51 protein-coding genes are annotated in these 57,671 nt (G+C 41.3%); 18 read left to right on the top strand and 33 right to left on the bottom strand.

The features are described from left to right. Window positions 1-17: 17 nt before the first annotated feature. The 3 genes from ftsZ to APA_RS24865 all read right to left on the bottom strand — a co-directional run bounded on the left by ftsZ (window position 18) and on the right by APA_RS24865 (window position 2,559). Window positions 18-1,301 (bottom strand): cell division protein FtsZ, encoded by a 1,284-nt coding sequence (ftsZ, locus tag APA_RS24875; RefSeq protein ID WP_201324896.1) that lies wholly within the window; start codon window positions 1,299-1,301, stop codon window positions 18-20. Window positions 1,302-1,440: 139 nt separating this feature from the next. Then, window positions 1,441-2,253 carry a cell division protein FtsQ/DivIB gene (locus APA_RS24870; RefSeq protein ID WP_201324895.1) on the bottom strand — a complete coding sequence of 271 codons (813 nt, stop codon included), beginning with the start codon at window positions 2,251-2,253 and terminating at the stop codon, window positions 1,441-1,443. Between the two features lie 24 nt (window positions 2,254-2,277). Next, window positions 2,278-2,559 carry a hypothetical protein gene (locus APA_RS24865; RefSeq protein ID WP_201324894.1) on the bottom strand — a complete coding sequence of 94 codons (282 nt, stop codon included), beginning with the start codon at window positions 2,557-2,559 and terminating at the stop codon, window positions 2,278-2,280. Window positions 2,560-2,965: 406 nt separating this feature from the next. On the opposite strand from APA_RS24865, the gene htpG reads away from it, so the two are divergent. After that, complete coding sequence (gene htpG / locus APA_RS24860) at window positions 2,966-4,861, top strand: molecular chaperone HtpG (RefSeq protein WP_201324918.1); 1,896 nt, start codon at window positions 2,966-2,968, stop codon at window positions 4,859-4,861. Window positions 4,862-4,951: 90 nt separating this feature from the next. On the opposite strand, the gene APA_RS24855 is transcribed toward htpG, so the two are convergent. Beyond that, the gene (locus tag APA_RS24855) at window positions 4,952-5,677 is read right to left on the bottom strand and encodes an HNH endonuclease (protein WP_201324893.1); all 726 of its coding nucleotides are present in this window, start codon (window positions 5,675-5,677) and stop codon (window positions 4,952-4,954) included. A gap of 150 nt (window positions 5,678-5,827) precedes the next feature. Further along, a complete protein-coding gene (gene truB / locus APA_RS24850; RefSeq protein ID WP_201324892.1) occupies window positions 5,828-6,754 on the bottom strand; it encodes a tRNA pseudouridine(55) synthase TruB in 927 nt (308 codons plus the stop codon). Between the two features lie 590 nt (window positions 6,755-7,344). Between truB and APA_RS24845 the strand changes: the two genes are divergently transcribed. Then, window positions 7,345-8,118: a metallophosphoesterase family protein gene (locus APA_RS24845; RefSeq protein ID WP_201324891.1), complete on the top strand. Its 774-nt coding sequence runs from the start codon at window positions 7,345-7,347 to the stop codon at window positions 8,116-8,118. Window positions 8,119-8,200: 82 nt separating this feature from the next. Here the strand turns inward: APA_RS24845 and aguB are convergent, their stop codons facing one another. Further along, a complete protein-coding gene (aguB, locus tag APA_RS24840) occupies window positions 8,201-9,055 on the bottom strand; it encodes an N-carbamoylputrescine amidase (RefSeq protein ID WP_201324890.1) in 855 nt (284 codons plus the stop codon). Between the two features lie 74 nt (window positions 9,056-9,129). On the opposite strand from aguB, the gene yidD reads away from it, so the two are divergent. Further along, entirely contained in the window at window positions 9,130-9,375 is a 246-nt protein-coding gene (yidD, locus tag APA_RS24835) for a membrane protein insertion efficiency factor YidD (protein ID WP_201324889.1), read from the top strand. A 187-nt stretch (window positions 9,376-9,562) separates the two neighbouring features. On the opposite strand, the gene APA_RS24830 is transcribed toward yidD, so the two are convergent. From APA_RS24830 to APA_RS24795, 8 genes are all read right to left on the bottom strand, one after another. Further along, window positions 9,563-10,660, bottom strand: coding sequence for a late competence development ComFB family protein (locus APA_RS24830; protein ID WP_201324888.1), 1,098 nt, complete (start codon window positions 10,658-10,660; stop codon window positions 9,563-9,565). 522 nt (window positions 10,661-11,182) lie between these two features. Then, a complete protein-coding gene (locus APA_RS24825) occupies window positions 11,183-11,911 on the bottom strand; it encodes a winged helix-turn-helix domain-containing protein (RefSeq protein WP_201324887.1) in 729 nt (242 codons plus the stop codon). Window positions 11,912-12,025: 114 nt separating this feature from the next. Next, window positions 12,026-13,528, bottom strand: a complete 1,503-nt coding sequence (locus tag APA_RS24820) for an FAD-dependent oxidoreductase (RefSeq protein WP_201324886.1) — start codon at window positions 13,526-13,528, stop codon at window positions 12,026-12,028. A 68-nt stretch (window positions 13,529-13,596) separates the two neighbouring features. Further along, window positions 13,597-14,295: a PHP domain-containing protein gene (locus tag APA_RS24815; protein ID WP_201324885.1), complete on the bottom strand. Its 699-nt coding sequence runs from the start codon at window positions 14,293-14,295 to the stop codon at window positions 13,597-13,599. Between the two features lie 374 nt (window positions 14,296-14,669). Further along, window positions 14,670-14,888 (bottom strand): DUF2997 domain-containing protein, encoded by a 219-nt coding sequence (locus APA_RS24810; protein ID WP_201324884.1) that lies wholly within the window; start codon window positions 14,886-14,888, stop codon window positions 14,670-14,672. 196 nt (window positions 14,889-15,084) lie between these two features. Next, window positions 15,085-15,708 carry a restriction endonuclease subunit R gene (locus APA_RS24805; RefSeq protein WP_201324883.1) on the bottom strand — a complete coding sequence of 208 codons (624 nt, stop codon included), beginning with the start codon at window positions 15,706-15,708 and terminating at the stop codon, window positions 15,085-15,087. A 38-nt stretch (window positions 15,709-15,746) separates the two neighbouring features. Beyond that, the gene (locus APA_RS24800; RefSeq protein WP_201324882.1) at window positions 15,747-16,790 is read right to left on the bottom strand and encodes an S-layer homology domain-containing protein; all 1,044 of its coding nucleotides are present in this window, start codon (window positions 16,788-16,790) and stop codon (window positions 15,747-15,749) included. A 104-nt stretch (window positions 16,791-16,894) separates the two neighbouring features. Next, complete coding sequence (locus tag APA_RS24795; protein WP_201324881.1) at window positions 16,895-18,664, bottom strand: cation:proton antiporter; 1,770 nt, start codon at window positions 18,662-18,664, stop codon at window positions 16,895-16,897. Between the two features lie 219 nt (window positions 18,665-18,883). Here APA_RS24795 and APA_RS24790 point away from each other — a divergent pair, with 219 nt between their 5' ends. Genes APA_RS24790 through APA_RS24785 form a run of 3 tightly spaced genes read left to right on the top strand, consistent with a single transcriptional unit; the run spans window position 18,884 to window position 21,550 of the window. Further along, window positions 18,884-21,088, top strand: a complete 2,205-nt coding sequence (locus APA_RS24790) for a tetratricopeptide repeat protein (RefSeq protein ID WP_201324880.1) — start codon at window positions 18,884-18,886, stop codon at window positions 21,086-21,088. Further along, window positions 21,085-21,348, top strand: coding sequence for a type II toxin-antitoxin system HicA family toxin (locus APA_RS25380; protein ID WP_307837341.1), 264 nt, complete (start codon window positions 21,085-21,087; stop codon window positions 21,346-21,348). Before APA_RS24790 ends, APA_RS25380 begins: the two co-directional genes overlap by 4 nt. Beyond that, entirely contained in the window at window positions 21,335-21,550 is a 216-nt protein-coding gene (locus APA_RS24785; RefSeq protein WP_201324879.1) for a type II toxin-antitoxin system HicB family antitoxin, read from the top strand. The genes APA_RS25380 and APA_RS24785 overlap by 14 nt, the downstream gene beginning before the upstream one ends. A 220-nt stretch (window positions 21,551-21,770) precedes the next feature. Here the strand turns inward: APA_RS24785 and APA_RS24780 are convergent, their stop codons facing one another. Then, on the bottom strand, window positions 21,771-22,310 hold the full coding sequence (locus tag APA_RS24780) for a hypothetical protein (RefSeq protein ID WP_201324878.1): 540 nt from the start codon (window positions 22,308-22,310) through the stop codon (window positions 21,771-21,773). A gap of 230 nt (window positions 22,311-22,540) precedes the next feature. Between APA_RS24780 and aroH the strand changes: the two genes are divergently transcribed. Beyond that, entirely contained in the window at window positions 22,541-22,921 is a 381-nt protein-coding gene (gene aroH, locus APA_RS24775; protein ID WP_142657185.1) for a chorismate mutase, read from the top strand. 73 nt (window positions 22,922-22,994) lie between these two features. Further along, entirely contained in the window at window positions 22,995-25,034 is a 2,040-nt protein-coding gene (locus APA_RS24770) for a tetratricopeptide repeat protein (RefSeq protein WP_201324877.1), read from the top strand. Window positions 25,035-25,282: 248 nt separating this feature from the next. Here the strand turns inward: APA_RS24770 and APA_RS24765 are convergent, their stop codons facing one another. Further along, window positions 25,283-26,752 (bottom strand): CHAT domain-containing protein, encoded by a 1,470-nt coding sequence (locus APA_RS24765; protein ID WP_236580064.1) that lies wholly within the window; start codon window positions 26,750-26,752, stop codon window positions 25,283-25,285. Between the two features lie 65 nt (window positions 26,753-26,817). Next, entirely contained in the window at window positions 26,818-28,563 is a 1,746-nt protein-coding gene (locus APA_RS24760; RefSeq protein WP_201324875.1) for an iron uptake porin, read from the bottom strand. Window positions 28,564-28,756: 193 nt separating this feature from the next. Between APA_RS24760 and APA_RS24755 the strand changes: the two genes are divergently transcribed. Then, window positions 28,757-29,812, top strand: a complete 1,056-nt coding sequence (locus APA_RS24755; RefSeq protein WP_201324874.1) for a YheT family hydrolase — start codon at window positions 28,757-28,759, stop codon at window positions 29,810-29,812. 63 nt (window positions 29,813-29,875) lie between these two features. Here APA_RS24755 and APA_RS24750 read toward each other — a convergent pair whose 3' ends face one another. Further along, window positions 29,876-31,243 (bottom strand): hypothetical protein, encoded by a 1,368-nt coding sequence (locus APA_RS24750; RefSeq protein WP_201324873.1) that lies wholly within the window; start codon window positions 31,241-31,243, stop codon window positions 29,876-29,878. A gap of 1,060 nt (window positions 31,244-32,303) precedes the next feature. Here APA_RS24750 and APA_RS24745 point away from each other — a divergent pair. Both APA_RS24745 and guaD read left to right on the top strand, forming a co-directional pair. After that, window positions 32,304-32,927 (top strand): ribonuclease D, encoded by a 624-nt coding sequence (locus tag APA_RS24745; RefSeq protein ID WP_201324872.1) that lies wholly within the window; start codon window positions 32,304-32,306, stop codon window positions 32,925-32,927. A gap of 239 nt (window positions 32,928-33,166) precedes the next feature. After that, on the top strand, window positions 33,167-34,498 hold the full coding sequence (guaD, locus tag APA_RS24740) for a guanine deaminase (protein WP_201324871.1): 1,332 nt from the start codon (window positions 33,167-33,169) through the stop codon (window positions 34,496-34,498). Window positions 34,499-34,566: 68 nt separating this feature from the next. Here guaD and asnS read toward each other — a convergent pair whose 3' ends face one another. Both asnS and APA_RS24730 read right to left on the bottom strand, forming a co-directional pair. Further along, on the bottom strand, window positions 34,567-35,967 hold the full coding sequence (gene asnS / locus APA_RS24735; protein ID WP_201324870.1) for an asparagine--tRNA ligase: 1,401 nt from the start codon (window positions 35,965-35,967) through the stop codon (window positions 34,567-34,569). A 278-nt stretch (window positions 35,968-36,245) separates the two neighbouring features. Then, on the bottom strand, window positions 36,246-36,455 hold the full coding sequence (locus tag APA_RS24730; RefSeq protein ID WP_201324869.1) for a hypothetical protein: 210 nt from the start codon (window positions 36,453-36,455) through the stop codon (window positions 36,246-36,248). Window positions 36,456-36,735: 280 nt separating this feature from the next. Here APA_RS24730 and pgl point away from each other — a divergent pair, with 280 nt between their 5' ends. The 3 genes from pgl to APA_RS24715 all read left to right on the top strand — a co-directional run bounded on the left by pgl (window position 36,736) and on the right by APA_RS24715 (window position 39,036). After that, window positions 36,736-37,446 (top strand): 6-phosphogluconolactonase, encoded by a 711-nt coding sequence (gene pgl / locus APA_RS24725; protein ID WP_201324868.1) that lies wholly within the window; start codon window positions 36,736-36,738, stop codon window positions 37,444-37,446. A 59-nt stretch (window positions 37,447-37,505) separates the two neighbouring features. Next, window positions 37,506-37,751, top strand: coding sequence for a DUF3493 domain-containing protein (locus APA_RS24720; RefSeq protein WP_236580062.1), 246 nt, complete (start codon window positions 37,506-37,508; stop codon window positions 37,749-37,751). 238 nt (window positions 37,752-37,989) lie between these two features. Continuing rightward, a complete protein-coding gene (locus APA_RS24715) occupies window positions 37,990-39,036 on the top strand; it encodes a late competence development ComFB family protein (RefSeq protein ID WP_201324866.1) in 1,047 nt (348 codons plus the stop codon). A gap of 205 nt (window positions 39,037-39,241) precedes the next feature. On the opposite strand, the gene APA_RS24710 is transcribed toward APA_RS24715, so the two are convergent. Further along, the gene (locus tag APA_RS24710; protein ID WP_201324865.1) at window positions 39,242-40,081 is read right to left on the bottom strand and encodes a DUF928 domain-containing protein; all 840 of its coding nucleotides are present in this window, start codon (window positions 40,079-40,081) and stop codon (window positions 39,242-39,244) included. A 212-nt stretch (window positions 40,082-40,293) separates the two neighbouring features. On the opposite strand from APA_RS24710, the gene APA_RS24705 reads away from it, so the two are divergent. Continuing rightward, on the top strand, window positions 40,294-41,046 hold the full coding sequence (locus tag APA_RS24705; RefSeq protein WP_201324864.1) for an HAD-IIB family hydrolase: 753 nt from the start codon (window positions 40,294-40,296) through the stop codon (window positions 41,044-41,046). Window positions 41,047-41,083: 37 nt separating this feature from the next. Here APA_RS24705 and APA_RS24700 read toward each other — a convergent pair whose 3' ends face one another. Genes APA_RS24700 through ndhC form a run of 4 tightly spaced genes read right to left on the bottom strand, consistent with a single transcriptional unit; the run spans window position 41,084 to window position 42,941 of the window. Further along, window positions 41,084-41,272: a hypothetical protein gene (locus tag APA_RS24700; RefSeq protein WP_201324863.1), complete on the bottom strand. Its 189-nt coding sequence runs from the start codon at window positions 41,270-41,272 to the stop codon at window positions 41,084-41,086. Between the two features lie 43 nt (window positions 41,273-41,315). Beyond that, window positions 41,316-41,852, bottom strand: a complete 537-nt coding sequence (locus tag APA_RS24695) for an NAD(P)H-quinone oxidoreductase subunit J (protein WP_201324862.1) — start codon at window positions 41,850-41,852, stop codon at window positions 41,316-41,318. Further along, on the bottom strand, window positions 41,842-42,588 hold the full coding sequence (locus tag APA_RS24690; protein WP_374101383.1) for an NADH dehydrogenase subunit K: 747 nt from the start codon (window positions 42,586-42,588) through the stop codon (window positions 41,842-41,844). The genes APA_RS24695 and APA_RS24690 overlap by 11 nt, the downstream gene beginning before the upstream one ends. Continuing rightward, window positions 42,579-42,941 carry an NADH-quinone oxidoreductase subunit A gene (gene ndhC, locus APA_RS24685; protein WP_103667558.1) on the bottom strand — a complete coding sequence of 121 codons (363 nt, stop codon included), beginning with the start codon at window positions 42,939-42,941 and terminating at the stop codon, window positions 42,579-42,581. Before ndhC ends, APA_RS24690 begins: the two co-directional genes overlap by 10 nt. Before the next feature lie 386 nt (window positions 42,942-43,327). On the opposite strand from ndhC, the gene APA_RS24680 reads away from it, so the two are divergent. Together APA_RS24680 and APA_RS24675 are read left to right on the top strand one after the other, a co-directional pair. Next, window positions 43,328-44,065 carry a heme oxygenase (biliverdin-producing) gene (locus APA_RS24680; RefSeq protein ID WP_201324860.1) on the top strand — a complete coding sequence of 246 codons (738 nt, stop codon included), beginning with the start codon at window positions 43,328-43,330 and terminating at the stop codon, window positions 44,063-44,065. A 59-nt stretch (window positions 44,066-44,124) separates the two neighbouring features. After that, a complete protein-coding gene (locus tag APA_RS24675) occupies window positions 44,125-44,589 on the top strand; it encodes a hypothetical protein (RefSeq protein WP_201324859.1) in 465 nt (154 codons plus the stop codon). Window positions 44,590-44,654: 65 nt separating this feature from the next. Here APA_RS24675 and hemH read toward each other — a convergent pair whose 3' ends face one another. The 6 genes from hemH to APA_RS24645 all read right to left on the bottom strand — a co-directional run bounded on the left by hemH (window position 44,655) and on the right by APA_RS24645 (window position 53,676). After that, window positions 44,655-45,809: a ferrochelatase gene (gene hemH, locus APA_RS24670; RefSeq protein ID WP_201324858.1), complete on the bottom strand. Its 1,155-nt coding sequence runs from the start codon at window positions 45,807-45,809 to the stop codon at window positions 44,655-44,657. Window positions 45,810-46,046: 237 nt separating this feature from the next. Then, window positions 46,047-46,856, bottom strand: coding sequence for a cobalt-precorrin-6A reductase (locus tag APA_RS24665; protein ID WP_236580060.1), 810 nt, complete (start codon window positions 46,854-46,856; stop codon window positions 46,047-46,049). Continuing rightward, complete coding sequence (locus APA_RS24660) at window positions 46,844-49,327, bottom strand: response regulator (RefSeq protein ID WP_201324857.1); 2,484 nt, start codon at window positions 49,325-49,327, stop codon at window positions 46,844-46,846. Before APA_RS24660 ends, APA_RS24665 begins: the two co-directional genes overlap by 13 nt. Window positions 49,328-49,369: 42 nt before the next feature. Further along, complete coding sequence (locus tag APA_RS24655) at window positions 49,370-49,924, bottom strand: Rab family GTPase (protein ID WP_201324856.1); 555 nt, start codon at window positions 49,922-49,924, stop codon at window positions 49,370-49,372. Beyond that, the gene (locus APA_RS24650) at window positions 49,925-52,708 is read right to left on the bottom strand and encodes a BON domain-containing protein (protein ID WP_201324855.1); all 2,784 of its coding nucleotides are present in this window, start codon (window positions 52,706-52,708) and stop codon (window positions 49,925-49,927) included. A gap of 272 nt (window positions 52,709-52,980) precedes the next feature. Further along, window positions 52,981-53,676, bottom strand: a complete 696-nt coding sequence (locus APA_RS24645; RefSeq protein WP_201324854.1) for a hypothetical protein — start codon at window positions 53,674-53,676, stop codon at window positions 52,981-52,983. Window positions 53,677-53,988: 312 nt separating this feature from the next. On the opposite strand from APA_RS24645, the gene APA_RS24640 reads away from it, so the two are divergent. Then, the gene (locus APA_RS24640) at window positions 53,989-55,680 is read left to right on the top strand and encodes an AarF/ABC1/UbiB kinase family protein (protein WP_201324853.1); all 1,692 of its coding nucleotides are present in this window, start codon (window positions 53,989-53,991) and stop codon (window positions 55,678-55,680) included. A 127-nt stretch (window positions 55,681-55,807) separates the two neighbouring features. Here APA_RS24640 and APA_RS24635 read toward each other — a convergent pair whose 3' ends face one another. Continuing rightward, window positions 55,808-56,437: a hypothetical protein gene (locus tag APA_RS24635; protein ID WP_201324852.1), complete on the bottom strand. Its 630-nt coding sequence runs from the start codon at window positions 56,435-56,437 to the stop codon at window positions 55,808-55,810. A gap of 39 nt (window positions 56,438-56,476) precedes the next feature. Next, window positions 56,477-57,601 carry a phosphotransferase enzyme family protein gene (locus tag APA_RS24630; RefSeq protein WP_201324851.1) on the bottom strand — a complete coding sequence of 375 codons (1,125 nt, stop codon included), beginning with the start codon at window positions 57,599-57,601 and terminating at the stop codon, window positions 56,477-56,479. Window positions 57,602-57,671 lie beyond the last annotated feature (70 nt).

Genomic DNA, 57,671 nt, shown 5'->3' with positions numbered 1-57,671 from the left:
CCTCTAATTTGTGGCTTTTATTTAGGTGGGCGGCGACGTTGTAAAAAATCGGGAATATCTAGCCCTGGCTTACTAAGCTTAATTTCAGACTGTGATGTACTTGGCATCGAAGAAGTTGATGTTCTAGTTGTCGGGCTAGGAGGCAGAGGTTGAACTTTTTTAGAAATTTGTGGGGGGATTGCTGGATGTGATTTGGGAGCAAAACCCGTCGCAATTACCGTAATCCGAATCTCACCATCCATCTTGGGATCAATCACTGCCCCAAAAATAATATTGGCATTTTGATCAACAACTTCATAAATTGTTTCTGCGGCGGCGTTGACCTCATGCAGCGTCATATCTTCGCCACCCGTGATGTTGAAGACAACTCCACTTGCCCCTTCGACTGAGGTTTCTAGTAAGGGTGAAGAAATAGCGGTCATAGCTGCTTCCCTAGCTCTGGATTTGCCTGAACCGATGCCAATGCCCATCATTGCTGATCCTGCATCAGCCATAATTGCGCGAATATCGGCAAAGTCAACATTAACCAGACCAGGAATCATAATAATGTCAGATATACCCTGTACTCCCTGACGCAGGATATCATCAGCTACCCTAAATGCCTCTTGGACTGGGGTTTGCTCGGAAATCACCGAGAGTAACTTATCGTTGGGGATCACAATCAAAGTGTCAACGCGACTCTGCAAACCTGCAATTCCTTCTTCGGCTTGCTGTCCGCGTCGTCTACCTTCAAAGGTAAAAGGGCGGGTAACAATACCAACCGTCAAAGCACCTGCCTCTTTGGCTACCTCAGCAATAATTGGTGCGGCTCCAGTGCCAGTGCCACCACCCATACCTGCGGTAATAAATACTAAGTCGGCTCCTTCGACAGCGGCGGCGATGTCATCACGTGACTCTTCGGCAGCCTTCTGCCCGATCGCAGGATTACCACCAGCACCCAAACCTCGAGTCAATTTCTGACCCATCTGAAAGCGTTTAGAGGCGGATGATTGTAGCAATGCTTGAGCGTCGGTATTAAACGACCAGAACTCTACACCGACCACATCACTCGCGATCATGCGATTTACAGCGTTGCCGCCGCCACCACCAACACCAATTACCTTAATTTTTGCAACACTGCCCAACATGATATTATCCGCTTTTGCATCAACGCCTAACTGCTGCTTCATACGATTTTGAGAGTGACTTAGGTGTAGTCTAGAGTTATTTGAAAACTCAGAAAGTTCATCCATTTGCACGTCTACCTCTCCGTTTTCCGAACCATTTGAGTTCAAATCTGACCAGTCATTTTTAGATGTCATTTATCAAAGGATGTCATAAATAGAATCGTTTTACTGATGCTCTCTAGATTTTACTAAGCTTAAACCCCATTCGAGTCAGAAGTTCGAGTAGCAGTTTAAACCTACCAGAAAAAAATAATAATAGCCTTAAAACGACAGTTTAGGATTTTGTTTCAGAAGATTTATCTTTTGATGGCACATTCATTTCCAAAATTGGATTACTGGGCTGACTGATATCAATGTGGTTAAAACTATTTGATTTCAGTCTTTCGGGCAATGTTCTTAATCGATCAAGTGTCTCTAACTGTGTAGTAAACAGTGATGGCTTGTATGTGCCAAAATATACCAGACCAAGCTCTGTAGTCAAAATAAGATTTGATTCATCTCTGGCATCTACTTGCGAAATTTTGATCTGACTCTGGCTAATTTGGCGATAAAGGGTTGACCATTGACCGATCACCCGATTATTTGGCTCTAAGACCACGAGATTAGGTTTATTAATATTCGATGGATAAGCTTTAGCGGATACCCATATGCCTTCAGCATCGAGAAATCCTTGCTGACCTTTGCGTGTAGACTTAGCGATCGGCAAACGCTCTTGGACTTGAATGGTCAACTTTGACGGAAAAATAGTACGCGAAACTAAAACCTTAGAAACCGGAGCAGATGCCTCAAGTTGGGTAGCGATCAATTGAGGCTGAATTTGAAAAATCGACTGAGGATATTGAATCGCTAGAGATTTTTTTATGGTTTCTTTGGAAAGGAGATTGTTACCCTCAATCTCAATTTGGTTAGCACTACGTAGCTGCCACTCTGGGAGCATGGCTACCCAAAGCATCGCGCCCGTAAGTCCTGTTATGAATGTTAACTGCCAAATACGTTGAAAGATGCGAAGGCGGCGTTGTTTTCGCAATTGTTTGCGGCGACCCACATAGTCTGCCTCTCCAGTGGAGATAGGGAATTCAACCGTCATCTTTGCTCCTACTAGTTCATAGTGCTAGGAGTCAGATGATGGGCTACTAGCAAATTGCCGTTCCAGCATAGCAATGATTTCTTCTCGTCGGGAGGAAATCGCTAAGGGATCATTAGATTTAGAGCGTAAAAACATTACTTGTTCTGCACGCTTGTAATTTGATGTTTGCTTTTTGTCTCTTGAAGATTTGTCCATTAAAGAATGGATAGCTTTAATAAAAAATATACCTGCACTTATTACTAAAAGTACAGACACCGAGATGTAGATAACTGCTGCGATCGCCATATCTGTAGATAGTTTATTCAAAAGTGCTTATATCACAATAGATGAGCAAATCGGGTTTTTCAACTAGAGTTACAAAAATGTATAGATTTGCTTTGCAAACCTTCACAAACCCAAGATTAGATGCGGTGCTTCGCTAGTCTTGACAAGCCCCAAATTTAAGAGGCGGCGCAAAGCGCCACCTCTTAAATTTGGGGCTTGTAGGTACGGAGAACGCGACAAGCCCAAGGGCTTTGATATTGCTGTTGGTTCGGTATAATCAGGCTTGAATAACACTCAGTAACATTTAAGTAGCTCGCCACAATTAAATATAAAAACCCAAAATCCGTACCGCCCGCGCAGCGGGCGGTACGGATTTTGACTCTGGTTTTTTTAATTGTGCCGAGCTACTTAGCAATACATTTAGTAATAATTAGGAGCTTTGCGCGATATGCAAGAGCAGGGAACGATCAGCATTCATACCGAGAATATCTTTCCCATTATCAAGAAGGCTTTATATTCAGAGCGAGATATCTTCTTGCGGGAATTGATCTCTAATGCCGTAGATGCCATCAGTAAACTTAAGATGGTTTCCTACGCTGGTGAAACAAATCACTCCGCCGATCCCGAAATTGTGGTGACGATTGATAAGGAGAAAAAAACTCTAGCGATCGCAGATACTGGCATCGGCATGACAGCAGATGAAGTAAAGAAATATATTAATCAAGTTGCATTTTCTAGCGCCCAAGAATTTGCTACTAAATACGCAAGCAGTGGCACAGGCGATCAACAAATTATCGGTAATTTTGGTTTAGGCTTTTATTCGTCATTTATGGTGGCGAGCAATGTCGAGATCGATACCTTTTCCTACAAAGAAGGAGCCGAAGCTGTTCATTGGTCTTGTGATGGCTCGACGACTTTTACGATCGATGATAGCGATCGCACCAATGTGGGGACGACTATTACGCTGACATTGCAAGAGGATGCTGAGGAATATCTAGAGGAAGCATCGATCAAGAGGATGATTCGTAATTATTGCGACTTCATGCCTGTGCCGATCAAGCTCAATGATGAAGTCATTAACAAACAAACAGCACTGTGGGACAAGTCGCCTAAGTCTGTTTCCAATGATGAATATTTAGAATTTTATCGTTATCTCTATCCTTACCAAGATGATCCGTTGTTTTGGATTCATCTGAACACAGATTATCCGTTTGTGATTAAGGGCATTCTTTATTTTCCGAAGATGAAGGCGGATATTGACCCAAATCGCGGACAGATTAAACTTTTCTGCAATCACGTTTTTGTCAGCGACAATTGCGATGATGTGATCCCTAAGTTTTTGATGCCTCTACGTGGGGCGATCGACAGCACTGATATTCCTTTAAATGTCTCACGTAGCTTCTTGCAAGGCGATCCCAAGGTTCGCAAGATTCAAGATTTTATTGCGAAGAAAGTAGGCGATCGCCTAACTGCTCTTTACAGTGACTCCCGTGAAGAATTTCTAAAATGCTGGCAAGACATCAGCATATTTATGAAGTTTGGCTCGATGAACAGCGATAAGTTTTATCAGCAAGTCAAGGAGATTTTGGTGTATTCCACCACGAATGAATCTGATGAGGTCAAGAGTGAAAGCGGAAATTACACCACTCTACAGGCTTATCTAGAGCGAAACAAAGCCGAGCATGAAAACCAAGTTTTCTACACTTCTGATCCGATCGCCCAAGGTACTTATGTAGAATTGCATAAAAACCAAGGCTTAGAAGTGCTGACTTTTGATGCGTTTATTGATAGTCACTTCATTAATTTCCTTGAGCGCGAATTTAAAGATATTAAATTTGCCCGTGTGGATGCCGAAATTGATGATCGTCTAGTTGATAAGGGCTCGAACACCGAAATTGTCGATCCCATAACCAATAAAACCAAGAGCGATCATCTCCAAGATATTTTCCGTGCGGCGCTGAATAAGCCCAAACTGGTAATTCGCACTGAGGCGATTAAAGCTGAAGATGTGGCTTCTGCCCCACCAGCGATCATTCTGCTGCCTGAGTCAGCTCGACGAATGCAGGAAATGATGGCATTGATGCAGCAAGGTACGGTGAGCTTTCCTGAAGATCATGTGTTGCTTGTCAATACAGCGCATCCGCTCATGGAAAAGCTGATCGAGCTTGATAGCAGTCAAATTCTGGTTGGTGGCAAATCAGAATCATTGGATCTTACTAACTTGATTTGTACACATGTCTATGACTTGGCACTGATGGCGCAGAAGAGCTTTGATGCTGACAGCATGAAGGGCTTCTTGCAACGCTCTAATCAGTTACTAACTAAGCTGACTAGCAAAATCTAAAACTTTACAGAAAAAAGTCAAGAACTGTAGTTCTTGACTTTTTTACTATCCGCTTTGCTTTAAAGTAAAGGTAGTGAGTGAGCTTAGCCACTAAATTGCTAATTTCCTCCGACTAAGACGAATTAAGTCATCGTAAGTAGCGCAAACTTTGTCGGCTGCGTTACTAATATCTTTAATTGCTTGATAATATACCTCGTGCTTAGAATATTTGAGCTCAGGATAAACTGCCATGTAACCTTTGTAATCTACTTTGTCAACAGTAAAGCTTACTGTGTAAAGTACTTTTAAGTATTGATCTATACTCTCCGTTAGTTGACATCTACGCATTTCTAGATCAATGTCGATGAACTCAAATTCGGGGTTTTGGCAACTTAACCTATAGGCTACTAAATCTTCATGTACCTCAAGCAACCAAGGATTTCCATAGATATGGTTACGAATGAAACTAATGGAGCCTCCTGTTACTGGAAGAACTTTCTTAAGCTCAAGAAATAATTTTCGATCCAACTCAATACATTCTGGATGAACCAGTAAGAAACTTTTACTCTGTACTTTCTCATACCATCTGTTTCTGTGTCCTATTAGCTCTGATTCATTATATTTACGACCTTTTGGATGTTTGGGATTATAAGCTTTCACCTCAGCATGGCAATCTAAACAAAGCGGAATACAATTCTCGTAGGAGTCCTCTCCACCTTCTGACTTTTGGATAATGTGATGAAGCTCGATCTTAAAACCACAAAATTTGTGGCAAATACAGCAACATCTACCGCAATCTAGCAGGGCTTTCTCAGAGATATTTGGAGGAAAACTCATTGCTATTGTTTTTAATTGATATCTACAAAAAGTATCTGTATTACTCAGTCTAACAGGCTAATTATCTCAGTCTCTAAGTTTTACAGTTGAGATAGATATTAATAACTATGTTTGGAATTTTGTATAGACCAGAGTTATTAGGGGTAATTTCTAGTTAATCGGGTGTAAAACCACGATTGGTTGAATATCTGAGCCGATCATTTCACTCACGCCTAAAAATTGTTGAGCATAGCCATAAGTACGAATGTAATTATAAATTTCTGAGGTTGATGATTTTTCAGGTGAACTAGTTAGAAGAAAAGATTCATCCTTAATTGTTTGTCCCATACACCAACGTTTTGTCTGATCTTCGTCAAGAGTGATCATTGGTAAAAAATGCAAGCCATGATCAGGTGCAAGTACTTCGAGACTATGCAATCGCAAAAGCTCCTCAACCTGATCAAACGTCAAACTAGAATCTAAGTCAAAACCATTACTATAAGTGCGAACTAGCCCCGATAAAGTCGCGCCACAACCCAGCTTTTCTCCTAAGTCCCGCGCGATCGACCGAATATATGTGCCTGACCCACAGGCGATCGCCACATCTAATTCTGGATAGTCTCCCGTCGTCCAATTTAAAACTCGAATTTCGGTAATTTCCACAGAGCGGATCGGAATATCAGATTCGACGATCTCGCCTCTACGAGCAAGATCGTAAAGACGTTTACCATTAATTTGAATAGCACTAAAGGCTGGCGGACGCTGGGTAATTTCGCCTTGAAATAAAGGTAATAATTTTTCAACTTCTTCAAGAGTTAAATCAGGACAAGGGCGATCGCTTAAAATTTCACCCGTAACATCATCGGTATTCGTCACCACCCCAAATCTAATCTTGGCAACGTAAGCTTTACCTTCTGGCAAAAATCTTAAAAGTCTTGTGGCATTACCAACTGCGATCGGTAAAACCCCCGTAGCCATTGGATCAAGCGTACCGCCATGACCAATTTTCTTTTGCTTAAGCAGTTTTCGTAATTTACTTATGCAGTCATGAGCCGTAATATTTGGTGGCTTATCAATACTAATAAATCCATTGATCATAAAAATTGCGAAAACTACAGCTACAACCAGTAATTCCAGCAATTCTCATTATAAAAATCAGTTTTTTGAAAGCCCGCCTACGGCGGGCTTTCAAAAAACTGATTTTGGTGTTTCCAGAGCCAAAGGCGCTGGAAACACCAAAATCAGTTTCATAATGAGAATTGCTGCAGTAATTCTCATTATGAAACCAAAATAGGTGTTTTCATAATGAGAATTACTGGTTGTAGCTGTAGTCACACTAGTTATGCCATAAAACCCAAAAGAGAGTTGCGGCGCTTTGCGCTGCAACTCTCTTTTGGGTTTTATTTTTGTCCTAACTTCTGTGGCTATAGCTATATTTTAAAAATTGGGATAACTTAGCCAAATATTATGATAATTTAGAGGTTTGCTTATCACTTCAGGATACAAAATGAAACTAAAGCAAGCAAAATCTGTCATAAAATGTAGATAGTAGTTAAAAGAAAAATTCCTTTAAAGTTGTAACTGTCTTGAAAAATACTCTAGACTGCTATACCTCATTCATGCCTATCGGTAGCTTTCAATACTTTATGTTTTTTGCCTTCACCATTTGTGATATGGGGTGAGATAAGTTGGCTCGATTAGTATTCGGAGACATTCACGGTCAGTTTGATGGCTTAATGAAGTTAATTGACTTCATTAAGTGTAGTCCTAGTGACAAACTGTTTTTTTTGGGCGACTTGATTGATCGCGGCGAGCGCAGTGCTGACGTTGTGAACTGGGTAATAGACAATGGACACACTTGCCTCAAGGGAAATCATGAGCAAATGTGTCTTGATGCCTTTAATAGTAATGAAGCGTCATTAATCTGGAAAGGTTGGTTGCTAAATGGTGGTGCTAATACATTGACAAGCTATGGAGAAAGCCGTTTACCAGATGCACATTTAGAGTGGATGCAGCAATTACCGCTCTATATGGATTTAGGCGATGTATGGCTAGTTCATGCAGGCTTAAATCCTAATTTACCGCTCGAATTACAGGGTGCTGCGGAATTTTGTTGGATTCGGGAAGAATTTCATAGTGCCACAGAGCCTTTCTTTGAAGACAAAATTATTATTACTGGACATACGATCACCTTTGTATTTCCAGGGGTAAAGCCGGGGAATTTAGTATTGGGTAAGGGCTGGCTTGATATTGATACTGGTGGATATCATCCGAAGAGTGGTTGGTTATCGGCGTTGGATGTCGATTCGGCAACAGTTTATCAATGCAATACTTTTACTAATGAGTTAAGGGTAAATTCCCTATCGGATATCACGACTGTGATTGAGCCAATGCCGACGCGATCGCAAAGACTAGACGTTGGCAAAACCAATTCACCAAAACGGCGATGGTCTTGGGTATAACAAAATAGGTCGCACGAAGTGCCGCCTATTTTGTAAGGTTTTTTGATTCCCAAAAGTGTAGTTACACTTTCGGGAATTGGTATTAGGGAGATAACAAAACCTGATATAAATCAGGACGGCGATCGCGAAAAAATCCAAAGGAGGCTCGATTAAGTCGGACTTGATCGAGATCAAAACTGGCTAAAATTACACCTTCCTCGGTGTCATTAAACTCTGCAACCTTATCGCCGCGATGGTTGGCAATAAAGGAATGACCATAAAAAGTTTGATTTCCCTCTAAGCCGATCCGATTTGCCGCTGCCACAGGGATTACATTACTAACGGCATGGCCAATCATGGCGCGTTGCCAAGGATCTTTAGTATTTAGATTTGGTTCTTCAGGTTCAGAGCCGATCGCAGTTGGGTATAGCAAAATCTCTGCACCCATCAATACCATTGCTCTTGCACATTCAGGAAACCACTGATCCCAACATATGCCTACGCCGATTTTGCCAAAAGCTGTGTCCCAAACTTTAAAGCCCGTATCGCCGCCTCGAAAATAAAACTTTTCTTCGTAACCAGGTCCATCGGGAATATGGCTTTTGCGATAAATACCAAGCAATGCACCATCAGCATCAACCATCGCCAAACTGTTGTAATAGACCTGTCCTGATTTCTCAAAAAATGAAACAGGAATTACCACATTAAGTTCTTGAGCTAGCTTTTGGAAATGAGCAATCGTCGGATGATCTTTCACAGGTTGCGCCCAATCAAAAAAGCGATCGCGCTCTTCTCGACAAAAATAAGGACTTTCAAACAATTCTGGTGGCAAAATCACCTTTGCACCCTGATGGGCTGCTTTGCTCACTAAGTCGGAGATTTTAGCAACATTAGTAGCTAAATCAGCATTTAGGGATGCCTGAATAACAGCGATCGCGACGTTTTTGGAGGATGACATCAGAGTATTAGGATGAAAACGTTAAGATGTGGCTATAGCTTTATCAATAGCCTAGCGCAGTCACGTAAAAATCCATGAAAAAACTTGTCATTTTATTGATTCAGTTTTATCGATTGTGCATTTCGCCATTATTTCCGCCGAGATGTCGATTTCAACCGACCTGTTCGCAATATGCAGCCAAAGCGATCAATCGCTTTGGTTTAGTCAAAGGAGGGGGACTATCTGTAAAACGGATTTGTAGTTGCCATCCTTGGAATATAGGTGGTTATGATCCTGTTCCAGAACTTTTACCCAAACAAGATGAGCAGGCCTCAGTTTAAAATATAAATATCAAAAGCCTTACTGTTTAGGACAAAATCAAAACCCAAAAGAGAGTTGAGGCGCTTCGCGCCTCAACTCTCTTTTGGGTTTTGTATTTTGATCCATTTGGCGACAGCTATAAAACATCGCTCCAAAGATGACATGCGGCGCAAAGCGCCGCATGTCATCTTTGGAGCGATGTTGTCATTATGCAGATTGACACACCAATAAATCTTGCACAATTAGCACAATATTGTGGAATGAAACATCGTCTCTTTTAAAAAAACTGTTTAAAACCTGCATTGATTGTTCATACTCCCGCTCAAACTGATAGGCATAGATAGGAGGAACATCTGCATACGAAGCTTGCAGAACTTTCATCACTCCAGTACGCACAGCGCCAATCAATTCGCGTGCAAATTCTGTAATGATTCTCTGCCTTACATACTTAAATCCGCGATCGCTAGTTGCATACATTGGAGGCAATCGATTTAGAGCATAGGCAGCTACTTCATTGTGATTAATTCGTTCATATAACTCTGGTTTCGCAATACGTTCCATAGCTCGAAATACAAGATGCTCTAGGACATTAACCAGACCTAACTGTGCTTGTAGCGTGTAGGCTTGTAGTGCTCTATATTCCATTTCAACAGCATCCTTTGCTTTCTTATCATAAGCCCAAGAATTTCCATATGACAGCCCTTGAGCAACAAAAAGACTAGAGTCTTGTAGACATAATTCTTGTCGCTTTAATTCCTGTTGCTTTTGAGCAATTTGCTTTTCCATAAATCGTTTTGAACTGGAAAGCAATGCTTTTGTATGTCTGCTCAGATGACTAACATCTTGCACAACAGTTTCTTGGTCAGATTGAATTACTGTCTGACTATTCATTTTAGTTACATAGGTAGTTTTACTAACCGTAGCTTCAACTAAGGCTGGGACATCTCGCCAGCGTAAATTTTTGCGTCCTAAAATTCGACTTAACTGATAAAGTACTCCTGCACTATTGGTAAATAGATGATTAGGTAGCGGCGTTAGATCGTGTAGAGGATCGCCAAATAAGACTGTTTTAATCCCCTGCCTGACTAACTGTGTCATTTGAGGTTGTAATTCATTCAAAGCATATTCATACTGATATTGCCAGCCCTTGATAGATGTGGCAAATAATGGAGGTAAACGATTAAGTGCATAGGCTACCACCTCTGCAACTTTGACTTTAGGTTGTATTTCTGGACGAAGTTCTTCGATTTGAATATAGGTTTCTCTGACCAGTATCTCTTCTAAAACGTTGACAAATCCAAGCATTCCTTTATACCTGTATTAGTATTAGACCAAACAACAAGGTCAATATTCAACAAGCAATAAAGTCTATATTTAGTTTAGTTTAGGTTTTTCTAACTTATAAGAGATCCACTTAAATATTTATCCCCTGCAACCCATTTCCGATTCATCAATTTCATTAGAGAGCATATATAACTAGTTTAATACATGAATTATTTAACTATTTATTGCTAATTATTCGTAATTTAATTATATCGAGTTCGATTTTATCAGTATAGTGAAAAACCTGTTTATTTTGTCTCGGAAAGTTTTTTTGATAGACTTTTTGCTTGAATTCAACGTATCAATAAATTGAAATAAAAGAATTGTGCGAATGGCTTAAATTTGTATAGCTTTAGTCCATAAAACCCAAAAGAGAGTTGAGTCGCAAAGCGACTCAACTCTCTTTTGGGTTTTATGGACTAACTTCTTGGGTTAAAGCCTCACTATGTGAGGCTAGTCAAAAAAAAGAGGGATGGTGCGTTGCACCACCTCTCTTTTTTTTGACTAGCCTAAGCGATATCCAAAGCCTCTAACCGTAACAATATGCTTCGGGTCGCTAGGATCGACTTCGATTTTTTCGCGCAGCCAACGAATATGTACATCGACAGTTTTGCTATCACCAACGAAATCTACGCCCCAAACTTTTTCTAGAAGTTGCTCCCGTGACCAGACACGGCGAGGATGACTCATAAATAGATCGAGCAAGCGAAATTCTTTAGGCGAAAGATTAATTTCAGTTTCATTAATCGTGACGCGGCATTCATCGGGATACATGGTGATATCACCAAATTTATAAACCGTGGCATTTGTTGCCACAAATTCGCGACGACTACGGCGTAGCAAAGCTCGACAACGAGCCACTAGTTCCTTCATTCCAAAAGGTTTGCTGAGATAATCATCAGCTCCGACTTCCAAGCCCACAATGCGATCGGATTCATTACCTCTAGCACTAATCATCAATACAGGGACATTATTGCCTTCGTGGCGCAAAATGCGGCAAAAATCTAGTCCATTTATTGATGGCAACATCACATCTAAAATTACTAAATCAAGCCTTGCCGCAGTTTTAGCAATTTGTAAAGCGCTGTAGCCATCTTCAGCCAATAAAATACTGTAACCTTCTTCACTCAAAGTTAGCGCGATCGCCTCTTGAATAATCGCTTCGTCCTCCACCACTAAGACAAAACCGACAGTGTTTTTAGCAGTCGAGGGAGCTTGTTCTGTTAAGAGCATAAAAAAGTTTTATTAGGTTAGTCTAACCGTATCCAATTTTACATTGATTACTGGCTAATTATGTGCTCAGGTGTGAATTTTGTTGCGCCTACGGCGTAACAAAATTCACACTTATTATGGCAGTGAGAAATTAGGAATCAAGGATTTTGCGATATTTCTTAGGGTTTGATTGAGCGATCGCGCAATCTGGATATGAGGTTCATCGGCTTCAATCGGCAAAATCTGAGTCATGTTGCCATGACTAAATTGTTGAATGACTAGATTTGCAGCTTCTAAACCTGTGACATAAGCTTTTTCCTGTGACCATGAGCCGTGATTGGTAATCACCCAGTCACCACTCATATATAAATTTGGGAAACTGGTAATAGATCTAAGCAAATGCTGATAACTCCCAGGGGCAAAATGAGTCACCGCACGAGGCAAGCGAATTACGCTGCTATCAATAACTTTGGCTGTCTCAAATTCTGGTAAACATGAAGCCAAATATTTCTGGACGATCGCAATAATTTCCTGATTATCAAGAGGCAAAAATTGATTTGCATGATAAAAATCGACTTCGATCACTGATCCTGTCTCATCAGCATATTCATCATGGAGCGCATTGAGATCAAAAAATGTCCAGCCTGTAGTTACGTCAAAACCAAAACAGGCATTGGATGGACGGGGAATATTGATTTTGCGATCGAACCATAGCCTCACTGCTAATACATCGATCGCGCCCAAGTTCATCAAGTTACGAAATTCGCTACGCTTTTGCAAAGCAGGACTATTCGCCACAATTTTCTGCATTCCCGAAATGCCCACGGAGAAGATCACCGCATCAGCTTCAAAGCTTTCATCACCACAAATTACCGCCGTAATTTTGCCAGAATCATCAACGCGGACATCACTAACACGGCGATCGGTGAGGATTTTACCGCCTAGTACTTTAATGCGATCGCACCAAGGTTTAAAGATTTTTTCGCCGACCGTGCCGCGGCACCAGACCACATCAAAATCTGCTTGATGCGCCAAGATGAAATAATAAAGCATTCCTAATGCTGCGGCTGCCGAGCATTGCTCCCCTGGGGCAAAAAGACCGACTAACAGCATTGGCTCAAATGATTCGCGGTATAGCCTTTCCGATACCCCATATTGACGAAATAGTTCGCGGGCGGTCATCCCGTCGTAACGTTTCCAAGCATCGTCAGAATTATCAAAATCCACAATTGCATACATCAATGGCAAGGCGGAAAGGCGATCGCTTAAGGGCAATCTTTTAAATTGAGTATAGGCAAATGTGCCAAGGGGCGAAGGCAAACGCGGCAGGGCCTGAAAAATAGGTGACTCGACTTCTAAGCCTGCGGGAGAGTATTGAGCCGATCTCGTCCAAGCCGTAAATGGATCAAGCTCTAATTCTTTGACTAAGGAAAAAATATTACAGTAGGGATACCAAAAGCCATGAATGCCAGCTTCAACTGATCTTCCCCCTTGCGTTTTCCATCCTGCTACCAATCCACCCGCTTGCGATCCCGCCTCTAGCAAGGTTACGTCATAGCCTTGTTTTGTGAGTTGATAAGTTGCACCTAGTCCCGCCCAACCTGCGCCAACGATGATTACTTTTGGTTTTTCTGTCATTTTTCTCTGAACGGCAATTTGATTCGGTGAAACAAACCTCGCTATGCGAGGTTTGTTTCACCGAGAGGCTAAAGTCTTTTACTGATTTTAAACCCGTGAGAGTCTGTCCCGCAGGTATGCATTAATCCATATGATTCTGCAAGTTGTCGAATTTCTTCGGTTTGGCGTGGACTGGGCTTCCATGGGTCGCTATTGTCGTATCCGTAGTAGGTTTCAATGCCATCAATCCCTAAAGCGGCGGCGGCGGGGATCAAGTCTTCAGGCGATCGCCTATATCGGGCAGGATGAGCAAGCACTGCTAAGCCTCCAGCCAAATGCATCGCCTTGATCACACTAATTGCTTGATAGTCCAGACCTGCGGTAGTTTTGCCTTGCAAATAAGGATGCATCGCCTCATGTTGGGGATCAAATCCATAGCCAAGAATATGTACTTCAGTAAAAATCAAACTGGCATTAACTTCGATCCCAGACCAGAGAGTTGGCAAAGAGCGGGGATCAGCAGACTGACTCATAGATTGCTCAAGGTACTTCTTAGCTATGTAATAGCCCGCGATCGCATGGTGATCGGTAATAGCAAGATCGGATATGCGCAAAGCGATCGCCTGTTGGATTAAATCCACAGGCTGCATCTTGCCGTCAGAATACACTGTATGCAAATGGAAATTTAGCCTATGCGGACAACTCACGGCATCGACGGACGAGAAAACCTTTCGGAGCCTACTGGTTGCACTCGATTCTGATATCAATAATGGAGTTTGAGTTACCATGGCAAATCTCTACATAAGCAAATCTTTAACAATTCTTAATTTCTTGATCGCAATTTTACCCAGATAAGGGCAATCATCTTAACTTTTATCGAAACAACTTCTCAAACTTAGTGCACTGGCAAGCCAATCCTAATTTACCTGTAATATCAATACTCAAAATGGCGTTGCCATTTTGAGGGATTAAAACCCTTGCTGGGTTTGATTTTTAATTCTCGAAAGTGCGAATACACTTTCGAGAATTGGTATAAATGCTAAAATCATTGCTATCAAGAAAGTTAGCAATCCTAAAACATTAGGTAAATCCAATAAGTTTTAGAAAATATTAGGTTCGTTAATACGACCTAAATGGCAAACGTACCTACAGAAACTTAGGTTTATTGCTCGAACTGAACTTGCTCATGCGTATTGCAGTCAAGATTTTGATCAGATGTCTCGTAATAATTAGGTAATAATTGGCGAGTTTCAACTTTCCCTAAATTCGACTCAATTTCAGCAGCGATCGCAACGCATTCGCTACCAGTCATATCAACCGCCCGTTCAACGATTTTGCCATCTTTCCCAATTAAGTACTCGATACGTTGATACTGAGACATGATGTATTAATTTTTCTCAACAATAACAATTACTAATATTCTAGCCTCTCTATATCAAAAATTGCAAAATGAAAAACGGCGCAAAGCGCCGTTTTTCATTTCTACACATCTGTCGCCACTTAAAATCCAAAATGAGAGGCGGCGCTTCGCACCGCCTCTCATTTTGGGATTTATATTTTAACTAAAATGGCAACAGCTATATAACTAACTGACCGAGAGATTTTAAAATTTGTAGCACTACATATAAATGGTTTTCTACTTCAGACAATGAAAAGACTCTGGATAAGGTATAAATTGGTTCAACTTCAGAATCTAGTTTGATAAAGCGAAACTCTCGTCCATTGGTAATTAGTCCAAATCTAGTTTGAGCGGGGTTAGAACTAGCAATCATATAGGTCAAAGCTTGTGGCAGCGCAACCATCACGTCATATTGAATACTTTTAGCTTCGATCGCCAATACCCAGATTACTTGTTGTAACACTAAGATATCTATCTGTCCCCGCACCACTTCTACCTCGTCCTGAGACACTAACTCAATGGATTCTTCTAAGGTTGTATAAAAAGGTGGATCGTAAAAACCTGCTAGAGATAGCAATGGCGACAAAGTAACCATCTTGACGGTTACTTCTAACAGTGGGCGATCAGCAAGGTAAAGGTATTGTTGCCTTGTGCGATCCAATTGTTGTTTCTCAAATTCACTAAGCGCAGGAGCCGAACCTAATAAATCAGTAAAAAATGTATCGTTTCTATCTTGCTGTAAGTGAAACTTGTTTTTGACATCATATAAGCTGAGCCTTGAAGCTTGTAGAGTTTGAACCATCGCTTTTCTCCCGTTTTATAGATAGACCTCAACGTTGATTATCGCTCAGTTTCTAAAACCTTGCTAACCGATATGCCATCTACCGCAGTGCCAAAATACCAAAGTGAAGCGGCTGCCTCGGCACGAGTAACTGGCTTTTGAGGTTGTAATAATGTCGTAAATCCAAAGCTGCGTCGAATGTTAGAAATATCGCGCAGTTGAGCATCAGCAAAGATCGCACTTAGAGCCTTCTCGCTAATGCGATCGCTATCTTTAAATCCCCATGATTGACTAACAGTTTCTAATGTGGCACTGGGCAAAGGTTGTCTGAGATCAAGCGGGATCTTCCATTGCACAAGTTCTTCGCGTAATAGCGGATCATTGGGACGAAAGAGATCGCCTGTTCCACCGATCAGTCCTGCATTGGCTAAGCCCTGAATAATTGCAAAGTCAGGATGGCTTTGGGAAATATCAGGGAAAGTATTGCTATCGGTTGGTTGAGCAAGCCGAATTTGGCGGCTAGGTTGGTTTTTATAAAGTCGATTATTGGTTTCTAATAACCATCGCGCATATTCACGACGCGCAACTAATATATTCGGCTTAAATTCTTGCCTTATTTTCGGAGCGATCGTTCCTAATTTGTTTAAGTCCTTAATCCAAGCTTTGAGAGGAGCAGGTGCAGTTTCTAGATCGCTAAATTCACCAGATTGAGGCTTAGAATGAGTAAAGTTTATATAAAAAAGTTCATAGAAAATTTCTTTAAGTGATTTCTTTTCTGAGGTTGACTCCTTTGGCAAGGATTGAAGAGCGATCGCTTTCATTTGAGTAGATAAGCGATCGCTGTTAATAGTATTAACGGAACTAGTAGGAGAATTAGTTGGTTTCGGTTCAGGTTTTGCGGTTGGGTTTGAGCTGGCGGGTGATGTAGCGATCGCGGTTGGTTGATTGGGTTTTTCTGCGATCGCCTCAGAAGTTGATGGACTGGCGGGAGCGATCGCCACCTCCAATGAACTGCCAAGATTTGAACCTTGGCAAGCAACAACAGAAGAAGCGAGCAACCCTGTAAGTGTAATTCTAGAAATTTCTCTAAATTTTAGTTTCATAACATCATCCTCAAGAAGCCTTAAGTACTTGGGCAAAACAAATTACCCAAACCCGTAAAGTTGCGACCCTGCGGGTCGCAACTTTACGGGTTTGGGTTTGCTAATTAATTAGGACTAGGTGGCAACAGAGGCACGATCGCTGGCAATACACAGGCAATTTCAGGACGGAAATTAGCATAGCGGCTACGACGCACTGCGATGATTTCTGCCTGAATATCTTGAGTACTTTCGCCCAGACATAGCAGTAGATGTGTGGTTAGCTCCAAGCTTGCCTCAAAGGTAGGATGCACAACTTCCTTAGCGCCAAGTTGGTACAACGTATCGATATCAGCATCTTTTTCAGCTCTGACTACAATATCAATTGCTGGAGAAATGGAGACTGCTCTCTGCACAGCCAATCTAGTGGCGATCGGGTCGGAAATGGCGATTAACATCGATCTCGCATGGTCTATTTCCGCTTTTTCAAGCACAAAAGGGCTTGAACAATTGCCGTATAGGTAGGGGATATTTTGCGATCGCAGAATTTCCACCTTAGACTCAGCATCCTCAATTACCAGCACAGGATAGCCCTTGGACTGCAACAAAGACACGATCCCCTGACCGATTCGCCCATAGCCACAGACAACCACATGATCTTGGAGTTTGGCATTGGAGGAAAGCTCTTGAGGCATATCTAACTTGTTCATCCAAGCTTTCAGGAATGGCACTTTTTCGAGCAATTCTAAAATCTGTGGTGTTGCCTTTAGCAAGAACGGTGTAATCACCAAAGTTACCGCAGTTGTCCCCAAAATCAGTAAGTACACACGACGCGAAACCAAACCTAGCTTCTGTCCTTCACTAGCGAGTACAAACGAAAATTCTCCAATCTGGGCTAAACCTAGCCCTGCAAAAATGGCAACCCGCAGAGGATATCGGAAAATACTTACTAAAGGCACAACGATCAAAAATTTACCGACCATAACGATCGCAACCAGACTGAGAATTAATTCCCAGTTCTGAATCAGAAATACAGGATCGATCAGCATCCCAATCGCGGCAAAAAATAAAGTCGCAAACACATCCCGCAGCGGTTCGACATAGGTGAGCGCTTGATCGGCGTATTCCACCTCGGAAATCATCAAACCTGCGACGAATGCGCCCATTTCGATCGACAAGCCTAAATACTCGGTGAGGAGCGCAATCCCTAAGCACAGCACAATCACACTTAGCAAGAATAATTCGCGGCTCTCGGTACTCGCTACCCATCGCAAAAACGGCGGAATCATCCAAATCCCTGCTACGATCGCGCCGCCCGCAAATAAAGCCGTCACCGACAAAGCCTTGATAACTTCGATACCCACTGACTCAGGATGATCCAGCGCAGGCAACACCGCCAACATCAATCCCAGCGCCAGATCTTGAATGATCAACATCCCCAGCGTCACTTGTCCCTGGGAAGACTCAGTAGCATTGGTTTCCATCAAACTTCGCAGCACCACCGCCGTTGATGATAGCGACAAAATCCCGCCTAAGAAGATTCCTTGGGTTGGGGTCTCGACCCATCCTACAAATACTGATACGGCTGTGGTGAGCGCGATCGTGAGCAAGACTTGTAAAGTGCCGCCGCCGAGTGCGATCGCTCTGACTTTATTTAATTGCTTCAGTGAAAACTCAACGCCGAGGGCGAACAGTAAAAAGGCAACCCCAAACTGAGCGAGGGTTTCTACTTGTATCAATTCTTTGATCAGCCCTAAACCTGTGGGGCCAACGACGATGCCGCCAAAGATGTAACCCAATAAAACTGGTAATCGCAGCGCCGCCGCCAGCAATCCGCCAAAGGAAGCAGCCGCAAGAACAGTTACTAAATCAACAATTAACCGAAAATCTTCTTGCACAGAAACCAACTAAAGAACGTTGCCACTTATACTTTAGCTTGGATTCAGTTGATCAGTAATGCTTGGCTTTAGAGCTTTTTCAATGTGCACATCGCCGAACTTTGTGGTTCGGGGCGATAGGCTCCAAGGTTTACGCAAGGTGATCTTTACAATTATGTTATATATACGATATCGATAGATTTTTTCAAACAAAAACTACTCAATAAAGCGATATTTGTCATGCAAGATCAAGATAGTCAGGGCCAAAATGATTTGAGACAGTTGATCAAGTCGGTACAAGCTAGTCATGGGAAATTAAACTTGTTAGTAGCTATCTGTGACAATCAGAATTCTCGTAATGAAATAATCTTTAACTATGAGACGGAATTGAATGCTAATGGTGTAAGTTGTCATCGCGTCAATGTAACGAGTCAGCAACCTAGTCTGAGTAAGTGCTTGCTAGATTTAGTAGAGAGTGAATCAGGGCTAAATTCATTAAATGCAGCTGTGTTGGTTACAGTGATGGTGGCAGATGCACTAACAAATATTCGCTTAGATGAGACAAAATCCACTGAAGAACAATTCTATTCCTCTTTGCAAGGGACTTTGAAATCATGGCAAGAATTTACGTTTTCTATTTTGATCTGGCTAACTCCAGAGATCGCTAACTCTCTGGCAAAACAAGCTCCCGTTTTTTGGAGTTGGCGGAATGGTGTATTTGATTTCTCCCAGCCGATAACTTTGCTCATGAAGCGGCGTAAACCGCTGCCAACGCCAACTCCATTTGTAATTCCTGTTGAACTGCAAAAACGAATGGATGAATTGAACGCTCAAGACCCTGAATCGCCTCTTCGAGACAATCTTATGCGCGATATAGACAGAGCCCAAAGAGAATTATTAGGTGTAAATTCATTTTCATATTCTAAAATTGAAAAACTTCATCAAAAAGATTTGGAGCTTTTCGAGCGGCAGATAGGCACACACCATCCCATTCTCGCCTCCAGTCTCAACAAGCTCGCAGAACTTTATCGTGCGCAAGGTAAATACCGTGAAGCTGAACCTCTCTATCTGCGATTGCTCGAAATCGCTGAACAGCGAATAGATTCATACCCACACTCTATTGTCGAGAGACTCAGTAATCTCGCATTAATTTACTATTCTCAAGGGAAGTACAGCAATGCCGAACCTCTCTATTTGCGATGGCTCGAAATCTGGGAGCAAGTTTATGGTGCAGATCATGAATTTGTTTCTCGAATCCTCAATACTCTTGCAGGAATTTACCTAGTGCAAGGGAAGTACAGCGAAGCCGAACCGCTCTACCTGCGATCGCTCGAAATTAGAGGGCAGCAACATTCCGCTAATGGACTGAATAATCTCGCAGAATGTTACCGATCTCAAGGGAAGTACAGCGAAGCCGAACCGCTCTATCTGCGATCGCTTGAAATCAGGGAACGACAACGACAACCAGAAGTACATCCTGACCCAGTCGTCTGGAGTCTCAATAATCTTGCCGCCCTTTATAAATCTCAGGGAAAGTTTAGCGAAGCCGAACTCCTTTATCTGCGAGCAATCGAAATCAGAGGGCATCAACTAAAATCTGATGAATCATACACAATTATTTTCTGTCCCTCTTTTACCATAAGCCTTTACAATCTCGCAGAATTTTACCGTTCGCAAGGGATTTATTGCGAAGCAGAATCTCTCAGCATTCGATTGCTTGAAATCATAGAAGAACAGTGCATAGCCCCTCTCCATGCACCTATAATCCTCAACAATCTCGCATTACTTTACGAATCGCAAGGGAAGTACAGCGACACCGAACCTTTCTATCTGCGATCAATCGAAATTAAGGAACGCCAACTAGGAGCAGACCATCCCGATGTCGCTCAAAGTCTCAACGGTCTCGCACAAATTTATCGAGCGCAAGGGAGGTACAGCGAAGCCGAACCTCTCTTGCTGCGATCACTCGAAATCTATAAACGCATCTATGATGGAGAATATCATCCCGATGTCGCCTCCAGTCTCAACAATCTCGCACAACTTTACGAATCGCAAGGGAAGTACAGCGAAGCCGAACCTCTCTATCTGCGAACGCTTGAAATCAGGGAACGCCAACTAGGAGCAGACCATCCCGATGTCGCCTACAGTCTCAACGCTCTCGCATTACTTTACAAATCGCAAGGGAAGTACAGCGAAGCCGAACCTTTCTATCTGCGATCAATCGAAATTAAGGAACGCCAACTAGGAGCAGACCATCCCTATGTCGCCACCAGTCTCAACAATCTCGCAGGACTTTACCGATCGCAAGGGAAGTACAGCGAAGCCGAACCTCTCTTTCTGCGAGCTATCCAAATTCTTGAAAAAGCCCTTGGTTCCGATCATCACAATACAGTCACAGCCCGCCAAAATTATGAGACTATGGGCGAAACCATGAAGGATAAATAAATGGGGAAACACGAAAATTCAGACAAAAATTACTTGATGGCGGCAGCGACAACAGTATTGATTTTGACACCCTCTGTCAATTTTTAAAACGCCTCGGCTTTAGCGAAAGGATCAACGGTAGCCATCATATTTTCTCCAAAGATGACATTCCCGAAATTCTCAATATACAATCTAAGCAAGGTAAAGCCAAAGCTTATCAAATCAAACAAATCAGAAATGCAATCCTCAGATATAAACTCAAAGAAAATGACACCAATTAAATACGAATTAATTGTTTATTGGAGCGAAGCAGATGAAGCTTTCATCGTTGAAGTTCCTGAACTTGCAGGTTGTATGGCAGATGGACAGAGCTATGCCGAAGCCGTAGCCAACGCCGAAATTATTATCCGAGAATGGATAGAAACAGCAAAAATGCTAGGAAGAATCATTCCCACGCCCAAAGGACGGTTGATGTACGCGTAACTTTACGAATCTTAAGGGACGTACAGCGAAGCCGAACAGCTCTATCCGCGAACATTGAAAATTCTTGAAGTTTCGTTAGGTAACGATCATCTAAACACAAAAACAATTCGAGATAATCTGCAATTTCTCCGCGATCAACTTACTCAAACATTATGGAAATTATTACGGGAGTAATAGTTAATGCTCAATTACACGCTAAGTATCGACCTTTAGATTTAGTTTAGTGTGGAAGCGTTAGAGCCGTGTAAATCGTCCAGCCATCCATTAGTAGTAATAACAGAGTAAACACCAGCAAAATCAGATACATCCAAGGTTGAGCCAAAGGACGAATATCTCTTGTGTCAATACCTGTATGTTCTTCAACCCGTTTTACTAATCTCGTAAAGCCAACTACCCGCATCGGCAATAAATAAGCTTGCTCAGAGTCTTTACTGACAAAATAATAAACGATGCCCCCTTGCCCCGTAATTCTTGGTTTAAGAGCCTTGATATCTTGCCAAGCCAGTGACCAACCCTTACGCAAAAAAGTTGGGAACCAGCGCGGATAGACTAAGCTGATGCCTTGATTATCAAGAATTAGGCGATCGCTAAGCGCCCCGTACAAAAATATAAAACCGATCGCTAAGCCAATACTTAACCATGAGGCAGGAATAGCGGCATGGGTAAAGTCGCTCAAAAATGGCAAAGGAGCAGTGAGAGCAATATATAACAGCAATAATGTAATGCGAATCAGTGGTGAAACTTTAAAGACATCGGTCATATTCACTAGGGATTTTATGTTTTAGGCGATCGCAATTAACTTAACATTGTTTTTTAGGGGTAATCTGATAAATGATGGATATGATTAGTACCTCGGCATAAATAAAAAATAGAACCAAAATGTGTACCGCCCGCTGCGCGGGCGGTACACATTTTAGGGGTTTATATTTAATTATGCCTAGCTACTTTAAACATCAAAAACACTTACATACAGTACGGATGGTGTAAAACGTGGGTTGGCGTGTACGTGGCGTTCGTGGTGCAACAACAGTTGAGGCAAATACATACGAAGCCCTTGAGAGGGCTGTGCTAGAGCTTATGGAGGAGATCGAGGCACAAAATGACATTGATCCGCGCGAAATAGTAAGTGCTACTTTTTCGGCAACAACAGATATTGATGTGGTCTTTCCTGCCAAAATCGCCCGATCGCGATCGCAATGGGAAAATGTCCCGCTTTTAGATGTGCAGCAAATGTATGTTAAGGGCAGTTTAGAGCGTTGTATCAGGGTATTAATTCATGTGAATACGCCGCTTGAGCAACATCAGATTAAGCATATTTACTTAAACGGAGCTAGAGATTTGCGTCCCGACCTCGTTTACGCTCAAATTTGAGAAAATAGAGGGAGTGCTTCGCACTCCCTCTATTTTCTCGGTACAATCAGTTCAAACTTAAGATAATAGCCCTATGGTCACAAGAATATTTCTGTGTAACGAGCAGACAGAGCCAGAGATTCGCGATTTTATTCGTGAAGCGATCGCCGATATCTCCGAGGGGGAGCAGTATATCGTTACGTGGAACTGCGGCAATATTCAAACTCTCAAGGTGGGCGATCGCGCTTACTTTAAGCGGATCGGTAGTGCCAATCAGGGCTATTTTGCAGCGGGGACAATAGTTCCAGCCGATCGCGAATATCAGCTCAAACTGAGATCGGCGCGGTATCGCGAACTGAGCGAAGCCTATGACATTGACTCCGAGGCGAATAACTTTCGGGTCTGGGTGGCTTGGGATGCTTGCGTGACCTTTGATGAGCCACTCAGGACAGATTATTTACGGCAGTTGCCCAATTTCCAAGGAATGCCCCTCGAACCTCAAACCGATGCGGGAGTATTTCGCGAAGAATATGTGCGGATGCTAGATCGCGAATGGGAGAAACAAACTCAAAAGGCTTTTCGGGCTGGCAAGGGGATTAGCTTAATTGATGTGTATTACCGTTGGGGCTTAGAGGATATTCAGCAAGGATTCCCACAGGATGCGCTGGAGTCCTTTCGGCAAGCACTGAAGCTCAATCCTAATTTTATCAAGGCATATCTGGGCTTGGGCGATGCTCATGTAAGTTTGCGCGAATATGCTAAAGCTGTAGGTGACTATGGCAAGGCGATTTCCTTGCGTCCCGACAAGGCGCGTCTAGCTTATTTTAAGCGCGGCGAAATTAATTTTTTGTTGGGGCAGCTTCAGCAAGCGATGGCAGATTTCCAAGCATCGATCGCCATCGATCCAAATTTTGCTGATGCACATATGTCTCTTGGCAATACATACTTTAAGCTCAAGAGTTACGAGCAGGCGATCGCTTGCTATAGCCGCACCATGGAGCTAAGCCCAAATCTTGACTTAGCCGCATTTCGACGAGGGCGATCGCATTACATTCTCAAAGAATTTCCTGAAGCACTTCGCGACTTTAGCTATGCAATTGAATTGCAGCCCAGTAATGTTGATGCCTACTACTATCGTGGCTTAACCTATTCTCAACCTGATATTGCCGATGAGACCCTTGCTGGTGATGATTTACGCAAGGCGATCGTCCTATATCAAACTCAGGGTAAACCTGACAAGGCGAAAAAAGCTAAGGAATTTTTAGAAACCCTTGCGATTGATTCTTTGCCTAAGGCAAGACCAAGAAGTAGTTATGCGATCGCAGCTTCTGAAACAGATTCAGTTATAGATACTACTCCCGAAGCGATCGTTGCGGAAGTCCCTCTAGCTATGGCTACGAGTAATGATGATCTTGATGATAGGGATGAGGAGTCTAGCAAGCTGATTATTGCGACAGAAGCAATTTCTAATGAGGTTGCTATCTCAAAAGCTGAAGAGGCGATATCGGATTTGACTGAAGCGATCGAGAAGATTATGGAAGTTGAGAAAATTGTCGAAAAGATTGTGGAAGTCGAAAAGATTGTTGAGGTCGAGAAGATTGTTGAAGTCGAAAAAATAGTCGAGATTGAGAAATTTGTTGAAGTTGAGCGAGTTGTCGATCGCGTAGTCGAAAAGTTTGTCGATCGCGTAGTTGAGAAAGTCGTCGAGAAACCAATTCCGTTCTCCATTGAAGATCCGAGTACGGCTGAAAAACTGGCGATGATTTCGGTGATGGCACAATATATGCGCGATGGCTGGATGGTGCGATCGGTGGATAAATCTCAGGTTGGATACGATCTAGAATGCACCAAAGACGGCATTTGCGAAGCGGTGGTGATTAAAAGCTTCACTAGCGATCGCGAGTCTTTTGCAATTTCTGCGATCGAGATTGAGAATGCCCGTAGCAACAAAGATTTTGTGCTGTGGGTAGTAAGCGGCGCAGCCGAAAATCCTGAATTACGCTGTCTGCGAGGACGTGAGCTATTCGAGCAATTTGATCTCGATCCTCTCGCCTTCGCCGCCAAAGTTCGACAAGCCGTTGTTCAGCTAGAATTTGTTCCAGTTGCCCTAGAGATGCCACAATTTGAGCAGTAAACCTAAAATAATTGGTGTGACTATCATGTTTAACTGTCATGCTTGTAGTTTAGCCGTCTCTACTTTCATTAATTCTCTGGCACTGAAAGATCTAATATCAAAACTAAAAATGGCATAGCCATTTCTAGTTTTAAAAACCCATACTGGGTTTGGTTTTAATTCACAAAAATGTTGTCACACTTTCGTGAATTGGTATAATTGGCTATTTTATGGAAACTGATGCACCTACCGTACTCATCTGAAAACCGCTATAGCCAATTGCCAACCAAGATAAAAGAAGCCCAAAAGTATGGGTGCTTCAGATCGATAGCTTGATTAAGTTGCTTAAGGGGAACTGCTGGTAAATTGGGAATTCCTTGGATCTGTTGACCCTCAATTCTTACAGTTCCTGTTAGTAGCGCAACTTGAGTTTGCTGCAATGCGATCGCTTTACTTTTAGCAGTAGGGTAATTGCGATAAAAAGATAGCATCAATGGCGCTGTCCCAGCATCACTTACTACCCAGAGAGATGCAAGCACGCTTTTTGCGCCATATTGAGCAGCGACACCACCTAAACCGAGATTTTTGCCAACAGCAGTCTGACAAGCGCTCAGCGTCAACATTTCAATTGCTTCCGAACCGAGGTTAAGCGATCTAAGTTGATCGATATATAGCCGCTCATTCCACATTTGAATGAATGCACCATTAATAGTGTTACTCACAAATTTGGCATGGCTAGCTAGATGCACGATGCCATAGTTATTCTTTTTTTGTTGGGTCTTGAGATTCTCAATTGTAAAGCCTTGGTTGAGAAAAGCATCGCCCTGTAAAACTTGTGTGGCAATTCCATTAACTTCCACTTCGACACTAGGTAGCGCCGACAATCCTTGCATAGCATCGGTGAGACCCATTACCAGAATGCTGTTGCGTCGTCGATCTCGTAATTTCAGATTCGCCATTCCCATAGATGGCACAGTCGCGATCGCATATTTCTGAACTAAAAAGTCTTTGCCATCATGTAAGGCGGCGATCGGAATTACCCGTAATGGACCATCCATTACAAAGACCAGTGTTTTGATGTTGGCAGCTTGTAAATCAGCATCAATTGGACGAATTATCCAATTGTATAGAGTTTGAGCAGAGTCTAAATAGTCTGTCGAGCTTACATCCCGAATATTACTCACAAAATCTTGAGCCTCACGCAAGATCTCCACTTCTTGGGCTTCAGTAACAACTTTATGAATCGGTTTTCCTGATGAAGGGATGACTAGGATCTCTAAACGATCGGGAAAAATCACGGGATAAACTAAAGCTGTTGCACTGTCGGTAATTCGCTCAGAGCGGAGTAAAGCAATCTGAGCCACACTAAGGCTCATAGGACTAGGAGTAAGATTGCCATTGCTATAATAGCGATGCTCATCATTGTAAGATTGTTCGATCGCATATTGCGCATCTTCCAATTGATTTCGATTGAAATAATCTCCTGCTCGCCGATGGGAGTTCAATCCTGCTGGTACTTTGCTAAATTGGTTACCTAATACACCCAGCAATCGATCCCTTAGCCCACCGCCATTTGGGAAAATATTGTCATGATAGGGCTGCTCTGATTGATTGCTAGAAGAACTTGATGATGAACTTGATGTTGATTGACCTAATGCTGAATTGTGGTAATCCAAAGCGCCTATTCCACTTAAAAGTAGAACTAGCAAAACTTTCCAACTAAGCGATCGCATTTTCATAAACTTCACTCTCTTTCTCTTACAAAAATTCCTGTACTAAAAAGCATTCTGATCCATGACGCAGCTTAAAACGTAAAAGTGGTGCGAATTGTGCCGATTGTAATTGTGTCACTTGTGGATGTGTGGACGGGATTAAATAGAAAGATTACTCCTGGTGTGATACTGATATTGTCAGAAATTCGATAGCGATAAAACAGTTCCACATGAGTTGTACTAGCGGGCTGAGAACCCACTGAACCAAAGGCAACACCATTCAATCCAATTGCACTAGGAACGTTACCAAAGGAGAGATTGCTGCTGACGATTTTGGGTGGTTGTCCAACATAGATGCCGCCAAGATTCCCACGCCCAAACAAATCGGGCAAATTGAGATAGACCATCCAGTTTGTCGTTTCTACAGTTCCATTTGCACCATTGACAGCATTGGATTTTGTATAACCGCCCCACGTGCCAAGCGTGAGGTAGGGACTAAGCCGCCAGTTGAGCGTTGCCCCAATCGCATCAGTCAGAAAATTCGCACCGCCATTGCTGATCAAACTATCACCAGAGGATATTTTTAAAGAACCACCTGTCGTATAAGCATGAAGGTAATACAAGGCGACATCGATCGCATCAGTCGGAGTAAGTGTTAGCTGCCCTCCTAATGTGTAATCACTACCGAACAAACCACCACCATTGCCTAATGTGGTTGGATTCGCGGGATCGCCTGCGGCATATACACCCTGCAAACTGATGCGATCGGCGATCTGCCAATCAAAGCCAACACCTGCGCGACTCCGTCCAAGTTCCAAAATCGGATTGCGCTGAGCAAAAGCTGAAAGTGGTCCCGAACCAGCACTCTCTACTCGATTAGGACCGCGAAAAACGGTTACTGGATTTACACCTTCAGTCCCAACGATAAATACAGCATTATCTCCCACCATAAAGCGATAGGACAAATCAGAAAGAAAGAATGTATTAGCCGAATTAGCCTCATAGCCAAGACGAGTAAAGTTGTCTTGAAAAATATTGCCTGAACCTGTGGTCAGATTTGCAGCGCGTAAACCGACTAAGAGTAAGCTCCGATTATGAAAATCAAATTGTGTGAGTAAATTGAGTTGCAGATCGTAGCCCAATGTGAGATTTGTTGCGGTATCAGCTTCATTAGCAGTCAGGATGCCATTGCGAGGAGCTAGATCTGCCGAGTTACGCAACCGTCCCTGCAAGCCAAATATTGCCTGTCCATACAGTTTGGTTATTGTTGAAAACTGCTGCGCTTCCAATTTGGTGGTTTTTGCTTCTAATGTATCCACTCGACCGCGCAATATAGCTAATTCAGCCGCAAACTCTTCTTGAAGTTTTTGGATGGTAGCAAGATCTTCTTTACTGACTTTGTCGGCTAAACCTGTAGAGATAATTTCATTGATTTTGTCCAAGCAGGCATTTAGCCCTGCCGCAAATTCGTACCGCGAAACTGCTTGTCTGCCACGAAATGAGCGATCGGGATAACCAGCAATACACCCGTAGCGCTCGACCAAAGATTGCAAGGCGGTAAAAGCCCAATCGGTCGATCTCACATCACTCAATTGTGAAACCGATGTTACTGACTCCGCAACTTTGGGCTTTGTGGGTGAAAGAGTGCGAATATTTTGTAGAGTTTCTTTAACATTCTGATCCGATTTCACTTCAGGGCTAACTGGTGTAATGCGAGATTGCGCGATCACATCTGTAGCAAACCCTGTTAGAGCAACCCCACTACATAATATCCATTGCAGAGAAGATAAAAAATAATTGGGCGCGAAGTGAGTTACCCGTCTACTTGCATAAAACATCTTTGCTTCCTCCTTAAACTGTAACGTAGGAAATGCAACTAGCTTTGCTTTACATTAAAAAACTAGAAATAAGCCACTGAATATTAGTGTGTCACGCTAGTTTGAAATATACAACCCAGATTCATGTATCTATACATAGAGATAAAATAGTGAGCGTAACGAAATATAACAAATGTGATTTACGGATTGCTATATGACCTATTCACCACCTTGGCATCTCACTAATGGGCTGCTAATGACCCTTTATACTGCTTTGCAGGTGAGTCAAAAATGGGAAAACTTCACGGTCGAACCAGAACCCATTTATCAGGAGCATATTTTTACAGGTGCACATGGCGTTCCCATCTTTGGTAAATATGTAATTCCAGACGCATCCCATCAAAAAAATAAAGGGACAATTGTTGGAACCTACGGAATTACAGGGGATTTAGATAATCAATGGTTTCTCAAAATTCTGGGGCGGAAGGCGATCTCAAAAGGATATGCCGTCGTATTATTTGATTGGCGAGCGCATGGCAAAACTGCCGAGCTTTCACCAGCACTGACCTCAGATGGACTGTATGAAGGCGAAGATTTTATTCGTATTGCTAATACCGCCAAACAATTGGGATGTCCCGCACCTTTTTGGCTAACTGGATACTCCCTCGGCGGACAATTGGCTTTATGGGGAATTAAGGCAGGAGAATCGATCGCTGAATGGGGTAACGATCTAGAAATTACATCGGCTGATATTGCGGGTGGGGCGGTAATCTGTCCTAGTGTTGACTCCAATCGATCGCTTACTTATTTAGTCAAAGACGAACTGGGGAAATTTCTCGAAAAGGCGATCGCTCGTGAATTAAAGAAACTAGGACGCAGGATGGCGAAAATGCATCCTGAAGCGATTGATCGTGAAGCCGTGGAACGAGCTAACAGTATTTGGGGATTTGATAACGAATTGACGATCGCTAAATTAGGCTTTGACTCGGTAGAGGAATATTACGATGCTAGTTGTCCGTTATATTTCATGCCACATTTGCAAAAGCCAACCTTTATTCTTTATGCTGCAGACGATCCGATGTTTGATCCAGCGATTATTTCAGACTTAGAAAAAATTGCTCAAGACAACCCTGCGATAAAACTAATGGTTACACAGCACGGCGGTCATGTTGGCTATGTCAGCAGCAAAAAATGCCAAAACCAATATGAAGATCGCGATCGATGGTGGGCATGGAATCGCATTTTTGAATGGATAGAATCTCTAGCATAAGCAGCTTTACCCACTAAGCTGGCAAAGCTGCTTATGCTGGAGATTCGCTGAGAAAGCAGCATACTAAAAATTTAAGGTTTCGGTTGTATCTTCTGGATCAACTGGTTTCTTACCTCTATCTACCAGCCTCTTTAATTGTGAGAAAACACGATAGTTATCTAAATTGATATCTGTCAAATCATTCTCAATATTTTTCATTTTAATCAGACTATAGTCTGTATCCTCATCAAAAATTGCTAGCGTGACATTCAACACATCAAGAAAATTAATGAAGGCTTGACATTCGGTTTCTTCATAGACACTATAAAACTTGATTAATTCAGCCACATATCCTTCTAAATAAAAGCGAATATGTGGCTGAATTAATACAATCTTTAGCAACAAAATTATAGGGTTGAGGAAATTATCATATTCTAATGATAATTCTAGAAATTCAGATGGCTTACGTCGCTCACTTAATAATAGATATTGCAAAACTCGATTGCAAGTTACATATAATAAGCTAAGAGTCATTAACTCATCATCACGATGTTCTTGGAAATGTTTTAATTTCTGTACAACCGTCAAACGGAATACTTCTGAGATTTCCAAGTCATCTTCTGATATCCCTAAATATGCGAGTAGTCTGGATTTAAATTCTACGAAAGTTATACTATGAGATTGATCGTAAAGATTTCTAGCAGCTTTTCGATAGTTTTCATTGCCTTGCTTATTCAGCACTCTTTTAATTAGAAGTAATACACCATCTCCTAAATTAGTTGGATTTTGACGCTGAGGATTTGCGCCTAACTTTGAATCAATACGAGCGGTATACATTGCAAGATCGAACTTAAATTGTTTTTTGATCTTGCGAGATAAATTCTCCGCATATTGGCGTTGTTCAAATGGTTTTCTTGGATCGGCATATTCTGATATCAATAGATAAGAAGAAAAGCGTTCGCTCCAATTATGATAGATTTTACGAACCCCAGGTCTACCTGACAGCGATCGCAAAGTACTATATTCTTCAGATTGTGCAAAGCTTTGCAACCACTGTCTTAGCTTTTTTAATTTGTAAATCCGCGTAGGAATGCCAATAGAATCTGCTAAAAAAAGGTCAACTAACTTCTGGCAAGCGCTAATATTTCCATTGATTGCCCAGTTGTTATTGAGAATATAGCAACAGCGTAAAAGTGTATACTTAAACTCACTTTCTTTATTGTGAAATATAATTTCGCCTAGAGCGTAATAAGCACTAACATTGTCAATTTCTTCATACTTAATAAATAGTTTTTCAAATTGATTTAAAATTACTTCAGATTCATAACGCTTGATAATTTCTAAAAAGAAATTATAGATATGTTGCTGAGCTTTCTCAATGCTACCAGCAGTTATATCGGTAACTTGTTCAGAAAATCTGTTAGATTGATTTTGATTGTAAAACTGTGCCATATCAATATTTTCATGAACAATAGCAAAAATCTTGAATTTCAAATTTGACTAGATTATAAGTGCCTCGGTGTAATTAAAGCTCAGATTCAAAACCTGTACTCCCTGTTGCACGAATGGTACATGAGTAGTACAGGTTTTTGGGGTTTATATTTAATTACGCCTACTTACTTACTAATCAACAAAAAAATTATTCTAAGTGTGACTTCAGTAAACAACTTATTGTTGCTGAGAAGTTTTTCTAACTAAGTGGGCTTTTAATTCAGTTAAAAAAGTCAATTGTCCAAATAGTTACAGCAATTTACTACCAAACTCACCAGAGACAAAAACATAAAACCCGTTGCTGGGCTATGGACTGTTAGATTTACTTTGGTAATGAGTTCGATCAATAACTGTCGCCGACGTTTTTAGCGAGATTTACATAAATATTTAGCGACTCTCATTATGGATATGAGATGTTTGTTATCTGGATACTGAGTTGCCTAAAAAACCTCATTGCCGCAGTGTTGTTTGTATTAGACTCTGATCAACGCTGTTTTAAACAATAAGATTTTTTACTCAATATTACTAGTTTGGGCTTAGGTTCATTATATAAGCTTTGTAAAATAGGGACATGATACTAAACGCTTATTTTAAGAATTGTTCACTAAATTTATTTATAGAAATGATCTAAAAATTAAAATGGGCGTGAGGACTGCTCATTTTTGCTTTAAGAGTCTAGTTTGTCAATTCTACAAATAGCGTACTTAAAAAGTCCTCTATATCGCTAAATATACCTTCGCAAGGTGAAAATCTTTAGATTTCTGCCATCCTTAAAAAAGGTGACTGATTTGGTCAGTACTGCCTACAGAAATGATTTTTTGCAGCAAGTCTCATTATCAAAAACCAATTTGGGGTTTGCTTCGCCTATAGCGAAACAAACCCCAAATTGGTTTTTATTAAATTTTTGCAGTCAGCTAACTTTATCTCAAGACCAACTTTTATAATGAGAATTGCTGAATTTTGTTTTGTAAAAGCTGTATAACTGCTAGAGACAATTTAAGAATCTAACCCAAAAACTAAGATGCCAGCTTTTAAAATCTTTGATAACGATATCGATTTTGAGACTCTTCAAGAATATCTTGGCTGTGAAGCGATCGCAGTTGACACTGAAACTATGGGACTGATCCCCAGACGCGATCGCCTTTGCTTAATCCAAATTTGTAATGACGATGAAACCGTCAGCTTAGTCCGAATTACGCAGGGAATCAAAGAAGCCCCCAACCTCAAATATTTGTTTGAAGCACCCAACGTCATTAAAGTTTTTCACTTTGCAAGGTTTGATGTAGCGATGCTAGAAGCGCATCTCAGCATTGCTACTCATCCAATTTTTTGTACTAAAATCGCTAGCAAACTGGCGAGGACATATACCGATAAACATGGCTTAAAGGAATTGGTACGCGAACTTGAAAAAATTGAATTAGACAAAACTTCGCAGTCTTCAGACTGGGGGAATGTCAAAGTTCTCTCAGAAGATCAGCTACACTATGCTGCTAATGATGTGCGCTATCTATTAGCGGTTTATCGAAAGTTGATTGATATGCTGATTCGAGAAAATCGCTACGACTTGGCAAAAGCTTGTTTTGCACATATTCCAACGCTTGTTTATTTAGATTTACTAGGGTATGCGGATGTTTTTGCCCATTAGTAAAAATTTAGACTATTCTTAGTACCAACCCATATTTTATATATCTATAGCAATGCAAGTTTTGCTTAGGACATAAAACCCAAAAGATGAGTGGCGGCGCTTCGCGCCGCCACTCATCTTTTGGGTTTTGAATTGTACTTTTTGCGACTACGGTAAAGATCAAAAAGCGCGGAAAATAAGTGTGGTCTTGTAAACAAAGCTTTTTTACCTATTACTGACTTGTTCCTATTTTCTAAACTATGCAATATCAAACTATTAAAGGGTTTCGAGCCAGTTTTCTAGATGCGATCGCCGATCCATTTTATACACCAGAAACTGATTGTATTCGCTACTTCCCCGATGGTTTACTGATAGTTGAGAATGGCAAGGTCAAAGATTTAGATGATTACGAAAAGTTACACACTAAATATGCAGATATCCCGATCTCAGATTATCGAGATCGATTGATAGTCTCAGGATTTATCGATACGCATATTCATTTTCCGCAGACGGAGATGATTGCTTCCTATGGTGAGCAATTATTAGAATGGCTGAGTACTTATACATTCCCAACAGAACGGAAGTTTGCCGATCGCAATTATGCTCTGGAAATTGCTTCTATCTTTCTTGATGAATTATTGCGAAATGGAACGACAACTGCATTAGTCTTTACATCAGTATTTCCCCAATCGGCGGATGCTTTTTTTGAAGAAGCACAGCGTCGCAATTTGCGCATGATTGCTGGCAAAGTGATGATGGATCGCAATGCTCCCGAATTTTTGAGAGATACGGCTGAATCTTCCTATGTAGAAACTAAGCAATTAATCGAGAAATGGCACAAGCGAGATCGCCTGCTTTACGCAGTCACACCAAGATTTGCACTTACATCTACACCAGAGCAATTAACTAATATCAGCAACCTCTTAGTAGAATTTCCTGATGTTTATTTACACACCCATCTTTCAGAGAATGTGAAAGAAGTAGAAGCGGTGGCTGCCGAGTTTCCAAAAAGTGAAGGTTATCTAGATGTCTACGATCGCGCAGGTTTAGTTGGTGAGAGATCAGTCTTTGCACATGGGGTACAGCTTACAGATCAGGAATTTGCGAGATTATCAGAAGCAAAATCTGCGATCGCCTTTTGTCCAACATCTAATCTGTTTTTGGGTAGTGGACTTTTCAAAATAGAAAAGGCAAAATCTCTAGAAACCCCTGTAAAAGTGGGATTGGGAACGGATGTGGGCGCAGGAACCAGTTTCTCGATTTTACACACCGCTAGCGCAGCCTATCAAGTCGCTCAGTTGCGATCGCAAAAATTATCAGCTTTTCAAGCATTGTTTCTGGCTACTTTGGGCGGCGCAAGAGCCTTATGTCTTGAAGATAAATTGGGTAATTTTGGAATTGGGAAAGAAGCAGATTTTGTAGTCCTAAATTTACGCTCAACGCCAATTATGGCTTTAAGAAATAAATCATTTGATTCGGCTAATCTACCTACACTTGCCGAAATATCCGATCAACTATTTGCCACAATCATCATGGGTGACGATCGCGCGATCGCTGCAACTTATATCATGGGCGAAAAAGCAGAATTTTAGAAACCCAAAAATAAAGTGGCGGCGCTTCGCGCCGCCACTTTATTTTTGGGTTTTATGTCCCGACGGGGTTAAAAATCTGCACTTTGAGGAAAACGAGGGAATGGAATCACGTCGCGAATATTACCCATGCCTGTGATGAACTGAACTAAGCGCTCAAAACCAAGTCCAAAGCCAGCATGAGGAACAGTTCCATAACGACGTAAATCTAGATACCACCAATAATCTTCGGGATTTAGACCGACACTGCAAATTCTGGCTTCCAATACATCAAGGCGCTCTTCCCGCTGCGAACCGCCAATAATTTCACCCACCCCTGGGGCGAGAATATCCATAGCTCGTACAGTTTGGCGATCGCTTAAAGTATCTTCATTCACACGCATATAAAATGCTTTGATCCCAAGTGGATAGTCCATTACGATTACTGGCTTTTGGAAATGCTCTTCAGCTAAAAATCTTTCATGTTCAGATTGAAGATCTAATCCCCACGACACCGGAAATTCAAAGGTTTTGCTGCACCTTTCGAGAATAGCGATCGCTTCTGTATAGGTAATCCGCTCAAATTGCTCATCGACAATTTTGCGAGCATTCACCATCACTTGATCGTTTACCCGTTCTTGGAAAAACTCCATATCCTCAGGACAAGTTTCCAAAACATAATTAAAAATATATTTGAGAAAATCTTCAGCCAGATCAGCATCACCTTCAAGATCGCAAAAGGCGACCTCTGGCTCAATCATCCAAAACTCAGCAAGGTGGCGCGAAGTATTCGAGTTTTCGGCACGAAAGGTGGGGCCAAAAGTATAGACATTAGAAAAGGCACTTGCCATAATTTCGGCTTCTAGCTGACCACTTACTGTCAAAAATGCTGGCTTTCCAAAAAAGTCTTGCGAAAAATCTACGGGTTTACCTGCTGCCGCGACTTTATTTAAGTCAAATGTGGTAACACCAAACATCTCGCCTGCACCTTCACAATCACTAGCGGTGACAATCGGCGTATGCACCCACAAAAAACCACGTTCTTGAAAAAACTTATGAATTGCAAATGCACAGGCATTTCGCACTCGAAACACAGCACCAAACATATTCGTGCGAGGACGCAAATGGGCAATCGTGCGCAAAAATTCGATTGAGTGACGTTTTTTCTGTAAAGGATAAGTCTCTGGATCGGCTGTGCCAAAAACCGCGATCGCTGTCGCTTGCATTTCTACCCTTTGTCCTTTACCCGTAGACTCAACTAGAGTTCCAGATACCTCAATGGATGTGCCTGTAGTTATCTGCTTAACTAGCGTTTCATAGTCATCAATTGTCTGTGGTAAAACGATTTGTAATCCCTGTAGCGACGACCCATCATTAAGTTCTAAAAAGGATATCCCCTTGCCTTCGCGCTTTGTCCGTACCCAACCACGAACAATATATGAGTCATTAGTTTGACCACTACGCAATAGGTCAATAATTCTTGGAGATACCATATGCTAGAAATAATCGCTAGAAATATCTGTGAATAGTTGGCAGAGCGATGAAATCAGCAATGACATAGCTCAGGCAAGTATCCTAACATTTTGGAGCATAGGATCGTCAGAAACCTTATTTCCCCTCTAGAAAAATTCCCCAAATATTTATAGTTTTGCTTGTTCAACGATCAAGTCGTAATACCTGAAAAGTGATAAAGCATAGTCAAAGTCTAAATAAAATATTAAAGTTAAATCAAGTTTAAAATCAAATTTGAAGCATCCAACCTTCGAGCAACCTAGCTCTGATATGCCATTTCTCGAATCAAAGGTAGGCGATTACTGATGTAATCACTGAGATCATTTTGCTGGTGAGAATCGAGTGAAGAGCGCTGCTGGACTTGATCAACCAACCAACTCATCAGACCGTCGTCATCAAGATTTAAGAGTAGATTTGGCTGGGCTTGACTGACTGAGTCCCAGAAGAGGCGGATGATAGCAGGTGTCATGACGATTTACCTTAACCTTAATAATGTTCTAACATTTTATAGGTTAGTACATTTACTCGTTAGTATTGTTAAAAATCACACAAAATGAAATAAAAGACACCTCCCGCAAGATTGATTCATCAAAACAGATTTTGAGGATTTCAGCACCTACGGTGCTGAAATCCTCAAAATCTGTTTCATAATTGCTGCAATTGATTGATATTACTCAAATCGATATTTATCAAAAAACATACAAACCGCAACATTAGTTCATTCCCTATTCGCAACAGAGGTATTTTTTATGGCTAGACAGGTAGAAATTTGGAACGATCGCGCTGAAATTGCCTCAAGAGCATTGTTATTGTGTCAGCTTGCCTATGATGAAGCGATCGCTAAAGGTCAAAGATTTACTATTGTCGCCGCAGGTGGTAGCACACCTCGTGTCTTGTATGAACTCTTTGCAAATAAAGAATGGGACTGGTCAAAGGTTCATGTTTTTTGGGGAGATGAACGCTATGTACCTGTTACCGATCCTCAAAGTAATGAAGGTATGACTCGTGCTGCATGGCTTGATCGCGTGGCAATTCCTGCGGCAAATATTCATCCAGTGCCAACTGATGCTGAGGATCCTGCGATCGCGGCAGCAAAGTACGAGCAGCATATTCAAGAATTTTTTGGTGTTAGTGCAGGAGAAATTCCTCAATTTGATTTGATGTTGCTAGGAATGGGTGATGATGGGCATACGGCTTCATTATTTCCACATACCAAGGCGCTCAAAGTTATTGATCGTCTTGTAACCGTCGGCGAAAAAGATGGACAACCTCGGATCACAATGACTGTCCCTTTGATCAATCAATCCAAAGTGATTATTTTCATGATCGAAGGTGCTGCGAAAGCGAAAGCTTTAACTGCGGTGTTAGCACCCAAAGGCGATATCAATCAATATCCATCACGATTGATCGCTGGGAATACGATCTGGCTATGCGATCGCACGGCGATGAAATCAAAATAATACCAAATAATATAAAGTGGGCGCTTCGCGCCCACTTTATATTAAAGCTAATTAAAATCGTGTCTAAACTAAATCCTGAGCAGTACGAACGTCTCAGACGTGAAGCTAAATCACCCTATCGCGGTCTTCGCATATTTATCTATCTTGCTTTTGCAGGATCGGGATTTATTGGCGCGGTTGTTTTTTTTGCAAGATTAATTGCTGGAAATGGCGACCTAGAGTCAAATTTAGGAAGCTTTGCCTTGCAGATTGGGGTTTTAGCCTTGATGCTATGGCTATATCGAATCGATCGCAGCAAAAAATAAAAGTAAGTGTCTCGGAGTAAGTAAAACCCCAGAAGCGGAGCCGCCCGCGCAGCGAGCGGCTCAGCTTCTGGGGTTTTATATTTAATTGTGCCTACCTACTTAGTCCATTGCTATAATGTCTAAATGATTTTAATTTTGATTTCTTTGCAATTTCAAAAAATTTGCAATTTAGTCTAAACTGAATATTTTTTAACTTTACAAACACTTCAATTTCATATTAGGTTTGGGACGGCTTGATATGCAAAGTTGCAAAAATGCAATAGAGGAATTGGTAATTGCAGAAATTGACTTACAAATTTCTCATTTACCTCAATACCGCCGCGATCAAATTAACTTAAGCGAAGTTGCAGCCTATGCGTTAAACCGCCTGCCGCCGATGTATGCTACATCAAAACTAGGTTGGTTGAGACAACGCAAAAAAGCTGCAACTGAAATGCGATCGCAAATTGAATCCGCAGTCCGTCGAGCGCTAGTCAGTGTTAAGCCTGACGCATTAAGAGACTCTAGACCTCTACCATCGCAAGAGGTCGCTAGTCATGCGCGTTCCCTTGCCGCACTCCAACAAATTTTAGGTGCAGAAAATGCCTCTTGGAAGGATATTCCCTCAGCTCTAGAGAATGCCTTGCTGACAGTTAAGCTCAAAAGTGCTGTGAGTAATACCTACTTGGTTACGGGTAAAAGAGAAGCAAATGCTGGAAGGGATGAAACAGCTTTTGAACGCAAACAACCTGAGATTTCTTGGAAAGGAAGGCAGGTTCAAACCTCAGTCAATCCGAGCCAAGATCAGCAGAAAGCTAGAGATTTTCAGACTTACATGGTTGATGTTAATTATCAATTCAGTAATGTATTAGAAAAATTAGTTCTGTCGCTTGCCTATCATCAAATTCAGAAATTACATCCTGCGATCGCGGAAACAGTAGATCTCGGTGAAGCAACTGCCTATGTATTAAATCGGCTCCCTCCAATGTATGCAACTTCAGAAAAAGGCTACAAATCTTTAAGACTGAGAGCGCGAGAAGTTTACGGCAAGGAGGTAGTTGCAGCGCTCAAAGAGGCGATCGCTGTTTGCGTAGAGGCTCCAAATATAGAAAAAGTCCCCTTGCCTTTAGCTCGTTTTGAAGCGGAGCTAGAAGACTCATTAGAGCAACTGAGTTGGATCTTGCAACGCGACGATATCAATTGGCGCAATGCACCATTTATTGTTGAGGAATGTCTACTTAAAGTTGTCAATAGTGAAATGGAATGGCGTAAACGAAGCGATTACAACTATCCATACACTCCGTAATACCAAAACTCAAAATGGCGTAGCCATTTTGAGTTTTGAAAACCCTTACTGGGTTTGGGTTTTAATTCACGAAAGTGTGACAACACTTTCGTGAATTAGTATAAATCATCTCTTTTTTGGATGCTTATCATAAAAAAAGCGCACCCTGCGGGTGCATTTTTTTTATGATAAGCACTGGTATTACAGCGCTTTGCACTTCCAGTCATTATGGTGATTGCAATTTCATAATTTGAGGTGTTGATTGCTTAGAATTAATCAAGCTTGAATTGTTTACTTTATATTTATCAATACATTTCAGCTTAGGATTCCGTTCTATTATTTGATCTAACATTAACAGGCGCTCATGAGAAGCTTGCTTATCATGAGGATTTGCATCAATCCATTTAGTGTATTCATCTAGAGCGTCATACCAATAGAGATTTTCCGCAAAGATTCTCGCCTTCTCTAGATTTGTTGAAGCTACTCTTACTTGCTCTATTACTGATGAGTTACTTTCCCGCTTGACGATTGCTCTGGTGTCAATTTGATTGCTACTATTTAGGGCTTCATATTCACTATCAGCTTGTACATAGCGAATATGCCAAGCGTAAGTTTTGCCGATCTCCAAAGCAGGAGAATTTGGAGGTAACGTAAACCGATATAGTCCAGAGCTTGCTTTAAGAATACCTACTGAGCGAGATCTAAAAATTGATTTAGCATTAAGACCAAAACCCTCCCTCAAAATGAAATCTATATAAAAACTTTTCTCGTTTTTTATTTCGTTTTGTGATTTATGGTCAATATACCAATAAAAAGTTGGACGCGCAGTAAGTGTTCTTGCACCATCATCAGGAGCCAGAAGATCTACAGCAACAAGATTGCCTAAATTCCCACATCTGACCGTTCCTCTTTCATAATATCGATTTTGAACTATCCCTAAACCATAAGAACTACTGTTCTTTGATTGCACTGTTGCTGGTCCACACCAACTAATTGCAACAAAAAAGACTGTCGCAAAGACCAATTTAGGACAATGGAATAATGATCGCCAAATGTAAAGTTTCATCTTTACTCATTCCTTAGCCGTAAATATTCATTATTTACTAGCTATTCAATTCTCTAAATTATATCAATCCCAAGCTTGTTCGATACACAGCCAAAATTACTACCTCTGATAATGAGCTGTCATAAACCGAGGCAAAATGCCATCATCCCCAAAAATCAGCGATCGCATTACCCAATGCCTCGATAATTATTAACGCCAACCGATCAGACTTTATGCATCTATTAAATCTCAATCAAGCTGACTTGTCCGACATCCGTTTAATTGCTTCTGATGTCGATGGTACTCTTACCCAGAATGGCAAATTTGTTCCGAATTTCATCCATACACTCCTCGATCTTCAGTCAGCAGGAATTAAAGTCTTTTTGGTGACTGGTCGTTCAGCGGGTTGGGTCAGTGCTTTGGTTAATTATCTACCCATCACAGCAGCGATCGCTGAAAATGGCGGACTCTATTTGCAGCTAGATAGTAAGCAAGATCTCCTTTCTAACATTCCTAACATAAATGAACATCGCCTTCTATTAGAGAATGCTTTCTGTCAGATTCAAAATAGATTTCCCAGTCTCAAAATATCTTCTGATAATCAGTTCCGTATTACGGATTGGACTTTTGATGTGGATGATTTATCTGCTGATGATATTAGTGCGATCGCAGGGAAATGCTGCGAAATGGGTTTAGGATTTACTTACAGTACTGTTCAATGTCATATCAAACTTGCTCATCAAGATAAAGCGATAGGTTTAACGAAAGTGTTAGAGCGCTATTTCCCAGAGTTCAATCAAGATCAAGTTCTAACAGTTGGGGATAGTCCCAATGATGAGGCGATGTTTGATCCTGATAAGTTCCCTATGTCGGTGGGTGTTGTCAACATCTTGCACTATCAAGACAAAATGACTCATCTCCCAAAGTATGTTACTCAAGCATCAGAGTTTTTAGGCTTCGCTGAGCTAGCAAAATTATTGCTATAGCAATATCTATAGCAATGTAAGAGATAGATAGGACAAATCAAAACCCAAAAGATGGGTGGCGGTGCTTCGCACCGCCACCCATCTTTTGGGTTTTATTTACATTGCTATAGTAACCAGCAATTCTCATTATGAAACCGATTTTGGTGTTTCCAGCGCCAAAGGCGCTGGAAACACCAAAATCGGTTTTTTGAAAACCGATTTCTATATGAGAATTGCTGTCTAGCAAATTGATTTAGACATAAAAAAGCACCCATTGGGTGCTTTTTTGCTTAGTATGCGTCTTGTAGCTCGTAGAAGTCTGGTGTGACGTAATCCTTGCGCATCGGATAGCCGATCCAGTCTTCTGGCATCAAAATCCGCTTGAGATTGGGATGTCCTTCATAGATGATGCCATACATATCAAAGGTTTCCCGCTCTTGCCAATCGGCAGTTTTCCAAATCCAATATACTGATGGACAACGTGGATCGATGCGCGGGAGAAATACTTTGATGCGGACTTCTTCAAAGCGATCGCTTTTATTAATTCCCTCATCAGTCAGCTTAGCAAGATGGTACATACTCACCAAACTATCACCAGCACCAGCATCATAACCACATTGACACATCATGTAGTTAAACCCATAGGCATACAGCGCTGTTGAGAAAGGGAGAAGAAACTGGCGATCAATTTTTAGAATTGGAACGCCTTGCTTATCCAAGCCCAAAAACTCATGTTCAAAGCCATTGCTAGTTAACCATTGCGAAACTGGCGCAGTTACTTCAGTTGTAGCTAAGGCTGCTTCTTGGTTTTCTTGATTATCTGCCAACGGTTTCTACCTCCTTCTGAGCCATTTGCAAAGCGGGTAAAGGAATACCAGATTCCACCAATTCCTTGGGTGGAGACATACGGCTAGGCATTTCTAGGTATTGTCCAGTCAGAATTGGACTCACCACCTTCATTTCATGCTTAACGGCATAGTAGCGATGAGTACGATTAAGGTTCGCTCTTTCTTTAAAACCTTCAGTACCGATTTTTTTCCGCAATTTGATGATTGCGTCCATAATCGCTTCAGGGCGAGGAGGGCAACCTGGGATATACACATCCACAGGGATTAGCTTATCAACACCGCGAACTGTCGTGTAAGAATCGGTGCTAAACATACCACCCGTAATCGTGCAAGCGCCCATGGCAATTACATATTTCGGCTCTTGCATCTGCTCGTAGAGACGCACTAGCGCAGGAGCCATTTTCATTGTGACTGTCCCTGCGGTGATGATCAGGTCAGCTTGGCGAGGGCTAGAGCGGGGCAATAATCCAAAGCGATCGAAGTCAAATCTGGAGCCAATCATTGCTGCAAACTCAATGAAGCAACAGCTTGTGCCATAGAGCATTGGCCATAGGCTAGACATTCTCGACCAGTTATAGAGATCATTGAGAGTCGTTAAAACGACATTATTCGATAAGTCTTGGGTAACTTGTGGTGTTGCCACAGGGTTGATGAGGCGTTGTGTTTGTTCTTCGATACTAAAGTCCAAACTAACGTTTTCGGATTTCATGACCATTCTAAGGCTCCTTTTCTCCAAGCGTAGACTAGACCTAATACAAGAATGCTAATAAAAATAAGTGCTTCCACAAAGGCAAGCAAGCCTAGTTTACTAAATGCAACTGCCCAAGGGTATAGAAATACCGTTTCTACGTCAAAAATAACGAAGGCAAGAGCGAACATATAATAACGAATATTAAACTGTATCCAAGCTCCGCCAATGGGTTCACAGCCTGATTCGTAGGTGGTACGACCTGCGGCTCCTGACTGTTTTGGGCTTAGCAGAGCAGATAGTCCTAGCCCCGATAGAGGGACTAGCGTACAAACGATGATGAATACCAGTAAGTATTCGTATCCGCTTAAAACCAAAATTTATTACCTCTTCAAGCTAGCTTGACTAAAATCTAATTTGTGATGAACCTTAGCTCTTCTACTCATTAGGAGATCCTAGATACATTATATGGGAGGGATGGTAGATGAAAATTTGTTACAGACTAGAAATTTTTCTATGGCTTGGCTTATATAATTGAAACTTATGTCAAATGCTGATGATTTTGAGGTTCTAGCCGCGATCGCAGTTTCTTGATTCACCTGCAATTATTTGGATTAATTTATCCCAGAATATATTTCTTGAATCGTTTTTATTGCTGTTTTTACTACTAATTTTAAATTCATGTTAAGTAGTGCAAAGCACTGTCTCGCATGACCAATCACATCACCGCTAATTAAAAAATAATTAAAAAACTTTAGGAGAAACCATGAGTCAAGGTTTAGCGACACTCTTGCGTGTAGGTACACAAAAATCTCATTCAGCAGCAGAGAGTACCGATTTTATCAAATGCTTTTTAAAAGGCGTGGTTGACAAGACCTCCTACAGCAGACTTGTCGGAAACCTTTACTTTGTTTATAAGGCGATCGAAGCTGAGTTTGAAGTCCACAAAAATGATCCAGTTCTTAGCAAGCTCTATTATCGTGAACTATGGCGCGAAAAGAGTCTAGAACTCGATATGCTGTTCTACTTCGGCGCCAATTGGCGCGAAGAGTTTAAGCCTACTCCTGCCTGTGAAAAATATCTTGCTCGTATCCGCGAAATCTCGGCTAATGATCCTGTGTTGCTAGTTGCTCATGCTTACACTCGCTATATGGGCGATCTTTCTGGCGGTCAGATCCTGAAGAAAATTGCTAAAGAGGCGATGGGCTTACAGGATGATAATGGTACTGCATTCTATGAATTTGACGACATTCGTAATCATGGCGAATTCAAAAAACGCTATCGCGAAGCTCTTGACACCTTGCCTGTAGATGCTGCCACCGCTGAACGTATTGTCGATGAAGCTAATGCTTCATTCCATATGAATATGGCAATGTTCCGTGAGCTAGAAGGTAACTGGTTTGTGGCTCTAACTAAGTTTGGTTGGAACTCACTACTCACCAAGATCAAGGGTGAACCAAAAGAAAATAGTTCGTCTCGTCGTGAATCTAAAGCGGCTAGTTAGCTTTTAGCAAACTACTAGTTTGGTCTTAAAAGCTTGTATTAGAGTTTAAGGTGTTTATAATGCTCCCAAATAAACTGATTAGATTACGTATTTTAACCATTAGTTTAGCTACTGGATTTTTAGTCTTGTTTGCGCCCTTACTCTCTGATAACCTCAAGTCAGAAGTGAATGCTCAGTCTATAAACTTACCCTCTGTTTATGTAGGAGTATGGGAAGGTAGAGGTTCTCAAAACAATGGATCGGGATGGTCTATTTTAATGGCACTAACATCAGGAGAACCTAATTCTATCGTTGGCACATTTGCTTATCCATCACTTTCTTGCGGTGGTAAGCTAACACTGCGTCGCGTTAGTCCTCAATTTATAGAGCTATCTGAAAACTTGGACTATGGCAAAAAGAACTGCGTTAACTATGGAACCGTGACTTTAGAGAAAACTTCGGGTGAAAGTTTGCAATATAAGTGGTTTCACTCAAATGGCAAGCTAGACGGTACTGGTAGCATTAAAAAAATTAGTGTTAAGTAACAAAAAAACTGCTATTTAATCTAAATTTTTCAATAAAAAAGGGCGACACTTCGTGTCTCCCTTTTTTATTGAAAAATTTGCCCTCGTCCTAGCCATAGCTCTAGTAACAAGATCAGAAAACCTATCATTGCTAAGCGACCATTCCATACTTCGGCAGATTGGGTCATTCCCCATTCCCAACGCTCTTGAGGATAGAGTTTAGTATTTTTTTGAGGCTGGATAGTTTCAGCAAAGGCAATGGGGCGATCGCTTAAAGCTTTCGTCACAATATCAGCTAAGGCTTGAATAAAAGTAGGGTCAGTATCAGGAGCAGAAACTCTGGCAAAGGTTTCAATACCCGCATGTTCAGCAATTTCACGGTATTCCATATCGATTTCTTCGAGGGTTTCGATATGCTCAGAGACAAAGCTGATGGGTACTACGACTAATTCTTTTACGCCTTGCTCTGCAAGCTCTACGATCGCAACATCAGTATATGGTTGTAACCATTCGACGGGACCAACGCGGCTTTGATAGGCGAGCTTATAGGGATTAGAGCGATTAAGTTTTTGCATGATCAGAGCCGCGCAAGTTTCGATCTCTTTTTGATAGGGATCGCCTGCTTCTTCGATGTAGCTGACAGGTACACCGTGGGCGCTAAAGAATATATAGGCTTCGCTAGGATTTTTAACTTGATCGAGCTTGGTGGCAATCAGATTTGCCATTGCTTGCAAATATCCTGCGTTGTCGTACCAAGAAGGCACGACTGTATATTTAATTTTTTGTAATTCTGGATCGCGTTGCCAAATGCGATCTAGTAATCTAAAGCTGGAGCCTGTGGTACTGATTGAAAATTGGGGATACAGAGGCAAAACCACTAATTCTTCGATTTTGTCACGTTTGATTTGGGCGATCGCTTCTTCGGTGAAGGGATTCCAGTAACGCATTCCGATATAGACATTTACATCGTGACCTGTCTGCTGCTGAAGCTGCGATCGCAATGCTTGTCCTTGAGCCTCGGTGATCCGCCGTAGGGGGGAGCCTCCACCAATCTTTTTGTAGTTTTCCTGAGATTTTTTGGCGCGAAGGGTAGAAATCAACCATGCCAAAGGTGCTTGCAGTAATGGCGAAGGCAAGCGAATAATTTCTGGGTCAGAAAATAAGTTATACAAAAATGGGCGGACATCCTCTAGTTTGTCGGGTCCACCGAGGTTCAGCAGTAAAACGCCTAATCGCCCCATGTCAATCGTTATATCCCTTTATAATTTGGATTTTTAGCGATCGCCAATTATGTGAAGACATAAAACCCAAAAGAGAGTTGCGGCGCAAAGCGCCGCAACTCTCTTTTGGGTTTTGAGTTCGTTCTAACATAACTGACTACCACTTATTCTTAAAATTAAGTTTCACTAATTATAGCTAGCGTCAGGTTCGTTACAACTTGAAATCAAGAATCAATTTTTAGTGACGCGGCTACGCCACTAAAAATTGATTCTTGATTCAAGCAGCCATGCGATCGCATCTTCGATACCTGTCACCTTTTCGCCTTCAGGGCTGGCTGGACGTTGCACCATGATTATCGGGATTCCTAATTCTCTTGCCGCGATAATTTTGGCGCAGGTTGCCTCACCACCACTATTCTTACTAACGATCGCTTGAATCTGATAGTCTCGCAATAATTGCCGTTCCTGTTCTAAGCTAAATGGGCCGCGATCAAGTAGTACTTCGCTATTAGGTAATTCAATATCAGGAGGATCGATGGAGCGCATTAAATACCAAGTTTCTGGATAAATTTGCGATCGCTGTAAAAATGGCTCTAGTTGCTGTCTACCTGATGTGATAAACACTCGATTTATAGATGCAGGAATTGCTTGGGCTGCCGCCGCTACACTTTCCACTTCAATCCAATTATCGCCAGATACTTTCTCCCATTGTGGACGAACGAGCATGAGATGGTGAATGTTAGCTGCTTTGACTGCGATCGCGCCATTCATCGTTATTTGTCCCGCACAAGGATGAGTTGCATCGATCAGGAAATCTATCGCATTTTCTTGCAAGTAGTTAGCTAATCCTTCTGCCCCACCGAATCCGCCAATACGAACTTGCCCAACTAGGGCAGATGGCTTTTTGGTGCGTCCTGCAAGAGAACTAATTACTTCTATTTCGGGAATAGTGGCAAGTCTCGCAGCAAGTTTAACAGCATCACCAGTGCCACCTAAAATGAGAACTTTTTTTACAACTTTATAGCGCGCTGAAGCCGCGCTATAAAAAATTTTATTTATGAGATCCAAGTTTCCAGAGTCTCCTTAAGTTGTTGCCTGCGGATCGGTTTACTCAGGAAATCATCCATTCCTACGGCTAAACAGCGATCGCGATCTTCTGTAAAAGCATTAGCGGTCATCGCGATGATCACTACATGGTTAGATAATTCAGCAGTAGCTTCGAGTTGGCGGATGGTCTCAGTAGTCTCATATCCATCCAATAAGGGCATCTGACAATCCATTAAAACAATGTCGTAATCTTTAGTCTGCATTAACTGCAATACCTGTTCGCCATTCTCAGCTAAGTCTGCTTGACAGCCCAGTTGCGATAGGTACGTCATTATAACTTTCTGATTAACAATATTGTCTTCTGCCAATAGAACTTTTAAGTTTTTCAACTTTTCTAAGCCCCCATTCTCTTTGGGATTACGGCGAAGACTAGGAACAACTGGACTAGAAGAGAGAGAATCATTCACAAAAGCAGGAAGGTCAATTCCCAAAGATAAACATACAGATTTTAATAGTCGTTGCTTTTTAAAAGGTTTTGTCACATATCCGTAAAAGCCCTGATTAATGACTGTTTCGATTTCACCTTGGCGATTTGCAGTCAACATCGCAATAAGGGGTAAGTCAGCAAATTTCTCGCTCCCATGAATTTGTTTAGCTAATCCAGATCCATTAAAACCTGTTAAACTCCAATCGATTAATGCCACATCAACTTGCTCTTTTGAGTCTAAATAAGCGATCGCTTCAATAATATTAGATGCTTCATAAATTTCTGCACCTAGTTTAGTGAGGTAATGACGAATTGCATAACGAGAATGTTGATTTGCATCAATTACTAGGATATTTCGATTACTTAAAGCTTGGGAATCATAATCCAAAGATTGGGTTGGCTGGAGAGTAAAAGGAATTCTGAACCAAAAACAAGTACCTTTTCCATCTGCAACTGGACTAGATACACCGACCTCTCCTTGCATTAGCTCTACCAACTGGCGACTAATCGCTAATCCTAATCCAGTCCCCCCAAAACGACGATTCGTGGAAGTATCAACTTGCGAAAATGGTTTAAAAAGTTTGTCCTGATTGGTGATATCAATGCCAATACCTGTATCGATAACAGAGAACCGTAAATAGATTTGAGTTTGTGAAATTGTTAAAGTCTGCTCAAAAGCGCGATCGTGTTCAACTCGCACAATGATCTCACCTCCGGCAGTAAACTTAATGGCATTACCAATTAAATTCATCAGGATTTGCCGAAATCTAACTGTATCTGCCATTAGAAAATTAGGCAAACCTTCTTCAAAACAGGCATTGAGTTCCAATCCCTGATTATGCGCTTGCAATGCGAAAAGTTCAAGAATTTCTTCTACACATTGCTCTAAATTAAATGGCAAATTTTCTAATTTCAATTCCCCTTCTTCTAATTTTGATAAATCCAAAATACGATTAATCAAACTCAGTAATAGATTTCCGCTCAGTCGAATATTTTCTACAAAATCCTGCTGGCGGTCGTCCAGAGATGTTCCAAGCAATAGATCAGTCATTCCCAAAACACCATTCATGGGAGTGCGAATTTCATGACTCATATTTGCCAAGAAAATACTTTTTTCTTTGGCAGATTGCTCGGCAAATTGTCTGGCAGCTAATAACTCTTGTTCTTTACGCTTTAGTTCTGTAACATCACGACCAACATAAACAAAACTATTATTTGGTCTATTATTTGGTTCAGTATTATATTCGATTTGTTGATTCTGTATAGTTGAGCAAGAAAATGCGATCAAAACCTCTTCTTTATTTTTTGACAGACATAATATTTCAATATTTATAAAATAGGGTTCGCTATCTAGAGATTGTTCATTAGCTGATTGATTTTCAAGATAATTATGATGAATTAGATCTAGTTGATTTGGATTTTTAAATAATGAAGCGATCGACCAATCAACTAGCTCTTCCTGAGTATAACCAAACAAATTGATTGCTGCATGATTTACAGTTTTAATTAGCCCTTGATGATCGGTGACGATCAACGCATCCGCCATCGCAGAAATAATTTTATCAATATATTCATTTGACCTTAGTAAAGCATTAGCGAGTAGCTCAGACTCATTCGCTCTTTGCATCAATGCCTGAGACATGATCATCATATCTGTAGCATCTTCAATACAGATCATAATATTTTTGTCTTCCTCTTCTAACTCATTTGTCCCAATTATATAGAAGTTAAAGTAGAGAGGGTTTTGATGGCTTGCCGAACGAGATACTCCTTTAATTTCAAAACTTGTAAGTTGGTTGTGCCAAATATTATTAAAAGATTCTTCTAATCCAATTGTTTCTGGAAATGCATGTCGAATATCTTTATTTAACAAGGACTCGTAGGGATATTCAGAAAATCTTTCGGCTCCGTAGGAACTATCAGTGATCAAAAACTGGCGATCAATCATAATGAATGATCGCTCTGAAGCAGTAAGAAGTTTTTTGAGAAGTTGTGACTGTTTCATAGCATCTCCTGATATAAAAGGATACCGAATTGTTAGAGAATATTATTCTAGCATTAGCATTTGGCGCGCTAGTTTTTGGAATGTTTCATCAACACCTTCACCTGTTTTAGCTGATGTGGTATGTATAGATATGTTGAGGCTAGTAAATTCAGTTGGGATAGATTGCAATATATTTTCTCTTTCATTACTTTCGATTAAATCAATTTTATTTAAGACAACAATCAAACTAGATGTAGGATTAATTGATTGAAAAAGTTGCACATGATCTTTGAGGCTTTGCATACTTGATTGCCTTGTTACATCCCCAACTATTAGCGTTCCCTTTGCTCCTTGTAAATAGCTAGGAGCGATCGCCTTAAATCTTGTACTCCCTTCAATATCCCAGATAATTAATTGTAATTGCTTTAGTTCTATTGGAGTATTATCTGACAAGTTGTTAATAGACACTAATTTGCGAGATATCTTTACACCAACTGTTGACAAGTATTTATCACTAAATTGCCGATCAACAAACTGACGGATTAGGCTGGTTTTCCCAACGCCAAAATCACCGATAAGACATATTTTTTGAGAAATTACTTTGGCAGGAGAATGCATTTAATTAGATACGGACATTGACTTTAAAATCGGTTGAAACTCTACCCACCTTAACATTTGGTCAGAGGGTTGCTGAATAGATATATCTATTATCCCAGAAATATGCAAGCGTTTAGCATTTACGCCTCTTTGTAGTAAGGCATCTCGAACCGTTTGAGCGCGTTTCATTCCTAGCTGGGAGTTGATCGCACGATCTCCAATGTTATCATTTTTGACAAAAATCTTAATATTGTAATCTGGATAAAGATCTAGAAAAGACTGAACTTCTATTAGCTTTTCGGTGTCGGTTGGTTCTAAGGTTGTCACCCACAGAGGAAAGTAAATGCGCGTTGACAACTTCGGTGTCAAGATTGTTGCCCCATTGCTAACTATAGTAATGCCTGCAATTTGAGTGAATGCTTGCGTAATTTTTGGAATCATGCTCGGCTGTTCAATCTGTCCTGTAATAGTTACTTGCCCATCTTTAAATTGGCTCTGAATGTTTACCCCCTGAGTATAATTTAGTGCTTTAGTAAGTCGCTGGACTTCGATCGCTACGAGTTCGGGATCGGGCGGCATGTTAACAGTATAAATATTATTGTTAATTTTACTGTTGGCTATTTCTGATTTTGTAGATACGATCGCCACTTGGAGGGCGCGATCGCGTAAATATTGATTTGGTAATTTACCAGTTAATTTAAGGCGATCGCCATCGGCATTAACATTAAGCCGATAGACGGCAAGTTCGGGCGTACTGGCGAAGGCTTCTAAAACTTTAGCTTCAAGTTGGCGATCTCGATTAGCTTGATATTGAAAAATCCCTATTGGCACAAAAATCAGGGCAAATATGGCTAAACTCATGAAAATCAAAGTTTTGGGTGATTGTTTTGATTTTTTAGCCTGCTCAAATTCCATTAAGGTCTTGAGTTCAATTTCAGCCTCCATTGGAACCGTACTGGGATCGCCGTCAAATTCTTTGAAGCCATCGCCATAGACTTGCACAATCCGACCAAATACATCGCGAATTTTGGTTACCAAAGCAGCGTCAGGTTCTCCACGAATTATCACTGCGAGATAGCAATATCCTGCAACTTCCAGCAATATTTTGGAGCCACTATAGTTAATCGCATCAAGTTCAGTTGTGCTTTCCGCTCTGGACATACATTCGTTAGCAAAGCTGCGAATCGCTGTCAACATACCTGCTAGCATATCTGAGTCAATGGGATCGGTTAAAGAATCAAGATCGCTTTTTTGGATGTCGATCATTACTAATCCCGACAGATTATGGATTAGAAATATGGCTTGAATTTCAAAGGGAACGGATTCTTTGAGGATTAACTCAGCTTCAGACACACCTTGCATTTTTGCGCGAAATTTTCGCTGTACACCTTCTACACTAAATGTTTGTTCGACTTTTTGGTTGATGGAGCGGATTGCTTCAGCAAAATATTTAGCGATCGTATTCCCAATTACTGGATAGAGCGCATCAACCATTGCATCACGTTCGAGCACGATCTGTTGCTTAATAGCAGCTCCCATTTCTGGCGCAAGAGCATCAACGATTTCATCGCGATCGAGCCGAATTTGTTCGCGAATTGCTGCACCAACTTCTGGACCCAGCGCTTTAGCAATTTGCGCAGGGTTATTACGGATTTGTTCACTAATCGCATTCGGTAATAGATCGGCGATCGCATGGCTCATTGACACTCGATCTAGTTGCGATCGCTCAAAGATTACCTCAGCAATAATTGGTGTAATCGCCTGACACATCTCCTCTCTGGCTTGATCGGCTTTGAGACTGAGCAGCTCAGCAATAATTGGCAACAAAAGCTGAACTAATTCTGCTGGTTCATTAATTTGATTTTCTAACTGAGCAACGCGATCGCTAACCTTGTCAATCTCCATCGGGATATTGCTCTTTTCATCGTCCATTGCTGAAAGTCGGCGAGAAGCATTTTGCAGTAAACTTTCCAATCCCTCAATTTTGTTCATGATTGCAGGATTATTAACCTGACTTTCGACAATTCCGAGCTTTTGCTCAACTGCAATTTTGAAGTTTCGCAAATCTTCTAGCTCTGGAACAACCAGAATATCCTGTAACATATGAATTGCTTTATCATCCTCCTCTGACAATCCCTCTAAATAGGTGCTTTGTGAATTTGATTGGGGAGGCGTAACATATGGAGATGGGATCTGAGAAATCGCTTGAGAAGGTGATTGAATAATGGGCTGAGATGTTTTCTGAGGATCTGGGAGTGGCACTATTTGAGGAATCTGAGGCGATGCTATTTGGACTTTTTCACTGCCGAAAAGAAGCTCTTGGATCAGATTTACAGTCTCTATTTCTTCTATTTTTGAAGATTCGATTTTTTCTGAGATTGCATCGTCACTATGATTGGAGAGATTTAAATTTTCATGATATCGATCTTGATCGTGATTCTGATCAAACCCATTTAGATTAGCAGGCTGAATATCTCTTAAAAATGGTAACTCATCTAACAGATTGGGAAAAGGGTATACGGAAGGCGATCGCGCTATATCTAAAACTTCTTCGTCAGAAGTTTTTTGTCTTGGTTTAACCGATAAGTTCTGTTCGATTTCTACCAATCTCAATCTAGGCTGAAGTTCTCCATTTTTATGGTATTTATTGTCAATATTTAACAGGCTTGCATTATCTTTCTGTTGTTGCTTTTGGGAGATCTTAGACTTTTCAGAATCAATAATATTTAGCTCAGAGAGCAGGAGCAAAAACTTCTCAACATCGCTGATAGAATTATTTTGAGAATCACCCTTTCGCTCCGACATAATATTTAGCGTAATGACAATGTTTTGTACTATAGCAAATATGAAGAAACAAGAGGCATAAGCCTCTTGTTTTATAAACGAAATTCAATAAATTTTAGGACTTACGCAAAACGCCTTGAAAACCTTATTACATCGTAGGGGCAGTTCATGAATTGCCTCTACGAATCATGGTTAATGCGTAAGTCCTAAAGTTTTTTAAAATTACTGCTTTGCAGCAATTTCAAAAAACTTTATTGGTTTGGGTTTCAGCACAAAGTGCTGTAGTTTTGAATCTATGTCTTAGCTTTAGTAGCTCGCGCTGTGGATCTAGTGGAAGTACTGACAGTGTCAGTGCTAGATGCAGTCGATCGTTCGGTTTTTGGCTCAGAATCAAGTATGTTGACTCGCTCGTACTTCTCTTCGACCTTTTCTTCAGCTGCTTCGCGCAGTTCAGGCACAAACTCAGAACCTTTGAGTCTCATACCTAGCTCAAATAGCAACTCAGCCATATCGTCCTTAGAGAGTTTGTCTTCACGAAGAATCGAGAAATGACGGTCTAGCTCTTCAAAAACTAGCGATCGCAATTCACGATTATCATTTTGCAAATTATCTCTAGTTTGAGCGAGTTCTTCCCGCAACGATACCCGTTGAGCCTCAACAGTCTCATCAAGGGTTTCAATACTACTTGTAAACTTACGGTTGATGCGCTCAAACTGTTGACGAAGGTCAGCGGCTTCTTCTTGAGTTGATGCACTAATCGATTTTAGTCGCTTATCAATGGACTCAACCGCAGCTCGTAACTCACTTGCTAAAACTGATTTTAAGTCGCTAAGGCGATCGCGGACATCTTGCTGCATAGCGGAAATATCCGACTCTGCCTTATCTAGCCGACTCGTGTATTCGCGCAAATGTGCGCCGAAAATGATATCGCGAATTTGATCGATATTGCCTAAACGTTCGCGGATCTCATCTCTGGTGATTTCACCCATTAGGTTACCTCTAGGACTGATTTGAACAGATATAAAGTTTTAGCCTCAAGGCTTGAATACGCATGAGGTCTTTGGCGATAGCCAATACACATAACCATAGCAAAGTCTTGCCATTTTTGCTGTATTTTGAGAAGAGTGCCAGCAATTCTACTTATGAACCCAATTTAGGGAGTTTCAGCGACTACGGTACTGAAACTCCCTAAATTGGATTTGATGTAAAAGATTGCTTTGCGATCCCCACTACATTTTCGGCATTAATTTGGGTAATATAAACTTAGCAATGCTAGTTGGCATAGCTACTATTAGCAAAATATGTCTGCGATCGCCCAATTACCATACAAAAAGCTACGCTGGCAGAGAAACAAAATTTCTTCATTTGCCCGCCAACGCGAGGTGTTTTTAGCTTCATTTACATTTCTGTTTTTTATCTGGTGGGATAAGTTTTGGAAAAACGAAACATCTAGTACTCGCAGCAAAAGAGCCGAATGGCTAGTCCGCAATATGCTCGAACTAGGTCCGACATTTATCAAAGTTGGTCAATCACTGTCAACGCGGGTTGATTTATTGCCGCCCGAATACATTGTTAATTTGGCGCAACTCCAAGATAAAGTGCCTGCTTTTAGCGTCAAGGAAGCTAGGGACATCATCGAACTCGAACTCGGTAAATCTCTTTACACCATTTACCGAGATTTTGATGAGATTCCGTTAGCAGCAGCCAGTCTTGGACAAGTGCATCGCGCCACGCTACATACTGGCGAAGAAGTTGTTGTCAAGGTGCAACGTCCTGGTTTAAGAAAGCTATTCGATCTAGATTTGCTCACTGTTGGCAAACTCCTCAAGGTCTTTCGGCGCTATTTTGCTTGGACGCGCAGATATAATCTCGAAGGTATCTTTGAAGAATTTTTTACGATCCTCTATCAAGAAATTGACTATGCGATCGAAGGAAGTAATGCCGATCGCTTCCGCAAAAATTTTGAAGGCTATCCACGCATAGTTGTACCAAAAATTTATTGGGAATACTCCACCTCGATGGTTTTGACTTTGGAATATGTGCCTGGCATTAAAATTGACGATCGCCAAGCCCTTGAAGCCTGTGGATTAAATCCCAAAGAAATTAATCAATTAGGAATTTGTTGCTATCTCAAACAACTGCTTCAAGATGGATTCTTTCACGCCGATCCGCACCCTGGAAATTTAGCAGTTAGCCCTAGTGGAAGCTTAATTTTCTACGACTATGGCATGATGGCAGAGGTCAAAACCATGGCAAAGGATCAAATGGTGAAAACCTTCTTTGCTGTGTTGCGTAAAGACACAAATGAAGTCGTTGACACTTTAATGAGCATGGGTTTCATCGAACCAGTTGCTGATATGAGTCCGATCAAACGCATGTTAAAATTTGTTTTGGATCGTTTCACCGAAAGACCTGTAAATGTTCATGAGTTTGAGCAGATTAAAGGGGAAGTGGTCGCCATCTTTGAGAAACAACCTTTCCGCTTACCTCCAAAAATGACCTATTTGCTCAAGTCCCTAACCACCCTTGATGGCATTGCTAGAATTCTCGACCCAGAATATAACTTCACTACGGCTGCCCAACCATTTGTGAAAAGCATTGTCTTAACCAAAGGTCGGGGAAATACCTTGGGAGCCTTGGCGCAACAAGCGAAGGATTTTCTGGTTTATCAACTTAATAAGCCTAGTCGCATGGAGATTTTGCTTGAACGGTTGGAAGAGAGGATCGAGCGCGGTGAGTTGATGATTCAGGTCAAGTCTTCCGAAAGCGATCGCACCCTCAAACGGATTAACATTGCGGTTAAAGCTCTAATCTATGCCTGCTTAACGGGTTTCTTTGCCCTAGCTGGAGCCGTACTATTAGTCGGTACGACGGCTTACACTGGCTGGGCGATCGCTGCATTTATAGGTTCTTTTTTCTGTGGATTTTCGCTCATTCGCGCTCTAGTCCAGCTATCAATCCGCGAAAAAATTGATAATATTGCGGAACAATAAGTACCTGTGCAGAATAAATTTTTTGAAAGTGTTGCAAAGCAACACTTTCAAAAAATTTATTCTGGTTAGTTTGGTCGAAAATTGCTGTAACAAACGAGTGGCGGCGCAAAGCACCGCCACTCGTTTGTTATTTTGGGAACCAAAATCTCCAGTCAGTATTGGGATTTGTTAGCGGTTTATACAAATTAGGATTACCTGTGAATAGAACTTTAGCAATCAGAGGGAAGCTCTCCGTCTGGCTCGGTAGACAATCCCAATTTGGATGATGCCATTCATCAAGGGCTAAAACCTCAGTCAATCCATCGGGGATAAACTTTCCATATTCTTCTCGATTAGCAAGTAACTCTTCACGATAGTCTTCTAATAATGCGATCGCAATATTTAGCTCATGCTCAGAAAATAAATCTGGATGCGAAATAATATTCAACTCTGATAAAGGAATGCTCTTACCACGAACAGTTACATGATAGTCATTGGGCATTTCATCGTATTTAATGCGTCCTGTAATTAGAGAGCGATCGCTATCAAATCCTTGTTTCCCTTGTACGCAGTTACCAACGCATTCCAATATAGTCACTAATCCTTCGCCCGATGGCCACCAAGCAATCGAGTTAAATAGAATTAACCATCGGCTATCATCTCGAAAAGCAAGTAATCTGGAAGAAATATAGTCAATATTCATATTGCCAAAACAAGGCATATCAATCGCATCAAAACGGCGATCAAGAAATTCTAGAATTTGTTGTGGTGATTCCATATATGTTTGCGACGATGAAGACATTGCTTTGCAATGTCTTCATCTTATATCTTTAATGATTTTATTGATAGCTGACTGTTGAGATTCGATGCTCTCCACTAGACGAAACTGGACAAGCGATCGTAATAGATTATGTTCAGGATATTTAACATTAAAGTAGATGCTTCCAGCTAAATAATCGGTAAAAAAGCGCAACCCTAACTCAAAGGTAATCACGCGAACTGCATCATAAATATAAGCATAATCATATTCTGTAAGAAAAGATCGCGCCGTTGAGAGATATCCCTGCAAAATCCCCTGACAGAGTTCCGTATCGAACTCAACTTCCTGCCATTGCTCAGTCTCTTCACCAGCAGGATTACATCCCGATCGCAGACAATCACCAATGTCATAATGCACTAATCCAAATTTTACAGTATCAAGATCAATTACACTCACTGCTAGTTTCGTCTGTCGATCAAACAAAATATTATTCACCTTGGGATCGCCATGCATTGTCCGCAATGGTAATTTCCCCGCCGCTTTCGCCTCTTCTAAAATATGTGCTAAGCCTTGACGATCTCTTGCAAATTTCAGGCAATAATCGACTTCAGGCGATCGCTTAAAATTGCTTCTTGCAAGAGCTTCCTCATACTGGCAAAAATAGCGCGGCGTAATATGAAAACCCTCCAAAGTATCCGCTAATCTCTCTGGCACTAGATCGCTAGTCAAATGATGGAACGTTCCCAACGCATAGCCAACTTCTCGCACTTGCTCAATACTTTCCATCACATCAAAAGATTGCGAATCTGCAATGAAACTAAGCGATCGCCAAAACTCTCCACTTTCAGTTTGCCAATAGTCTTGACCTCGATCAGTTTGCAATACTTGCGGGATCTCCCATCGCCTATCTAGTGGCGAGTCTTGAATGCGATCGCGTACATGATTCGCATAGGTTCGCATATTTTGCATTACTAACTTTGGTTCGCGAAAAACCTTCGTGTTTATACGCTGTAAAATAAAAGATTGAGCAGATTCTTCTTGCAAAGAAACTAAAAAAGTATCGTTAATATTGCCACTGCCAAATGGTTGAATGTCAGCAACTTGTTTTTGAGCAGAGAACTTTTGAGCGATCGTCATAATTTGCGATTTATCAGATTTATCGAATTGATTGTTTTGATCCATAATTTTTAGGTGATATAGCTATAGACACTTATGTTAGGACAAAAACAAAACCCAAAAGAGAGTTGCGGCG

Origin of the sequence: Pseudanabaena sp. lw0831, assembly GCF_016584665.1 — a bacterium.
Classification (GTDB): Bacteria; Cyanobacteriota; Cyanobacteriia; order Pseudanabaenales; family Pseudanabaenaceae; genus Pseudanabaena.
The sequence above is the reverse complement of the archived record's forward strand: the minus strand, read 5'-3'. Positions and strand labels throughout refer to the sequence as shown.

Bases quoted from the DNA above. Each gene is read 5' to 3' on its own strand.
- ftsZ (WP_201324896.1), bottom strand. From the start codon at position 1,301: ATGACATCTAAAAATGACTGGTCAGATTTGAACTCAAATGGTTCGGAA.
- APA_RS24870 (WP_201324895.1), bottom strand. From the start codon at position 2,253: ATGACGGTTGAATTCCCTATCTCCACTGGAGAGGCAGACTATGTGGGT.
- htpG (WP_201324918.1), top strand. From the start codon at position 2,966: ATGCAAGAGCAGGGAACGATCAGCATTCATACCGAGAATATCTTTCCC.
- APA_RS24855 (WP_201324893.1), bottom strand. From the start codon at position 5,677: ATGAGTTTTCCTCCAAATATCTCTGAGAAAGCCCTGCTAGATTGCGGT.
- truB (WP_201324892.1), bottom strand. From the start codon at position 6,754: ATGATCAATGGATTTATTAGTATTGATAAGCCACCAAATATTACGGCT.
- aguB (WP_201324890.1), bottom strand. From the start codon at position 9,055: ATGTCATCCTCCAAAAACGTCGCGATCGCTGTTATTCAGGCATCCCTA.
- yidD (WP_201324889.1), top strand. From the start codon at position 9,130: ATGAAAAAACTTGTCATTTTATTGATTCAGTTTTATCGATTGTGCATT.
- APA_RS24830 (WP_201324888.1), bottom strand. From the start codon at position 10,660: ATGCTTGGATTTGTCAACGTTTTAGAAGAGATACTGGTCAGAGAAACC.
- APA_RS24825 (WP_201324887.1), bottom strand. From the start codon at position 11,911: ATGCTCTTAACAGAACAAGCTCCCTCGACTGCTAAAAACACTGTCGGT.
- APA_RS24820 (WP_201324886.1), bottom strand. From the start codon at position 13,528: ATGACAGAAAAACCAAAAGTAATCATCGTTGGCGCAGGTTGGGCGGGA.
- APA_RS24815 (WP_201324885.1), bottom strand. From the start codon at position 14,295: ATGGTAACTCAAACTCCATTATTGATATCAGAATCGAGTGCAACCAGT.
- APA_RS24810 (WP_201324884.1), bottom strand. From the start codon at position 14,888: ATGTCTCAGTATCAACGTATCGAGTACTTAATTGGGAAAGATGGCAAA.
- APA_RS24805 (WP_201324883.1), bottom strand. From the start codon at position 15,708: ATGGTTCAAACTCTACAAGCTTCAAGGCTCAGCTTATATGATGTCAAA.
- APA_RS24800 (WP_201324882.1), bottom strand. From the start codon at position 16,790: ATGAAACTAAAATTTAGAGAAATTTCTAGAATTACACTTACAGGGTTG.
- APA_RS24790 (WP_201324880.1), top strand. From the start codon at position 18,884: ATGCAAGATCAAGATAGTCAGGGCCAAAATGATTTGAGACAGTTGATC.
- APA_RS24785 (WP_201324879.1), top strand. From the start codon at position 21,335: ATGACACCAATTAAATACGAATTAATTGTTTATTGGAGCGAAGCAGAT.
- APA_RS24780 (WP_201324878.1), bottom strand. From the start codon at position 22,310: ATGACCGATGTCTTTAAAGTTTCACCACTGATTCGCATTACATTATTG.
- APA_RS24770 (WP_201324877.1), top strand. From the start codon at position 22,995: ATGGTCACAAGAATATTTCTGTGTAACGAGCAGACAGAGCCAGAGATT.
- APA_RS24765 (WP_236580064.1), bottom strand. From the start codon at position 26,752: ATGAAAATGCGATCGCTTAGTTGGAAAGTTTTGCTAGTTCTACTTTTA.
- APA_RS24760 (WP_201324875.1), bottom strand. From the start codon at position 28,563: ATGTTTTATGCAAGTAGACGGGTAACTCACTTCGCGCCCAATTATTTT.
- APA_RS24755 (WP_201324874.1), top strand. From the start codon at position 28,757: ATGACCTATTCACCACCTTGGCATCTCACTAATGGGCTGCTAATGACC.
- APA_RS24750 (WP_201324873.1), bottom strand. From the start codon at position 31,243: ATGGCACAGTTTTACAATCAAAATCAATCTAACAGATTTTCTGAACAA.
- APA_RS24745 (WP_201324872.1), top strand. From the start codon at position 32,304: ATGCCAGCTTTTAAAATCTTTGATAACGATATCGATTTTGAGACTCTT.
- guaD (WP_201324871.1), top strand. From the start codon at position 33,167: ATGCAATATCAAACTATTAAAGGGTTTCGAGCCAGTTTTCTAGATGCG.
- asnS (WP_201324870.1), bottom strand. From the start codon at position 35,967: ATGGTATCTCCAAGAATTATTGACCTATTGCGTAGTGGTCAAACTAAT.
- APA_RS24730 (WP_201324869.1), bottom strand. From the start codon at position 36,455: ATGACACCTGCTATCATCCGCCTCTTCTGGGACTCAGTCAGTCAAGCC.
- pgl (WP_201324868.1), top strand. From the start codon at position 36,736: ATGGCTAGACAGGTAGAAATTTGGAACGATCGCGCTGAAATTGCCTCA.
- APA_RS24715 (WP_201324866.1), top strand. From the start codon at position 37,990: ATGCAAAGTTGCAAAAATGCAATAGAGGAATTGGTAATTGCAGAAATT.
- APA_RS24710 (WP_201324865.1), bottom strand. From the start codon at position 40,081: ATGAAACTTTACATTTGGCGATCATTATTCCATTGTCCTAAATTGGTC.
- APA_RS24705 (WP_201324864.1), top strand. From the start codon at position 40,294: ATGCATCTATTAAATCTCAATCAAGCTGACTTGTCCGACATCCGTTTA.
- APA_RS24690 (WP_374101383.1), bottom strand. From the start codon at position 42,588: ATGGTCATGAAATCCGAAAACGTTAGTTTGGACTTTAGTATCGAAGAA.
- APA_RS24680 (WP_201324860.1), top strand. From the start codon at position 43,328: ATGAGTCAAGGTTTAGCGACACTCTTGCGTGTAGGTACACAAAAATCT.
- APA_RS24675 (WP_201324859.1), top strand. From the start codon at position 44,125: ATGCTCCCAAATAAACTGATTAGATTACGTATTTTAACCATTAGTTTA.
- hemH (WP_201324858.1), bottom strand. From the start codon at position 45,809: ATGGGGCGATTAGGCGTTTTACTGCTGAACCTCGGTGGACCCGACAAA.
- APA_RS24660 (WP_201324857.1), bottom strand. From the start codon at position 49,327: ATGAAACAGTCACAACTTCTCAAAAAACTTCTTACTGCTTCAGAGCGA.
- APA_RS24655 (WP_201324856.1), bottom strand. From the start codon at position 49,924: ATGCATTCTCCTGCCAAAGTAATTTCTCAAAAAATATGTCTTATCGGT.
- APA_RS24650 (WP_201324855.1), bottom strand. From the start codon at position 52,708: ATGTCGGAGCGAAAGGGTGATTCTCAAAATAATTCTATCAGCGATGTT.
- APA_RS24645 (WP_201324854.1), bottom strand. From the start codon at position 53,676: ATGGGTGAAATCACCAGAGATGAGATCCGCGAACGTTTAGGCAATATC.
- APA_RS24640 (WP_201324853.1), top strand. From the start codon at position 53,989: ATGTCTGCGATCGCCCAATTACCATACAAAAAGCTACGCTGGCAGAGA.
- APA_RS24635 (WP_201324852.1), bottom strand. From the start codon at position 56,437: ATGGAATCACCACAACAAATTCTAGAATTTCTTGATCGCCGTTTTGAT.
- APA_RS24630 (WP_201324851.1), bottom strand. From the start codon at position 57,601: ATGGATCAAAACAATCAATTCGATAAATCTGATAAATCGCAAATTATG.